Source organism: Streptomyces sp. GbtcB6, from assembly GCF_019091475.1.
Classification (GTDB): Bacteria; Actinomycetota; Actinomycetes; order Streptomycetales; family Streptomycetaceae; genus Streptomyces; species Streptomyces hyaluromycini.
Genome location: NZ_JAGXJL010000039.1, coordinates 1 through 57,671, shown reverse-complemented (window position 1 = coordinate 57,671; position 57,671 = coordinate 1). Strand labels below are relative to the sequence as shown.

Annotated in this window: 44 protein-coding genes, 1 rRNA gene, 1 pseudogene and 1 riboswitch; of the genes and pseudogenes, 13 read left to right on the top strand and 33 right to left on the bottom strand. The window is 71.4% G+C overall.

The annotated features are described in order from the left end of the window. Nucleotides 1-248 precede the first annotated feature (248 nt). Nucleotides 249-455, top strand: coding sequence for a DUF5999 family protein (locus KVT45_RS41365; RefSeq protein WP_217554582.1), 207 nt, complete (start codon nucleotides 249-251; stop codon nucleotides 453-455). A gap of 108 nt (nucleotides 456-563) precedes the next feature. Here KVT45_RS41365 and KVT45_RS41360 read toward each other — a convergent pair whose 3' ends face one another. From KVT45_RS41360 to KVT45_RS41325, 8 genes are all read right to left on the bottom strand, one after another. Further along, nucleotides 564-1,616, bottom strand: coding sequence for an endo-1,4-beta-xylanase (locus KVT45_RS41360; protein ID WP_217554580.1), 1,053 nt, complete (start codon nucleotides 1,614-1,616; stop codon nucleotides 564-566). 29 nt (nucleotides 1,617-1,645) lie between these two features. Then, complete coding sequence (locus KVT45_RS41355) at nucleotides 1,646-2,479, bottom strand: carbohydrate ABC transporter permease (protein WP_217554578.1); 834 nt, start codon at nucleotides 2,477-2,479, stop codon at nucleotides 1,646-1,648. Further along, nucleotides 2,476-3,471 (bottom strand): carbohydrate ABC transporter permease, encoded by a 996-nt coding sequence (locus tag KVT45_RS41350; protein WP_217554577.1) that lies wholly within the window; start codon nucleotides 3,469-3,471, stop codon nucleotides 2,476-2,478. Before KVT45_RS41350 ends, KVT45_RS41355 begins: the two co-directional genes overlap by 4 nt. 8 nt (nucleotides 3,472-3,479) lie before the next feature. After that, nucleotides 3,480-4,772: an extracellular solute-binding protein gene (locus KVT45_RS41345; protein ID WP_217554576.1), complete on the bottom strand. Its 1,293-nt coding sequence runs from the start codon at nucleotides 4,770-4,772 to the stop codon at nucleotides 3,480-3,482. Between the two features lie 148 nt (nucleotides 4,773-4,920). Beyond that, on the bottom strand, nucleotides 4,921-6,438 hold the full coding sequence (locus KVT45_RS41340) for a glycoside hydrolase family 43 protein (protein WP_217554625.1): 1,518 nt from the start codon (nucleotides 6,436-6,438) through the stop codon (nucleotides 4,921-4,923). 115 nt (nucleotides 6,439-6,553) lie between these two features. Next, nucleotides 6,554-8,371: an APC family permease gene (locus KVT45_RS41335; RefSeq protein ID WP_217554575.1), complete on the bottom strand. Its 1,818-nt coding sequence runs from the start codon at nucleotides 8,369-8,371 to the stop codon at nucleotides 6,554-6,556. A gap of 225 nt (nucleotides 8,372-8,596) precedes the next feature. Continuing rightward, nucleotides 8,597-9,931 carry a diaminopimelate decarboxylase gene (gene lysA, locus KVT45_RS41330; RefSeq protein ID WP_217554574.1) on the bottom strand — a complete coding sequence of 445 codons (1,335 nt, stop codon included), beginning with the start codon at nucleotides 9,929-9,931 and terminating at the stop codon, nucleotides 8,597-8,599. Between the two features lie 32 nt (nucleotides 9,932-9,963). Further along, the gene (locus KVT45_RS41325; RefSeq protein ID WP_217554573.1) at nucleotides 9,964-10,311 is read right to left on the bottom strand and encodes an SAV_915 family protein; all 348 of its coding nucleotides are present in this window, start codon (nucleotides 10,309-10,311) and stop codon (nucleotides 9,964-9,966) included. A gap of 300 nt (nucleotides 10,312-10,611) precedes the next feature. Here KVT45_RS41325 and KVT45_RS41320 point away from each other — a divergent pair, with 300 nt between their 5' ends. Next, complete coding sequence (locus KVT45_RS41320; protein WP_217554572.1) at nucleotides 10,612-11,148, top strand: universal stress protein; 537 nt, start codon at nucleotides 10,612-10,614, stop codon at nucleotides 11,146-11,148. Nucleotides 11,149-11,165: 17 nt separating this feature from the next. Here KVT45_RS41320 and KVT45_RS41315 read toward each other — a convergent pair whose 3' ends face one another. The 7 genes from KVT45_RS41315 to KVT45_RS41285 form a co-directional block, all read right to left on the bottom strand. After that, complete coding sequence (locus KVT45_RS41315; RefSeq protein WP_217554570.1) at nucleotides 11,166-13,706, bottom strand: DUF4118 domain-containing protein; 2,541 nt, start codon at nucleotides 13,704-13,706, stop codon at nucleotides 11,166-11,168. A 1-nt stretch (nucleotide 13,707) separates the two neighbouring features. Next, the gene (locus KVT45_RS41310; RefSeq protein ID WP_217554568.1) at nucleotides 13,708-14,391 is read right to left on the bottom strand and encodes a response regulator; all 684 of its coding nucleotides are present in this window, start codon (nucleotides 14,389-14,391) and stop codon (nucleotides 13,708-13,710) included. An 8-nt stretch (nucleotides 14,392-14,399) separates the two neighbouring features. Next, complete coding sequence (locus KVT45_RS41305; protein ID WP_217554566.1) at nucleotides 14,400-15,068, bottom strand: potassium-transporting ATPase subunit C; 669 nt, start codon at nucleotides 15,066-15,068, stop codon at nucleotides 14,400-14,402. A gap of 24 nt (nucleotides 15,069-15,092) precedes the next feature. After that, nucleotides 15,093-17,183 carry a potassium-transporting ATPase subunit KdpB gene (gene kdpB / locus KVT45_RS41300; protein ID WP_217554624.1) on the bottom strand — a complete coding sequence of 697 codons (2,091 nt, stop codon included), beginning with the start codon at nucleotides 17,181-17,183 and terminating at the stop codon, nucleotides 15,093-15,095. Between the two features lie 29 nt (nucleotides 17,184-17,212). Beyond that, nucleotides 17,213-18,877 carry a potassium-transporting ATPase subunit KdpA gene (kdpA, locus tag KVT45_RS41295; RefSeq protein WP_217554564.1) on the bottom strand — a complete coding sequence of 555 codons (1,665 nt, stop codon included), beginning with the start codon at nucleotides 18,875-18,877 and terminating at the stop codon, nucleotides 17,213-17,215. Between the two features lie 7 nt (nucleotides 18,878-18,884). Next, entirely contained in the window at nucleotides 18,885-18,974 is a 90-nt protein-coding gene (kdpF, locus tag KVT45_RS41290; protein ID WP_016434100.1) for a K(+)-transporting ATPase subunit F, read from the bottom strand. Between the two features lie 298 nt (nucleotides 18,975-19,272). Beyond that, nucleotides 19,273-21,114, bottom strand: a complete 1,842-nt coding sequence (locus KVT45_RS41285; protein WP_217554562.1) for an APC family permease — start codon at nucleotides 21,112-21,114, stop codon at nucleotides 19,273-19,275. Nucleotides 21,115-21,428: 314 nt separating this feature from the next. Here KVT45_RS41285 and KVT45_RS41280 point away from each other — a divergent pair, with 314 nt between their 5' ends. Next, on the top strand, nucleotides 21,429-21,947 hold the full coding sequence (locus KVT45_RS41280) for a hypothetical protein (protein WP_217554560.1): 519 nt from the start codon (nucleotides 21,429-21,431) through the stop codon (nucleotides 21,945-21,947). A 24-nt stretch (nucleotides 21,948-21,971) separates the two neighbouring features. Here KVT45_RS41280 and KVT45_RS41275 read toward each other — a convergent pair whose 3' ends face one another. From KVT45_RS41275 to KVT45_RS41265, 3 genes are all read right to left on the bottom strand, one after another. Continuing rightward, entirely contained in the window at nucleotides 21,972-23,780 is a 1,809-nt protein-coding gene (locus KVT45_RS41275; RefSeq protein ID WP_217554558.1) for a TrkA family potassium uptake protein, read from the bottom strand. Between the two features lie 163 nt (nucleotides 23,781-23,943). Further along, nucleotides 23,944-24,729, bottom strand: coding sequence for a DUF4118 domain-containing protein (locus KVT45_RS41270; protein WP_217554557.1), 786 nt, complete (start codon nucleotides 24,727-24,729; stop codon nucleotides 23,944-23,946). Continuing rightward, a complete protein-coding gene (locus tag KVT45_RS41265; RefSeq protein WP_217554555.1) occupies nucleotides 24,726-27,224 on the bottom strand; it encodes an ATP-binding protein in 2,499 nt (832 codons plus the stop codon). The genes KVT45_RS41270 and KVT45_RS41265 overlap by 4 nt, the downstream gene beginning before the upstream one ends. A 183-nt stretch (nucleotides 27,225-27,407) precedes the next feature. On the opposite strand from KVT45_RS41265, the gene KVT45_RS41260 reads away from it, so the two are divergent. After that, the gene (locus tag KVT45_RS41260) at nucleotides 27,408-28,967 is read left to right on the top strand and encodes a Na+/H+ antiporter (RefSeq protein WP_217554553.1); all 1,560 of its coding nucleotides are present in this window, start codon (nucleotides 27,408-27,410) and stop codon (nucleotides 28,965-28,967) included. A 113-nt stretch (nucleotides 28,968-29,080) separates the two neighbouring features. Here KVT45_RS41260 and KVT45_RS41255 read toward each other — a convergent pair whose 3' ends face one another. Further along, nucleotides 29,081-30,493 (bottom strand): hypothetical protein, encoded by a 1,413-nt coding sequence (locus KVT45_RS41255; protein ID WP_217554551.1) that lies wholly within the window; start codon nucleotides 30,491-30,493, stop codon nucleotides 29,081-29,083. Between the two features lie 913 nt (nucleotides 30,494-31,406). Between KVT45_RS41255 and KVT45_RS41250 the strand changes: the two genes are divergently transcribed. The 3 genes from KVT45_RS41250 to KVT45_RS41240 all read left to right on the top strand — a co-directional run bounded on the left by KVT45_RS41250 (nucleotide 31,407) and on the right by KVT45_RS41240 (nucleotide 34,444). Continuing rightward, nucleotides 31,407-33,362, top strand: coding sequence for an APC family permease (locus KVT45_RS41250; protein WP_217554549.1), 1,956 nt, complete (start codon nucleotides 31,407-31,409; stop codon nucleotides 33,360-33,362). Nucleotides 33,363-33,477: 115 nt separating this feature from the next. Further along, complete coding sequence (locus KVT45_RS41245; RefSeq protein ID WP_217554548.1) at nucleotides 33,478-33,999, top strand: hypothetical protein; 522 nt, start codon at nucleotides 33,478-33,480, stop codon at nucleotides 33,997-33,999. 49 nt (nucleotides 34,000-34,048) lie between these two features. Then, nucleotides 34,049-34,444 carry a molybdopterin-binding protein gene (locus KVT45_RS41240; RefSeq protein WP_217554547.1) on the top strand — a complete coding sequence of 132 codons (396 nt, stop codon included), beginning with the start codon at nucleotides 34,049-34,051 and terminating at the stop codon, nucleotides 34,442-34,444. Between the two features lie 83 nt (nucleotides 34,445-34,527). On the opposite strand, the gene KVT45_RS41235 is transcribed toward KVT45_RS41240, so the two are convergent. Then, nucleotides 34,528-36,015 (bottom strand): PucR family transcriptional regulator, encoded by a 1,488-nt coding sequence (locus KVT45_RS41235; protein WP_217554546.1) that lies wholly within the window; start codon nucleotides 36,013-36,015, stop codon nucleotides 34,528-34,530. Between the two features lie 185 nt (nucleotides 36,016-36,200). Between KVT45_RS41235 and KVT45_RS41230 the strand changes: the two are divergent. Continuing rightward, nucleotides 36,201-37,014 (top strand): annotated as a pseudogene (locus KVT45_RS41230) (xanthine dehydrogenase family protein subunit M). Continuing rightward, nucleotides 37,011-39,749, top strand: a complete 2,739-nt coding sequence (locus KVT45_RS41225) for a molybdopterin-dependent oxidoreductase (RefSeq protein WP_217554545.1) — start codon at nucleotides 37,011-37,013, stop codon at nucleotides 39,747-39,749. The pseudogene KVT45_RS41230 and the gene KVT45_RS41225 overlap by 4 nt, the downstream one beginning before the upstream one ends. Here KVT45_RS41225 and KVT45_RS41220 read toward each other — a convergent pair. After that, nucleotides 39,664-40,152, bottom strand: coding sequence for a molybdopterin-dependent oxidoreductase (locus KVT45_RS41220; protein WP_217554544.1), 489 nt, complete (start codon nucleotides 40,150-40,152; stop codon nucleotides 39,664-39,666). The genes KVT45_RS41225 and KVT45_RS41220 overlap by 86 nt on opposite strands. A gap of 206 nt (nucleotides 40,153-40,358) precedes the next feature. Between KVT45_RS41220 and modA the strand changes: the two genes are divergently transcribed. From modA to KVT45_RS41205, 3 genes are read left to right on the top strand one after another with little or no spacing between them, the layout of a single operon-like run. Continuing rightward, nucleotides 40,359-41,183, top strand: a complete 825-nt coding sequence (modA, locus tag KVT45_RS41215) for a molybdate ABC transporter substrate-binding protein (protein WP_217554543.1) — start codon at nucleotides 40,359-40,361, stop codon at nucleotides 41,181-41,183. Continuing rightward, nucleotides 41,180-42,028 (top strand): molybdate ABC transporter permease subunit, encoded by an 849-nt coding sequence (gene modB, locus KVT45_RS41210; RefSeq protein ID WP_217554541.1) that lies wholly within the window; start codon nucleotides 41,180-41,182, stop codon nucleotides 42,026-42,028. The genes modA and modB overlap by 4 nt, the downstream gene beginning before the upstream one ends. Nucleotides 42,029-42,053: 25 nt before the next feature. After that, entirely contained in the window at nucleotides 42,054-43,397 is a 1,344-nt protein-coding gene (locus KVT45_RS41205; protein WP_254648112.1) for an ABC transporter ATP-binding protein, read from the top strand. A 67-nt stretch (nucleotides 43,398-43,464) separates the two neighbouring features. Here the strand turns inward: KVT45_RS41205 and gcvP are convergent, their stop codons facing one another. Then, a complete protein-coding gene (gene gcvP / locus KVT45_RS41200) occupies nucleotides 43,465-46,350 on the bottom strand; it encodes an aminomethyl-transferring glycine dehydrogenase (protein ID WP_217554539.1) in 2,886 nt (961 codons plus the stop codon). Between the two features lie 179 nt (nucleotides 46,351-46,529). After that, nucleotides 46,530-46,623, bottom strand: a riboswitch (glycine riboswitch). 114 nt (nucleotides 46,624-46,737) lie between these two features. Between gcvP and KVT45_RS41195 the strand changes: the two genes are divergently transcribed. Continuing rightward, nucleotides 46,738-47,118, top strand: a complete 381-nt coding sequence (locus tag KVT45_RS41195; RefSeq protein ID WP_217554538.1) for a PRC-barrel domain-containing protein — start codon at nucleotides 46,738-46,740, stop codon at nucleotides 47,116-47,118. 232 nt (nucleotides 47,119-47,350) lie between these two features. Here KVT45_RS41195 and KVT45_RS41190 read toward each other — a convergent pair whose 3' ends face one another. The 11 genes from KVT45_RS41190 to rrf form a co-directional block, all read right to left on the bottom strand. Beyond that, nucleotides 47,351-48,715, bottom strand: coding sequence for a DNA polymerase IV (locus tag KVT45_RS41190; RefSeq protein WP_217554537.1), 1,365 nt, complete (start codon nucleotides 48,713-48,715; stop codon nucleotides 47,351-47,353). Between the two features lie 93 nt (nucleotides 48,716-48,808). Further along, nucleotides 48,809-49,432, bottom strand: coding sequence for a MerR family transcriptional regulator (locus tag KVT45_RS41185; protein WP_089105640.1), 624 nt, complete (start codon nucleotides 49,430-49,432; stop codon nucleotides 48,809-48,811). Between the two features lie 267 nt (nucleotides 49,433-49,699). Beyond that, a complete protein-coding gene (locus tag KVT45_RS41180; protein ID WP_026253112.1) occupies nucleotides 49,700-50,173 on the bottom strand; it encodes a bifunctional nuclease family protein in 474 nt (157 codons plus the stop codon). Between the two features lie 91 nt (nucleotides 50,174-50,264). Continuing rightward, nucleotides 50,265-51,002 (bottom strand): MerR family transcriptional regulator, encoded by a 738-nt coding sequence (locus KVT45_RS41175; protein WP_217554536.1) that lies wholly within the window; start codon nucleotides 51,000-51,002, stop codon nucleotides 50,265-50,267. Nucleotides 51,003-51,044: 42 nt separating this feature from the next. Further along, nucleotides 51,045-51,875, bottom strand: coding sequence for an FHA domain-containing protein (locus KVT45_RS41170; RefSeq protein ID WP_217554622.1), 831 nt, complete (start codon nucleotides 51,873-51,875; stop codon nucleotides 51,045-51,047). 190 nt (nucleotides 51,876-52,065) lie between these two features. Next, nucleotides 52,066-52,899, bottom strand: coding sequence for a DUF881 domain-containing protein (locus tag KVT45_RS41165; RefSeq protein ID WP_217554535.1), 834 nt, complete (start codon nucleotides 52,897-52,899; stop codon nucleotides 52,066-52,068). Between the two features lie 5 nt (nucleotides 52,900-52,904). Then, a complete protein-coding gene (locus KVT45_RS41160) occupies nucleotides 52,905-53,237 on the bottom strand; it encodes a small basic family protein (protein ID WP_046727248.1) in 333 nt (110 codons plus the stop codon). Then, nucleotides 53,234-54,145 carry a DUF881 domain-containing protein gene (locus KVT45_RS41155; protein WP_254648110.1) on the bottom strand — a complete coding sequence of 304 codons (912 nt, stop codon included), beginning with the start codon at nucleotides 54,143-54,145 and terminating at the stop codon, nucleotides 53,234-53,236. The genes KVT45_RS41160 and KVT45_RS41155 overlap by 4 nt, the downstream gene beginning before the upstream one ends. A 106-nt stretch (nucleotides 54,146-54,251) precedes the next feature. Then, nucleotides 54,252-56,747: a mannose-1-phosphate guanyltransferase gene (locus tag KVT45_RS41150; protein WP_217554533.1), complete on the bottom strand. Its 2,496-nt coding sequence runs from the start codon at nucleotides 56,745-56,747 to the stop codon at nucleotides 54,252-54,254. Between the two features lie 127 nt (nucleotides 56,748-56,874). Then, complete coding sequence (gene pgsA / locus KVT45_RS41145) at nucleotides 56,875-57,483, bottom strand: CDP-diacylglycerol--glycerol-3-phosphate 3-phosphatidyltransferase (RefSeq protein WP_217554532.1); 609 nt, start codon at nucleotides 57,481-57,483, stop codon at nucleotides 56,875-56,877. Between the two features lie 111 nt (nucleotides 57,484-57,594). Beyond that, nucleotides 57,595-57,671 (bottom strand): 5S ribosomal RNA (gene rrf, locus KVT45_RS41140); the annotation flags it as partial.

Genomic DNA, 57,671 nt, shown 5'->3' with positions numbered 1-57,671 from the left:
TAAGAGACGGAATAGCCCTCGCCTCGCGATGGCCCGCCGTCCGGACTAGCCCTATCCGGCCATGTGAAACCATCCGAATCGGCAACCCGGCCGGGATGAACCGTCCGCGCGGGTGACGCGTCTCCAACCTGTGAGAAGCGGTGCAGCGAAATCCCTGCGGAGCAACGCCCGAAAGGCAACACTGGATTCCGACCGACTCATCAGTACGGGGGCCCGACATGATCACGACCGAGCGAGAGACCCTATCCATGTGCAAGCACCAGCCGCCGTGTCCGACAGCCGAATCCGCCGACCGGGAGTCCGCCCGTCTCACGGCGCACCACCCGGAGCAGGGCTGGAGCCTGCTGTGCAACGGCGTTCTGCTCTTCGAGGACACCGGTGAGCTCCTGCCCGACGGCCAGATCATCGCGCCGCACCGCCCGCTCGGTGCCGGCCGCGTGGTGACCGCCGCCTGAGAGACCACCGCACCACCCCCGGGCGGCCCCGCCGCTCCGCCCGGTGACCAGCTGGGGCCGGACGCACACACATGGTGCGCACCGGCCCCGATGTGCGTCCGGGGCCGGTTACCCGGTGTAGCCGAGTGCTGTGCGTAGCGCGAAGTAGGCCGGTTTGGGGGCGAGTTGCTCGTCCCAGGGCAGGGCCGCGCCCTCACCGGGGAAGAACGCCGGGATCCACGAGTACTTGTCCGTGTAGTCCCAGACCGTGATGCCCACGCAGTGCCGTACCGCCAGGCAGGCCTTGGTCAGATCGGCGTACCAGGCGGCCTGCTCGGCCAGCTTCTCGTCGGTGGCCGGCAGTTGCATCCGTACGTCCACCTCGGTGAGCGCGGTGTCCAGGCCGAGGCGGGAGAAGCGGCGGAGGTTGTCCTCCAGGGTGGCGGGATAGCCGTACTGGAGGGCGAGATGGGCCTGGAAGCCGATACCGTCCAGCGGGACCCCCTCGGCCCTGAGCTGCTGGGCGAGCGCGTAGTAGGCGTCGCTCTTCGCGCCGAGGCCCTCGATGTTGTAGTCGTTCAGGTAGAGCCTGGCGTGCGGGTCGGCCTGGTGGGCCCAGCGCAGCGCGTCCGCGATGTAGCCGGGACCGAGTGTCCTGTACCAGAGGGTCTCGCGGTAGCTGCCGTCCTCGTTGAAGGCCTCGTTGACGACGTCCCAGGAGTAGACCTTGCCCCGGTAGTGCCGTACCTCGGTCTGGATGTGCTTCTTCAGGACGGCCCGCAGTTCGGTGGCCGTCCAGTCGCGGGAGGTGAGCCAGTCGGGCAGCTGGCTGTGCCAGACCAGGGTGTGGGCGCGGACCTGCTGGTGGTTCTGGCGGGCGAGGTTCACGATCTGGTCGCCGTTGGTCCAGTCGAAGACGCCCTGCTGGGGCTCGGTGGCGTACCACTTCATGCCGTTGCCGGGAGTGATCATGTCGAACTCGGTGCCGAGCAGCTTCGTGTAGGCGGTGTCGGTGAGTTCGGGGTTGTCGGTGGCGCTGCCGAAGTAGCGGCCGTGGCGCTGGGCGAGTTCGGCGAGGGTGGGCGGCCGGTCGTGGGCCTGGGCGGCCGGGCCGGTGGCCACTCCGGCCGCCACGAGTACGGCCGCGAGGGCACCGGCGAGTCTGAGCCGGGTACGGGACATCGTGCGACTCCTGTCCGTGAAGGGGGTGTTCAGCCCTTGGTGGCGCCTGCGGTGAGGCCGCCGACGAGCTGGCGCTCGGCGACCGAGTAGAAGGCAAGGGCGGGAACCATGGCGAGGACCAGGTAGGCGAAGACCCGGGCGGTGTCGGTGGCGTACTGGCCCTGGAACTGCTGCACGCCGACCGGGATCGTCCACCACTTCGGATCGGTGAAGACCAGCAGCGGCAGGAAGAAGTTGTTCCAGCTGGTGACGACCGCGAGCACGGAGACCGTGCCGAGCGCCGGCCGGGCCATGGGCAGCAGGATCCGCCAGAAGAAGGCGAACGGCCCGCAGCCGTCGAGGGTGGCCGCCTCCTCCAGCTCACCGGGGATCTCCCGGAAGAAGCCGCGCAGGATGATGATGGTCATCGGCAGCCCGAACGCGGCCTGCGGAAGGATCACGCCCAGCGGGTTGTCCAGCAGGTTCATCGAGCGCAGCAGCAGGAACAGGGGCAGGGCGGCCACCGCGAAGGGGAACATCAGGCCCATCGTGAAGACGGTGAACAGGACTTCCCGCCCGCGGAACGCGAACCGTGCGAAGGAGAAGGCGGCGAGTGCCGAGACCGCGACCACGAGGACGGTGGTGGCGATGGCGATCAGCGTGCTGTTGCCGACCAGCCGCCAGAACGCGCCGGAGCCGAGGATGCCGGTGTAGTTGGAGGTCACCCAGGACTCGGGCAGCCCCACCGGGTTGCGGGACAGCTCGCTGGTCGTCTTGAACCCGGACAGCAGGGCGTACAGCAGGGGTACGACCATCAGCGCGCCGACCGCGACGAGGACCAGGTGCAGCGGAAGTGTCCGTACGGTCTTGCGGTCGCCGCTCATGCGCCGTCCCCCCGCATGGTCGTGGTGGCGCCCGCCAGGTCGCGGCGGAGCACGAACCGCTGGTAGGCGAGGGCGAAGACGAGGCTGACGGCGAACATGGCGACGCTGATCGCGCTGGCGTAGCCGACCTGGTAGCGCTTGAAGCCGTACTGGAACATGGTCACGGCCATGGTCTCCGAGTGGTGGTCGGGGCCGCCCGCGGTGACCACCCACACCAGGTCGAAGAGCTGGATGGAGCCGATCACCGACAGGAAGACGCTGATGCGCAGGGTGGGTGCGAGCAGCGGCAGGGTGACGTGCCGGAAGCGCTGCCAGGGCGAGGCGCCGTCGACGGTCGCGGCCTCCGTCAACTCGGCCGGGATGGACTGGAGTCCAGCCAGGTAGAGCATCATGTGGAAGCCGAAGTACTTCCAGGTCATGACCAGGAAGAGGGTGGCCATGACGGTGGAGGGGTCGGAGAACCACTTCCCGCCGAGCGCTCCGAGGCCGATGTCGCTCAGGAGGTGGTCGGCGAGCCCGTCGCCGGGCGCGAAGATCATGCCGAACAGCACACCGGTGATCGCCTCGGAGAGCACGTACGGCGCGAAGAACAGCATCCGGTAGACGGCCCGGCCGCGGATCCGCTGGTTGAGCAGGACCGCCATGGCGAGCGCGAACGGCAGTTGCAGTGCCAGCGACAGCACGACCAGGAGCAGGCAGCGCCACAGGTCGCCGAGAAAGACGTCGTCCTGGAAGAGCCGGGTGAAGTTGTCGGTGCCGGTGTAGTCGGAGGGCATGCCGAAGCCGCCCCAGCGGAAGAACGAGGCGTACAGCGCGAACAGGATCGGCAGCAGGACGAGGACGCCGAACAGGACGAGGGCGGGCAGCTGGAAGCCCATCGCGGTGAGCCAGTGCAGCAGCCGGCGCCTGGTGCGCGCCCGGCCCGCGGGCGGGAGCGGCTGCGGCCCGGCGTCCGGACCCGACCGCGTGCCGGGCAGGTAGGTCGAGGTCATCGGGCGGCCTACTGCTCTTCCTTCGCGGTCTTGGTGATCGCCTGGGCGACGTCCTGGGGCGACTTGGACCCGGCGATCAGCCCGGCCACGCTGTCGTTGACCTGCTGGCCGACGGCGGGCGCGTACGCCTGGTCGAGGTAGAGCTGGAAGCCGGTGGCGGCCTTCAACTGGGCCTGGACCAGCTTGAGGTTGGCGTCGGTCAGCGCGCTCTCGGCGGCGGGTACGACGGGCAGCACGCTGGTCTTCTTCACCAGTTCCACGTCCGTCGTCTCGGAGGCGAAGAACTCCAGGAAGTCGACTGCGGCCTGCGGGGCGTCGGCGCGCAGCGCGTGTCCGCCGCCGCCTCCGAAGACCTCGGTGACGGTGCCTTTGCCGCCCTCGACGGCCGGGAACGGGAAGAAGCCGAGGTCGGCGCCGATGCCCTTTCCGGCGTCGGCCTCCACGCTCGGGGCCCACTGGCCCATCAGCTCCATCGCGGCCTTGGCGTTGCCGACGGAGGCGGCCTGGCCGGTCGGGCTGGAGTAGGCGGCGCCCAGGAACCCCTTCTGGAACGGCTGGAGGGCGACGAGGTCCTTCAGGTGCTGTCCGGCCTCGACGAACCCGGTACCGGTGAAGTCCTTGTCGTCGTTCGCCTTCTTGAGGGCGTCGATGCCGGCGGTGCGCATCGCGAGGTACGCCCAGTAGTACATGCCGGTCCAGCTCTCCTTGCCGGCCAGGGCGAGGGGGGTGACACCGGCGGCCTTCAGCTTCTTCACGGCGTCGAGGAAGCCGCTCCAGGTGGCCGGGGGCGTGCTGATGCCGGCCGTCTTGAAGAGCGCCTTGTTGTACCAGAAGCCGACCATGCCGATGTCGAAGGGGATGCCGTACGTCTTGCCGTCCAGGATGTACGCCTGCTTGGCGACCGGGAGCAGGCCGTCGGCCCAGGATTTGGTGGGGTCGGTGAGGTCCTTGACGAGGCCGGCGTCGACCTGCTGCTGGAGGACGCCGCCGCCCCAGGTGTGGAAGATGTCGGGGAGCTTCCCGGAGGCGGTCAGGGCCGTCATCTTCGTCTTGTAGGCGTCGTTCTCCAGCTGGACGATCTTTACCTTGACCTTGGGGTTCTGCGCCTCGAACTTCTTGGCGAGGGCCGCCCAGACGCCCTTCGCCGGGTTGGTCGTGGAGATGTTCCACCACTCGATGGTGGTGGTTCCCCCCGACGACCCCGAGTCCGAGCCGCCGCAGCCGCTGAGGGCGGTCATGCCCAGACCGGCGGCCGCGGTGGCCGCCAGGAAACCGCGACGGGACAGTGCCGGGTCGCCCATGATGCGCTCCTTGGGGTACGGGACGACCGACGCCGTCCTGGTTCGGTGGTGCTCTGGGGCCGCCGTTTTCGAAACATTCGGTATTTTCACCGAACGTTCCGAACGGCGACTCTAGAAAGGCGGATCAGGAGCGTCAAGGTGTCGCGCATCAGCTGATGGGCACGTATTCGAACCAGTCGAAGGCGGCCCGGCCCTCGGTGACGTACATGCCGACGACCCGGCCGGTGAACCCTCCGGCCACCTCGGTGGAGAGATAGCGGCCGTCGAGTTCGGCCAGCCGAACGACACCGTCGGACGTTTCGAACGAAAGGGTCACGGCATCGGGCCCGGCGGGGCGGACGCCGGTCGCGCCGCCGTCCTCCCCGGGAACGGTGACGGTGGGCGGCGGAACCGGGGTCGTACGGATCTCGATCACCAGGGTCAACGGCCCCGGCGGCAGCGCGCGTTCGGCGAGCCGCTGCCGCACCGGCCCGATCCGCGCGACCGCGCTCACCACTCCCCCGCTCACCTCCAGGTCGTAGTGGTGGGCCTCGTCGATGCGGAGCGACAGGCCCGCGCGTCCCGGACCCTGGTCGAACAGTGCGGCGGCCCGGCAGTCGGCATGCTGCTGGCGCCGGCCGACGAAGGTGTGCCCGGCGCGGTCGAGGCTGTCCCCGGTGGCCGTGAGCGTCAGCCACCCGGGCCGTTCGGCCAGCGACCAGGACCCGTCCGGCCTGCTGCGCGGGGAGATCCAGTACGGCGCGAGGGCGGGGGCCGTGAAGTCGTCCCGTGCGGGCGGCTGTTCGACCGGGCGCCAGGCGGCCGGCGCCTCGTGCCGCTCCCGCACCGGGCCCATGCGCGGCCAGCCGTCCTCCCATGTCACCGGGGCCAGGAAGGTCTCGCGGCCGAGCACATGGAACTCGGGGAACCAGCCGCGCGGCCGGGTGCCGAGCAGCACCGCCCACCAGCTGCCGTCGGCCGCCCGGACGAGGTCGGCATGGCCGGTGCACTGGACCGGCTCCCGGGTGCCCCGGTGCGAGACCAGCGGATTTCCGGGCGCCGGCTCCCAGGGCCCGCGCGGCGAGCGGGCGCGGGCCACGGACACCCCGTGTCCGAGCGCGGTGCCGCCCTCGGCGACCAGCAGGTACCACCACCCGTCGACCCGGTGGAGGTGCGGTGCCTCCGGGTCGCGCAGCCCCGTCCCGGACCACATCGGCAGCGGCCCCTCCAGCACCTTCCCGGTCCGGGTGTCGATCCGGGCGACCGCGACCCCCGCCACCGCACACCAGCAGTCGCCGTTCTCGTCCCAGGCGAGGTCCGGGTCGATGCCGGGGACGTCGATCCACACCGGGTCGGACCAGGGCCCCTCGGGCCGCTCGGCGGTGACGAGGAGATTGCCTCCGCCGCTGACATTCGTCGTGATGACGTGGAAGAGCCCGTCGTGGTGCCGGATCGTCGGGGCGTACACACCGCCCGAGGCCGGCGTGTCGTCCGGCAGCGTCAACTGCCCCGGCCGGTCGAGGACGTTGCCGAGCTGCCGCCAGTGCACCAGGTCCCGGCTGTGGAAGAGCGGGACGCCGGGGACGTACTCGAAGCTGGAACAGACGAGGTAGTAGTCCGCCCCGACCCGGCACACGCTCGGGTCGGGGTGGAAGCCGGGGATGACCGGGTTGCCGTACGTGCGCATGTGCGTGTCCCGCATGTGTGTGCCCCTCCCCAGGCCGCGCCGAAAGTTTCGGCGAGGTCGGCGAACATTACGGGGCGCACTGTAGGAGCCTGCCCGGGGCCCGACAAGGCAGCCGTCACAGCCTCAACCGGTAGGGCAGCAGGCACACCACGACGTCGGTGCGGGCCCGCAGAACGGTGGCGAGCAGCAGGCCGCGCTGGTTCTGGAGGATCTCGTAGCGCCGGTGCCTCGGCTCCACTTCGGGGATGAGGACGGCGACCTGGCGGCCGTCCGCCGCCGCCCGTTGCACGTAGTCGACGACGGGCTGGACCAGCGAGCGGTGCGGGCTGTCGATGATGTCGAGGCGCACGCCCGGGTTCCAGCGCTGCCAGGCCTCCTCCAGGGCCCGGGACCGGGCCGGGTCGCCGTGCACCGCGACCGCGACCACCTCGTCGCCTAGGGCGAGGGCGGCGCCGAGGGCGTGCCGGGCGAGTTTGCTGACCTCGCCGATCGGCACGATCACCAGGCTGGCGGTGCGCCGGACCGGCGGTTCCGGGATCCGGCCGAGGCCCAGTTCCTCGCCCACCTCGGTGTAATAGCGCTGGATGCGGGCGAACAGCAGCATCATCAGCGGCACGGCGAGCACGACCACCCAGGCGCCGGAGAGGAACTTGGTGAACAGCAGGATGACACCGGCCAGGGTGGTGAGCACGGCGCCGGTGCCGTTGATGAGCGCGCGGCGCTTCCAGCGTGCCGGGCGCTGGGTCGCCCAGTGCCTGACCAGGCCGGCCTGGCTGAGGGTGAAGCCGATGAAGACGCCGATGGCGAAGAGCGGGAGCAGCCGGTGGGTGTCGGCGTCGGTGGCGATCAGGAGGAGCGCGGCGAGCAGGGCGACGGCGACCACGCCGTAGCGGTAGACCGGGCGTTCGGCGCGCAGGCCGAAGAGGTGGGGCAGCCGGTGGTCGCGGGCGAGCAGGCTCATCAGCACCGGCAGCCCGCCGAAGCTGGTGTTGGCGGCAAGACCGAGGACGAGGGTGACGAGCAGGTTGGTGGCGTAGTAGGGCCAGCCGGTGCCGTAGGCGCCCGCGGTGAGCTGGGCGAGGACGGTCACCCCGTCGCGCGGGGCCACCCGGTCGCGGTGGATCAGGACGGCCAGCCCGATCAGCATGGTGCCCAGCAGCGCACCCAGCATCAGTTCGGTGCGCTGGGCGCGCCCGACCCTCGGCTCCCGGAAGGTCGGCACGGCGTTGGCGATGGCCTCGACACCGGTCAGGGCCGAGCAGCCGGACGAGAACGCCTTGAGGACCAGCAGCGCGGTCAGCGCCTCGGTCGCGTGCACGGGCCGGGCGGTGCCGACGACGGCGACCGGGTGCGCGCGCAGCAGGCCGAGCAGGATCACACCGAGGATCGAGACGATGAACAGGAGGGTCGGCAGCATCAGCACCCGGGCGCTCTCGGTGACGCCCCGCAGGTTCACCGCCGCCAGCAGGGCCAGGCCGGCCAGGCAGACGACCAGCTTGTCGTGGGCGACGGCCGGGAAGGCGGAGGCGAGCGCGTCGGCGCCCGCGGCGAGACTCACGGCGACGGTGAGCACGTAGTCGACGACCAGGCTGGCGGCGGCCAGCAGGCTCGCGGTGGGGCCGAGGTCCGCCTTCGCGACGGCGTAGGCGCCACCGCCGTCCGGGTGTACGGCGATGACCTGGCCGTACGAGACGACGAGCGCGGCGAGCAGGAAGGTGATCGCGAGGGTGATGGGCAGGGTCGCGGTGAGCGCACCGGTACCGGCGACCACCAGGGCCAGCACGATCGCCTCGGGTCCGTACGCCACCGAGCTGAGCGCGTCCAGGGAGAGCGCGGCCAGGCCTTCCAGGCTGGTCAGATGGTGCTTGTCGCCCTCACCGGGGCGCAGGGGAACCCTCGGTCTCAGCTCGCGACGTGCCAGGCCATACGCCATCGGGACCTCATCGGGGCCGGGTGGGACGGGTCGCCACCAGTGTCGGCGGACGACCGGTCGGGCGCAGCCCGCGAGCGTCCGGTCCGGCTGAGCCGAGCCCGCGGGTGGTCGTGTCCGCCGCACGCCTTGCGGGCCGGAGGTGCCCCGTCACGCGGCGCGGGTGGGTGCGGGCGGCGCCCCGCCGGTGCCGGTCAGCGGTCCCGGCCCGCCTCGGCCCCCGTCGGCCTACAGCCCCACGTCCCGCCTCCGGATGTCGTCCAGGGACTCGCGCCGGACCAGCAGGCGGGCGTGGCCGTCGCGGACGGCGGTGACCGGCGGGCGGCCGACCAGGTTGTAGCCGGAGGCCATGGAGAGGTGGTAGGCGCCGGCCACCGGAACCGCGAGCAGGTCGCCGGGGCGCAGGTCGGAGGGGAGTCGGACTTCGGCGGCCAGGACGTCGCCCGCCTCGCAGTGCCGGCCGACGACGGTCACCGGGGCCGACGGCTCGCCGCTCGCGCGGCCGATGAGCCGGGGCGCGTAGCGGACGCCGTACAGCGCGGGCCGCGGGTTGTCGCTCATGCCGCCGTCGACGGCGACGAAGGTGTGGTCGCCGGTCCTCTTGACGGCGAGGACTCGGTACACGGCGATCCCGGCCGGGCCCACGATGGCCCGCCCCGGCTCGATGATCAGGCGGGGCACCGGCAGCCCGGCCGCCGCGCAGGCGTCGGACAGTTCGGCGCGCACCCTGCGGGCCAGGGCGGTGAGGTCGAGGGCCGCCTCGCCGGGCCGGTAGGCGATGCCGTGGCCGCCGCCCAGGTCCAGTTCGGGCAGCACCAGTCCGTGCTGTTCGTGCAGCCGGGCCATGAGCCCGACCACCCGGCGCACGGCGGCGAGGTACGGCTTGACGCTGGTGATCTGGGAGCCCAGGTGGCAGTGCAGACCGGTGAGTTCGAGCTGCGGCTGGTCCAGTATCCGGGCGATGGCGTGCTGGGCGTAGCCGTCGGCGATGGACAGGCCGAACTTCTGGTCGTCGGTGCCGGTGCGGATCTTCTCGTGGCCGCCCGCACTGATCCCGGGCACCACCCGGACCATGACCTTCTGATGCCCGTCGGGTCCGACCGCGGCGGCCAGCCGGGCGATCTCGGAAGGGCTGTCGATGACGATCCGCCCGACGCCGAGCCGCAGCGCGGTCTCCAGGTCGCGCGGCGACTTGGCGTTGCCGTGCAGCACGATCCGCTCCGGCCGGAACCCGGTGGTGACCGCCAGTTCCAGCTCGCCGGCCGAGCAGACGTCCAGGCCGAGCCCCTCCTCCTCGGTCCAGTGGACCATCGCCCGGCACAGGAACGCCTTGGCCGCGTAGAGGACTTCGGTGTCGGGGAAGGCGTGCCGGTAGGTGCGGCAGCGCTCGCGGACCTCGTTCTCGTCGAGGACGTAGACGGGGGTGCCGAAGCGGTCGGCGACCTCGGCCAGTGGGACCCCGCCGACGGCCAGGTCGCCGGGCCGGGGCTCGGTGGTGGAGGCGGGCCACACCGACAGGTCGGCGGGCGTGGTGGTGACGACGGGTTCGTGCAGGGTGGTCATCGACCGCTCCCCTCTCAGGCGATTCACGCGATTCAGGCGGTGCGGGCGATCCGCAGGGACACGGCGACGGGCACGAGCGGCGCCACCGGCGCGGGGGCCCGGGCCGACAGCTGCGGGTCGACCGTGACGGTGGTGACGCCGAGCGGTGCCGCCAGGGCACGCAGGGCGGGTTCGGCGAGCCGGATCCAGGCCTGGTCGGGGCCGAGCGTGGCGACGAGTGCGCGGGCCGAGGTGAAACCGACGGCGGTGCGCTCGCCGAGCGGGGTGCGGAAGAGCCGGGCCGCGCACCCCGCGGGTCCCGGCCGGACCGGTACGAACAGGGGTCCGGCCGGGGAGCGATCGGAAGGCTCCGGGTCGTCACCGCACAAGAGTTCTGGCATGGCATGCCTCCTGGCACAGGAAGGAGCTGGTGCCCCGGACGCGGGGAGGCCGGCCGGGGCTCGCCCCAGACGCTATGCCCGCTTCCGGCACCTCGCCGATGCCTCATGACGGGACGCTGACGGTGATCGCGGCGACGTTGACGGGACGCTGACGGCGGGCTCGTCACTGCTGGTCGCGGGTGTCAGAGGCGTGCCAAGAAGAGACTGCGGGGCTGGCCCGCGCCCGGCTGGGAGGAGTGTCATGGACGTTGTCCGTCCCTGGGACACGCCCGGGGCCCGCTGCCGAAGTACGGTGGATACATGTCTGGTTACGACACCTGCACATCCGGTCGGGTCGTCGTCGGGGTGAGCGGTTCGCTGGGCAGCGTCACCGCCCTGCGCCGGGCGGTGACGGAGGCCCGGCGGCGGCAAGCCGAGCTGTGGCCGGTGCTGGCCTGGGAGCCGCCGGGCGGTGAACTGGCGGCGCGGCGCTCCCCGGTCCCGCCACCGCTGGTCGAGGAGTGGCAGCGGACGGCCCGGGAGCGGCTGCTCGGCCTGCTCGACGAGGTCTTCGGGGACACCGGCCCCGGCGTTGCGCTGCACGGCACGGTGGTGCGCGCCAGCCCCGGCCTGGCCCTGGTGGAGACGGCCGACCGGGACGACGACATCCTGGTCGTCGGCGCGGGCCGGCGCGGCTGGCACCGGGCCTTCTCGGGCCGCGTCACCCGCTACTGCCTGGCCCACGCGCACTGCCCGGTCCTCGCGATACCGCCGTCCCCGCTGGAGGGGGAACTGGCCTCCGCACACCGCCGCAATGCCTGGCATCTACCGCTGGACGTAAGGAAGTTGCCCTGCTGAGCCACGCGGCAGAGGTGCTATGAGGTCACCGCGGCCGAGAGGTCCGGCCGCCCCGGTCCCCGTCCCGGTGCCGTCGGCAGGCTCAGCACCATGGTGAGGCCGCCGCCCGGGGTGTCCTCGGCGGCCAGCGTGCCGCCCATCGCCTCGGCGAAGCCCCGGGCCACGGCCAGGCCGAGCCCCACCCCCGCACCGCGCGGTGAGTCGCCGTACCGCTGGAACGGCTCGAAGATGCGCTCCTTGACCTCGTCCGGGACGCCGGGGCCGCGGTCCACGACCCGCACCTCCACCCGGTCGGCCATGGAGCTGGCCTTCACCAGCACGGGGGTGTCCGCGGGGCTGTACTTGACGGCGTTCTCGACCACGTTGGCGACGACCCGCTCCAGCAGCCCCTTGTCGACGTGGACCATCGGCAGCGTCTCCGGGATGTCCAGCTCGACGCTGTCCTCGGGGACCCCGCCGAGCGCCATCGGCACCACCTCGTCCAGGTCGGCCTCGCGGACGATGGGCGTGACGGTGCCGGTCTGCAGGCGGGACATGTCGAGGAGGTTGCCGACGAGGTGGTCAAGGCGGTCGGCACCCGCCTCTATGGCCTCCAGGAGCTCCGCCCGGTCCTGCTCGGACCACTCCACGTCGTCCGAACGCAGCGACGACACCGAGGCCTTTATGCCGGCCAGCGGGGTGCGCAGGTCATGACTGACCGCGGCCAGCAGGGCGGTGCGGATGCGGTTGCCCTCCGCCAGCTCCTTCGCCTGGTCGGCCTCCTGCTGGAGCCGCTGCCGGTCGAGCACGACGGCCGCCTGGGCGGCGAACGCGGCCAGCACCCGCCGGTCGGAGGCCGGCAGCACACGTCCCGACAGGGCGAGGGTCATGTGGTCGCCGACCGGCACGTCGACGTCCGCGCGCTCCGGCGACTGGCAGGGCTGCGGCCCGACGCTCCCGGCGCAGGTCCACGGCGTCACGTCGTCAGCCCGCTCCAGCAGCGCCACCGACTCCATGCCGAAGGTCTCCCGGACCCGTTCCAGGAGTGCCTCCAGGCTGGTCTCGCCGCGCAGCACGCTGCCCGCGAGGAAGGACAGGATCTCCGACTCGGCGCGCAGCCGGGTCGCCTGCTGGGTGCGCCGGGCCGCGAGGTCCACGACGGAGGCCACCGAGACGGCGACCCCGACGAAGATCGCGATGGCGACGATGTTCTTCGGGTCGGCGATGGTGAGGGTGTGGACGGGCGGGGTGAAGAACCAGTTGAGCAGCAGGGAGCCGACCACCGCCGAGGTGAGCGCCGGGAGCAGACCGCCGAGCAGGGCCGCGGCGACCGTCAGGGCGAGGTACAGCAGCATGTCGTTGGCCAGGCCCACCTCCGGTGCGACGGAGGTCAGCAGCCAGGTGAGCAGGACCGGGCCGAGGACGCCGGTCAGCCAGCCCCAGATGAGCCGGGACCGGCCGAGCCGCGCCGAACGGCCCAGCGGGAGCCGCCCCTTGCCGGCCTCGTCGTGCGTGATGAGGTGCACGTCGAGGTCGGGTCCCGAGTCCCGGGCGACCGTGGCGCCGACGCCCGGTCCGAGGACGTACTGCCAGCTTCTGCGCCGGGAGACGCCGAGGACGATCTGGGTGGCGTTGACCCCGCGCGCGAAGTCGAGGAGCGCGGCCGGGACGTCGTCGCCGACGACGTGGTGGTAGGTGCCGCCGAGGTCCTCGACGAGGGTGCGCTGGACGGCGAGTTCCTTCGGGGAGGCGGAGTTGAGGCCGTCGCTGCGCGCTATGTAGACGGCGAGCACCTCGCCGCCGGCGCCCTTCTCGGCGAGCCGGGCGGCCCGCCGGATCAGGGTCCGTCCCTCCGGTCCGCCGGTGAGGCCGACCACGATCCGCTCGCGGGAGCCCCAGATCTTCGAGACCCGGTGCTCGCTGCGGTACTCGTTCAGGTACTCGTCGACCCGGTCCGCGACCCAGAGCAGGGCGAGTTCGCGCAGGGCGGTGAGGTTGCCGGGCCGGAAGTAGTTGGAGAGAGCCGCGTCGACCTTGTCGGGCTGGTAGATGTTGCCGTGCGCCATCCGGCGGCGCAGGGCCTGCGGTGACATGTCGACCAGCTCGATCTGGTCGGCGCGCCGTACCACCTCGTCGGGCACGGTCTCCTGCTGCCGTACCCCGGTGATGGACTCCACCACGTCCCCGAGGGACTCCAGGTGCTGGATGTTGACGGTGGAGACGACGTCGATGCCTGCGGCCAGCAGTTCCTCGACGTCCTGCCAGCGCTTGGCGTTGCGGGAGCCCGGGATGTTGGTGTGCGGGAGTTCGTCGACGAGGGCGACCTGGGGGCGGCGCGCGAGGACGGCGTCGACGTCCATCTCGGTGAACACCGCGCCCCGGTAATCCAGTTCGCGGCGGGGGATCTCCTCCAGGCCGTGCAGCATCACCTCGGTGCGCGGCCGGTCGTGGTGCTCGACGAACGCGACGACACAGTCCGTGCCGCGTTCGATCCGGCGGTGGGCCTCGGAGAGCATGGCGTAGGTCTTGCCCACGCCGGGAGCCGCGCCGAGGTAGATCCGAAGCCTGCCGCGTGCCATGTCATCCTTCGAAGCGGTAGCCCATGCCGGGCTCGGTGATCAGGTACCGGGGATGCGAGGGGTCCGCCTCGAGTTTGCGGCGGAGCTGGGCCATGTAGACCCGCAGGTAGTTGGTCTTGTTGCTCTGCGACACCCCCCACACCTCGCGCAGCAGGTACTTCTGCGTGACGAGCCGGCCGGGGTTGGTGACCAGGATCTCCAGCAGATGCCACTCGGTGGGGGTGAGGCGCACGTCGCGGCCCGAGCGTACGGCCTTCTTGGCGAGCAGGTCGATGGTGAAGTCGTCGGTCTCCACCAGGGTGGTCTCGGGGGCGAGGGGCGCGTCCTCGGTGCGGCGGACCGCGGCCCGCAGCCGGGCGAGGAGTTCGTCCATGCTGAACGGCTTGGTGATGTAGTCGTCGGCGCCCGCGTCGAGCGCGGCGACCTTCTCGTCGGAGGCCTGCCGCGCGGACAGCACCAGGATCGGTACGCGGGTCCAGCCGCGCAGCGCCTTGATGACGTCGACCCCGTCCATGTCGGGCAGTCCGAGGTCGAGCATCACCACGTCCGGCTGACGCGCGGCCGCCAGCCGGAGGGCCGTGGCGCCGTCGGGCGCCGCGTCCACTCCGTACTGGCGTGCCTGCATGTTGATCACGAGTGCCCGTACGAGCTGGGGGTCGTCTTCCACGACCAGCACTCGGGTCATCGGTTCCCTCAACTGCCCTTGGTCAGTTCCTTCAGCGCGATGTTGAGTTCGAGGACGTTCACCCGGGGCTCGCCGATGAAGCCGAGGGTGCGGCCGTCGGTGTGGTCCCTCACCAGCTTCTGCACCTGGGCGACGGACAGGTTGTTCTCCGCCGCGACCCGGTGGACCTGGAGCTCGGCGTAGGCCGGGGAGATGTCCGGGTCCAGGCCGGAGCCCGAGGAGGTGACGGCGTCCGCGGGAACGTCCGACGGCCTGACGGTGTAGCCGGGCACGGAGTTGTCCTTGACGACCGCGGCCTTGGCGTCCTTCACCTGCTGGATCAGCACCTTGTTGTCGGCGGCGAGGTTGGTCGCACCCGAAAGGATCAACTTGTACTGGGTGTTGATGCTGTTGCTGCCGAGTCCGTTGGCCGGGCGGCCCTGGAACCACTGCAGGTCCGCGTGCGGGGTCTGCTGGCCCTTCTTCAGCGGCAGGTTGTACGACTGCCCGATGAGGGACGAGCCGACGACCTTGCCGTCCGACTTGATCTCGGAGCCGTTCGCCTTGTTGTGGAACGCGGCCTGGGCGATACCGGTGACGACCAGCGGGTAGACGACGCCCGTCACCAGGGTCAGTACCAGGAGGGCCCGCAGGCCGGCCCAGAGCAACCGGGCGGTGTTGCTTACGGAGTTGTTCATGGCCTTCAGCACGCTTTCAAGAAATTACAGCCCGGGGATGAGGGAGATGAGCAGGTCGATGATCTTGATGCCGATGAACGGGGCGATCAGACCGCCGAGGCCGTAGATCGTCAGGTTCCGGCGCAGCATCTTGTCCGCGCTCACCGGCCGGTACTGCACACCCTTCAGGGACAGCGGCACCAGCGCGACGATGATCAGCGCGTTGAAGATGACGGCCGACAAGATCGCGGAGTCGGGTGAGGACAGGCCCATGATGTTGAGCTTGTCCAGGCCCGGGTAGACGGCCGCGAACAGCGCCGGGATGATCGCGAAGTACTTCGCCACGTCGTTGGCGATGGAGAACGTGGTCAGCGCACCGCGGGTGATCAGCAGTTGCTTGCCGATCTCGACGATCTCGATGAGCTTGGTCGGGTTCGAGTCGAGGTCGACCATGTTGCCGGCCTCCTTCGCGGCCGACGTACCCGTGTTCATCGCCACGCCGACGTCGGCCTGCGCGAGCGCCGGCGCGTCGTTGGTGCCGTCACCGGTCATCGCGACCAGCTTGCCGCCCGCCTGCTCCCGCTTGATGAGCGCCATCTTGTCCTCGGGGGTGGCCTCCGCGAGAAAGTCGTCGACGCCCGCCTCCTCGGCGATCGCCTTGGCGGTCAGCGGGTTGTCACCCGTGATCATGACGGTCTTGATACCCATGCGGCGCAGCTCCTCGAACCGCTCGCGCATGCCCTCCTTGACGACGTCCTTGAGGTGGATGACGCCCAGGATCCGGGCGCCCTCGGCGTCCTCGACCGCGACAAGGAGCGGGGTGCCACCGGCCTCCGAAATGGCGTTGGCGAGGGTGTCCGCGTCCTCGGCGACGGTGCCGCCCTGCTCGCGGACCCAGGCGATGACCGAACCGGCCGCGCCCTTGCGGATCTTGCGTCCGTCGACGTCCACACCCGACATCCGGGTCTGGGCGGTGAAGGCGATCCAGTCGGCGTGCGCCAGCTCGCCCTGGTGCCGCTCGCGCAGGCCGTACTTCTCCTTGGCGAGGACGACGATGGAGCGGCCCTCGGGCGTCTCGTCGGCCAGCGAGGACAACTGGGCCGCGTCGGCCACCTCGGCCTCGGTGACCCCGCGCACCGGCACGAACTCGGAGGCCTGGCGGTTGCCGAGGGTGATGGTGCCCGTCTTGTCCAGCAGCAGGGTGGAGACGTCACCGGCGGCCTCGACGGCCCGTCCGGACATGGCGAGCACGTTGCGCTGGACCAGCCGGTCCATGCCCGCGATACCGATCGCCGACAGCAGCGCGCCGATCGTCGTCGGGATCAGACAGACCAGGAGGGCGACCAGTACGACCATCGTGAGGTGGGTGCCCGCGTAGTCCGCGAACGGCGGCAGGGTGGCGACGGCCAGCAGGAAGACGATCGTCAGCGAGGCGAGCAGGATGTTCAGCGCGATCTCGTTCGGCGTCTTCTGCCGGGCCGCGCCCTCGACGAGGCTGATCATCCGGTCGATGAAGGTCTCGCCCGGCTTCGTCGTGATCTTGATGACGATCCGGTCGGACAGCACCTTCGTACCGCCAGTGACCGCCGAACGGTCGCCGCCGGACTCGCGGATGACGGGGGCCGACTCACCGGTGATCGCCGACTCGTCGACCGAGGCGACACCCTCGATGACGTCACCGTCACCCGGGATGATGTCGCCGGCCTCGCAGACGACCAGGTCACCGATCTTCAGCTCGGTGCCGGGCACCTGCTCCTCGGTGTCGCCCACCAGGCGCCGGGCGACGGTGTCGGTCTTGGCCTTGCGCAGGGTGTCCGCCTGGGCCTTGCCGCGGCCCTCGGCGACCGCCTCCGCGAGGTTGGCGAAGATCACGGTCAGCCACAGCCAGGCGCTGATGGTCCAGCCGAACCAGTCGCCCGGGTCCTTGAAGGAGAAGACCGTGGTCAGGATCGAGCCGACCCACACCACGAACATCACGGGCGACTTGACCATCACCCGCGGGTCGAGCTTGCGGCAGGCCTCGGGGAGGGACTTGATCAGCTGCTTGGGGTCGAACAGGCCCGCGCCGACGCGGCCTTCGGCGGGCTTGTGCCCGGTCGGCGCATCCTGGTGGGGCGCAAGGGTGGGTGTGGACATGGTGTCCTCGTGGGCTTCCGTTCGGGCGGTCACGACGCCAGCCCCTCGGCCAGCGGGCCCAGCGCCAGGGCCGGGAAGTAGGTCAGACCGGTGATGATGATGATCGCGCCCACCAGCAGGCCGGTGAACAGCGGCTTCTCGGTGCGCAGGGTGCCGGCCGTGGCCGGGACGGGCTTCTGCTCGGCGAGCGAGCCGGCCAGCGCCAGCACGAACACCATGGGCAGGAAGCGGCCGAACAGCATCGCGAGCCCGGTCATCGTGTTGAACCAGTCGGTGTTCGCGTTCAGGCCGGCGAAGGCCGAGCCGTTGTTGTTGGCCGCCGAGGTGAAGGCGTACAGCACCTCGGAGAAGCCGTGCGCACCGGAGTTCAGCATCGAGTGCGGCGGGGTCGGCAGGGCCATGGAGGCCGCGGCGAACACGAGCGCGAGCGCCGGGGTGATCAGGATGTAGATCGCCGACAGCTTGATCTCACGGGCGCCGATCTTCTTGCCCAGGTACTCGGGCGTACGGCCGACCATCAGACCGGCGATGAACACCGCGATGATCGCCATGATCAGGATGCCGTAGAGGCCGGAGCCGGTACCGCCGGGGGCGATCTCGCCCAGCATCATGCTGAGCAGGGTGATACCACCGCCCAGGCCTGTGAACGAGGAGTGGAAGGAGTCCACCGCGCCGGTCGAGGTGAGCGTGGTCGCCACCGCGAAGATCGACGAGCCGCCGACGCCGAAGCGGACCTCCTTGCCCTCGTAGGCACCGCCCGCGAGCTGGAGCGCCGGGCCGTGGTGGGCGAACTCGGTCCACATCATCAGTGCGGTGAAGCCGAGCCAGATGGTGCCCATGGTGGCGAGGATCGCGTAACCCTGCCGGACCGAGCCGACCATGACACCGAAGGTGCGGGTCAGCGCGAACGGGATCAGCAGGATCAGGAAGATTTCGAAGAGGTTGGTGAAGGGCGTCGGGTTCTCGAAGGGGTGGGCGGAGTTGGCGTTGAAGTAACCGCCGCCGTTGGTGCCCAGCTCCTTGATGGCCTCCTGCGAGGCGACCGCGCCACCGTTCCACTGCTGCGAGCCGCCCACGAACTGGCCGACCTCGTGGATGCCGGAGAAGTTCTGGATCGCACCGCAGGCGACCAGGATCACCGCCGCGATCGCGGCGAACGGCACCAGGATGCGGACGGTGCCGCGCACCAGGTCCGACCAGAAGTTGCCGATCTCACCGGTGCGGGAGCGCGCGAACCCGCGCACCAGCGCCACCGCGACCGCGATACCGACGGCGGCGGAGACGAAGTTCTGCACGGCCAGACCGGCGGTCTGCACGACGTGCCCCATGGTCTGCTCGCCGTAGTACGACTGCCAGTTCGTGTTGGTCACGAAGGAGACGGCCGTGTTGAACGACTGCGCCGGGTTGACCGAGGAGAAGCCGAGCGAGCCGGGCAGGATGCCCTGGAGCCGCTGCAGCAGGTAGAGGAAGAGGACGCCGACGAGGGAGAAGGCGAGGACCCCGCGCAGATAGGCGGGCCAGCGCATCTCGGTGTCGGGGTTGGCGCCGATGCCCTTGTAGATCCACTTCTCGACGCGCCAGTGCTTGTCGGAGGAGTAGACCTTGGCCATGTAGTTGCCGAAGGGGATGTAGCAGAGCGCCAGCGCGCCTATGAGCGCGACGAGCTGGAGCACGGCGGCGGTTACGGGACCCATGGCTGTCTCAGAACCTCTCCGGGAAGATCAGGGCGAGGACGAGATAGCCCAGCAGGGCGACGGCCACGACGAGGCCGACGATGTTCTCGGCGGTCACAGCTTGGTCACCCCCTTGGCGATGAGGGCCACCAGCGCGAAACCCGCGAGCACGGTGACGACGAAGGCCAGATCGGCCATCGTGAACTCCTGGATGAGGTTCGGAACGGACTTGGACTGTTAGAGGAAAGCGTCTTTCTGGCCGGATTCAGCTGCCGTTGACGGGTCCCTTACGGCGGCGTTCACGCCCTTGACGGGACTCTTACGCCCGCTCGACCGACCCGCGACCGGAAGCCGCCGTTCGGCCGCCGAAACCACCCTGAACTGGGGGAACGCCGGCCTCAGGCGCCTCGGGCGGGTCAGCACAGGCGGAACCGCAGCCGGCAGATCACCGCGTCGGTCTCCCGCCGCACGGCGTGCGCGACGACGGCACCACGCTGGTTCTGCAGGAGCCGCTGCCAGAGCCGCTCGGGCTCGGCCTCCGGGATCAGCACGGTCACCTGGGTGGCCGGCTCGGCGGCGGTCACCTCACGGACATAGGCGGCGATGGGACGGCCCAGGGTGCGCCGCTCGCACGTCAGCCGGACCAGCGGCACCCCGGGGTCCCACTCGGCCCAGGCGCGCTCCAGGGCGTGCAGCTGGGCCCGGTCCTCGGGGTCGGGGTGGCAGACGGTGACGGCACGGACCTCGTCGCCGAGGGACGCGGCCGCGGAGAGCGCCTCGGAGGTGAGCCGGGACAGGGACGACACCGGCACGATCACGACCGACCGCTCCCGGTACGGGGGCTCCGGGATCCGCCCGAGCCCGAGCCGCTCCCCGATCCGCCCGTAGGCGCGGTGCACGGCGACGAAGGCGGCGACGAGCAACGGCAGCATGACCACGACGAGCCAGGCGCCCTCGGTGAACTTGCCGGCGGTCACGACGACGGTCGCGACACCGGTCAGGACCGCCCCGAACCCGTTGAGCAGCGCCTTCCCCCGCCAGCCGGGCCCCCGCTCCAGCCGCCAGTGCCGCACCATCCCCACCTGGGCCACGGTGAACCCGACGAAGACCCCGATGGCGAACATCGGCACCAGCGTGTTGGTGTCGCCGCCGGAGAACACCAGCAGCGCGGCCGAGACGACGGCCAGGGCGAGCACACCGTGCCGGTGCACCTGCCGGTCGGCCTTCAGCGCGAAGACGTGCGGCAGGTAGTTGTCCCGGGCGAGCAGCTTCAGCAGCACCGGCAGTCCGCCGAACGAGGTGTTGGCGGACAGCGCCAGCAGGATCATCGTGGCGAACTGGATGACGTAGAAGCCCCAGTTGTGGCCGAGGGAGGCGTCGGCGAGCTGGGCGAGGACGGTCACGCCCTCGACCGGCTGGAGATGGAAGCGGGAGATCAGCACCGACAGCCCGATCAGCATCGCGCCCAGCACCGCCCCCAGGGCGACCTCGGCGTGCTGGGCCCGCTTCGCGCGGGGCACCCGGAAGGAGGGCACGGCGTTGGCGATGGCCTCGACGCCGGTGAGGGCGGCACAGCCGGAGGCGAAAGCTTTCAGCAGGAGCAGGGCGCCCACGCTGGAGGCGTTGTCGGCGAGCACGGAGGCATGTCCGGCGGCGGTGGCCGTACTGGCCGGCGAGGACCGGAAGAGCCCCACGACGATCAGCACGAAGATCGACCCCACGAACACGACCGTCGGCACGATGAACGCCTTCGCCGACTCCACGATGCCTCGCAGGTTCACCCCGGTGACCAGCACCAGCACGGCCAGGCACAGCCACAGCCGGTGGGGATACAGCGCCGGGAAGGCGGAGGTGAGGGCGGCGACACCGGCGGTGACGGCGACGGCGACGTTGAGGACGTAGTCCAGCACCAGGGAGGCGGCGGCCACCAGGCTGGTCCGGGCGCCGAGGTGGGTCCGGGCCACGGCATAGGACCCGCCCCCGTCCGGGAAGGCCGCGATGACCTGCCGGTACGAGGCGACGAGCACCGCGAGGAGAGCCGCGATGGCGAGGGTGACGGGCAGCGTGTAGCCGAGCCCGTGCGCACCGGCGGCGGCCAGCACGAGCACGATGGCCTCCGGTCCGTACGCCACCGACGCCATCGCGTCCAGCGACAGCGCGGCGAGGCCGGTGACGGCGGTGAGGCGATGCCGTTCCCCGGTATCGGGCGGCTCCTCGCCGGCGGGCACTTCGCCCGGTTCGACGGTCAGTACGGACATGGGCGGGTGCTCCTTAACGAACGGGACATACGTTTCGCGCGCGGAAGCACCGCGCGCGATGCGATCAGGTTCTGTCCCGTCCCGACCAGGTCCGACAATCCCTTGCGCGTTCTTCGCGCGGGTGGCGGCGACTTTGACACGCCCTTGACGGAAGCGCCCCTGAAAGGGGCGCGGGGCTGTATCTGATGTGCGGCTACCGCCGCGTGGGCGCGACAAGCCCCCACCGGCCCGCACGGACCCACAACCGTCAGAGTCCCGTCAAAGACATACCGCACCTACTGTCGCCGCCGCCCCCGGCTCCCTACCTTCACCCCATGCAGCACGGCGAAGAAGCCCGCCCCATCGAGGACCACCGCTGGTCCAAGGACGTCTACGCATCGGCCCGTTGCGCAGGCGCCCTCCTCGCCCTGCTCCTCCTGATCGACTGCGGATCGGACACGCTCACCTGGTGGCGCGGCACCCTCTGGACCACCCTCGCCCTGCTCCTCTTCGGCGTCCTCTGCCCGGCCAGGGTCCGCGCCGGCGACGGCTGGCTCACCTCGCGTCGGCTGCTGCGCACCCGCAGGGTCCGCACCGACCTCCTGGTCTCCGTCCGCCGCCTCGACGGCATCTCCCCCCGGCTGCTGCTCCGCGACGCCTTCGGCGACCGGCTGGAGATCGACCCTCAGGTCTTCGTCGCAAACCCCGACCTCTGGCTGCGCGTGGACCAGAGCGCGCGCAAGGCCGCCGCGGCCGGCACCCTCACATGCGGCTCGATGGCGCTCAGCCGCCTCGGCGAACAGGTCGAGCGCGAGAACGCGTTGGGCGTCTTCAAGGCGTCGGGCCTGGAGTAGCCCCGCTCCCCCGCCGCCCCCGTCTCACCCTCTCGGCACCCCCGTCATCAGCACGTCGAGCCCCCGCCGAGTGGTGGCCATCACCACCCGGTCCCCCGCCACCAGCACCCGCCCCTGCGCCGGCCGCCAGTCGAAGGCCGCCTGTCCCGGGGCGCGCCCGCCGACCGGTCCCACCGCCAGCACCCGCCACTCCCGCCGCCGGAACGCCTGGTGCACCGAGCGCCCCTCCAGCTCCGGATGCCCGGCCACGTCCACGCAGGTGAACAGCAGCGACCCCCGCTCCACCGGCATCACCCCCAGCACATGGCGTCCCATCATGGCCGCCGCGAACGACGGCGCGGCCAGCGCGGAAACGCTTCTGCTCCGGGTGAGCGCGTCCGGGTAGGACGCGCGCAGCGTGCGCTGGACGGTCGCGGCGAAGTCGTCGTCGTACAGCCGGGTGACCACCCGTACCTCGGGGTTGGCCTCCCGGACGGCCATGACGATGTCGAGGTTCTGGCCGTCGTCGCGGGTGAGGACGAGCAGGGAGCCGCACTGCCGGACCCGGGCGAGTTCGAGGACGCCGGGGGCGGTCGCGTCCTCCAGGACCAGCGGGACGCCGAGTTCCCGGGCGAGCGCGACACCCCTGGCGCGTGGGTCCCGCTCGATGGCCACGACCTGGTGGCCGGTGGTGCGCAGCCGGTCCAGCACCCGGGTGCCGACCATCCCGAGGCCGACCAGGACGATGTGACCGCTGACGTCGTCGTCGGGCGGATGGTTCACGGACGCGGTGCGGAACGCCTCGGTGGCGTTCATGGTCGCCGCGACCACGAGCGGCAGCACGGCGAGCCCGACGAAGCCGGCGAGGAGTTGCAGTATGCGGCGGGCGGGCGACTCCTCGGTCGCCGGATCCCCCATCGTGAAGATGTCGAGGAGGGGCAGATAGACGTTCTTCCACCAGGGGTGCTCGTCCGCGAAGAGCGCGGTGGCGGTGGACAGGGCGACCACCACGGCGGCCAACGAGCCGTAGACGGCGGCCAGTTGCCGGGAGAGCAGGACCCGCCACGGCAGATGGGCGAACCGCGCCCGGGCCCAGCGCACCGGCCGGAACCGCCAGGCGCGGCGGGCCGGTTCGGCCGTGTCGAGGTGGACGACCTCCTCCAGCATCAGCCGCCCGTGCGTGAACTGCCGGTGGTACGCCGTCCGGTCGTCCGGCAGCAGCTGGGTGCCGTCCTCTCCGGCCGTCTCGGCGCTGTCCTGGCTGGCCGGGTCGTCCTCGTGGGCGCCGGAGAGCACGGCCAGGGTGGCGAGGTCGGTGACGTGCGTCGGGGTGCCCGCGGGCCGTACGACGCCACGGAAGACCTTGCCCTCGACCTCCAGGGTGTGGCCGTGGCCCACGGCGGCTGCCGCGACCAGCTCCGGTACGGCGGTGTCGGCGTCGGAGAGCACGGTGGTGGAGGTGTCGGGTGCGGGGGCGTCACACAGGCCCGCCGCCCGGTCGAGGAGCCGCTCCAGATGGCTGCCGCGCTCCCGGTTGAACATCCGCACGACCAGCCGCACGGAGGGGTTGACCGCGCGGGCGAGCAGGGCCGCGGTGACGTTGGCCTGGTCGTCGCGGTAGGTCAGGGCGAGCGCGGCGGCCCGTGCCACGCCTGCCGCGCGCAGGGTGGCCTCGTCCGGGCGGGCCGAGATGTGCAGGCGGACGGCAGACGTCGGGTCGCGGTGCAGGGCGGCGACCCGGGCGCCGTGCTCGTCGTCGGCGGACGGCAGGACCACGGTGACGACCTCGCCGCACACGGCGTCCAGTTCGACGGCGAGCCGGTGCGCGAGACCGTCGTCGCCGCAGATCACCATGTGCCCGGTTCTCTCTCCGGATGCCGCTGGTACGGGGAGGGTTGACGTCACATCAGCCAGAACGGCACCAGCCGCGGCGGTGGTTCCGGCCGGCCCCCGAGCTCCGTTCAAATATCCGTCAAGAACATGTCAACAGTGGTCCGCCTCGGCTCACGCCTGCGGGTCAGCCCGCGCCCACCGGTCCCGCCGCGTCCAGCGCGGCCCCGGTCTGGTCGGCCAGCGTCACCGCGACCAGCCGGGCCTGCCGCGGGGGCACCGGCCCGGGTCCCGGGGTGAGCATGAACCGGCCGAGGTAGTGCCCGTTGCCGTACGCGCGCAGCTCGGTCTCGCCCTCCGGCCAGCCGCTCCGCTCCAGGTCCCAGGCCCGGCGCCCGACGGTGATCACGCCGTCCTTGCCCAGCCGGGCCGGCTGTCCCAGCAGGGTGCCGTACTCGAAACGGCAGCCGGACAGGCCGAGCAGCGCGGTCAGTTCGCCGCGCACGTGGTCGACGACGGTGTCGGCGGACTGGGCGGACCGGACCAGGTCCGCGGTGGTGTGGATCCGGGCGAGGTAGCCCTCGTCGGTCACCGTGATGACCTCCAGTCTGCGGGCGTGGGCGGCGAGTCGGGCCACGATCAGGCCGACGACCAGCAGCAGCACGGCCGTCTCGATGTCGGCGCCGGCGCTGATGTCGAAGGTCTCGTACGGCCGGGTCACGAAGAAGTCGAACCAGGCGGCCGCCGAGAGCGCCGCCACCGCTCCGGCGAGGCGGCTGCCCAGCGCGGCCACCGCGACGACCACCACGACGAGGACCAGCGCCGCGTTGGTGTGGGACAGGTCGGTACGGAAGGGGACCAGGGCCAGGGCGACCAGGAACGGGGCGACGAGGCCTGCGGCGAGGGCGGCCCGGTCCCTGGTGGGCAGGGGCCCGGTGGTCGTGCGTCCCAGGCCGGCGTGTGTGCTGCTCATGTGGCACCTCCTACGCGCTGCGGTGTCCGGAAGGGCTGGGCCCGGTCGGCCAGGGGCAGCGAGACGACCATGGTCAGTCCGCCGCCCGGGGTGTCCTCGGGGGTGAGGGTGCCGTCCATCGCCTCGGTGAGCCCGCGGGCGAGAGCGAGTCCGAGGCCCAGGCCGGTGGTGTTGTCGGTGTCGCCGAGCCGCTGGAAGGGCTCGAAGAGACGGTCGCGGCCGTTCGCCGGCAGTCCGGGGCCCCGGTCGATGACCCGGAGTTCGGCGCGCCCGGCCAGCGCGCTCGCCGTCACCAGCACGGGTGTGCCGGGCGGGCTGTGGCGGGCCGCGTTGCCGACCAGGTTGGCGATCACGCGCTCCAGCAGCGGCGGGTCGGCCAGCAGCGGCGGCATGTCCTCAAGTTCGCCGTGCACCTCGGCCGCGGGGGTGTCGGCGAGAGCGGTCGGAAGCACCTCCTCCAGGACCGTGGCCCGCAGGTTGAGGGTGAGGACACCGGCCTCCAGGCGGCTGAGGTCGAGAAGGTTGTCGACGAGGCGGCTGAGCCGGGCCATGGACTCCTCGGCGGTGGCGAGGAGTTCGTCGCGGTCCTCCGGAGTGAACTCCACCTCCCGGCTGCGCAGCGAGGTCACCGCCGCCCAGCCGGCCGCGAGCGGGGTGCGCAGGTCGTGGCCGACGGCCCGCAGCAGCGCGGTGCGCATCCGGTCGGCGGCGCGTACGGGTTCGACCTCGGCGGCGGCCTGGGCGAGCCGGGCCCGTTCGACCGCCGAGCCGACGTGCGCGGCGAACGCGGCGAGCACCCGCCGCTCGGAGGAGGAGGGCGTACGGCCGCGCAGCACGAGGTAGTTGCCGGGACCGGCGGGCACGGCGGTGGCGTCGGCGCCGTCCGGCGGTTCGTCGACGAGTTCGGCGGAGTTCATGCCGAAGGTCTCGCGGGTGCGTTCCAGCAGCGCCGGGATGGTCTGGCCGCCGCGCACGATGCTGCCGGCCAGCGACGACATGGTCTCCGCCTCCGCGGTGGCCCGGGCCGCGCGTCTGGACAGCCGCAGCGAGCGGTCGACGACCGCGGCGACGACGGCGGCCACCACCGCGAACACCCCCAGTGCCAGCAGGGCGTTGGGGTCGTCCAGGGTGAACTGGCCGATGGGCGGGATGAACCAGTAGTTGAGCAGCAGGGACGCGGTGACGGAGGCGATCACGGCGGAGGTGACCCCGCCTATGCAGGCCACGCCGACCACCGCGAGCAGGAAGAGCAGGGCCTCGCTGGTGAGGTTGACGGTGCCGCGCACCTGGGCGAGGGCGACGGTCAGCAGCACGGGCAGGACGAGCCCCGCGACCGGTCCGGCGACGAGCCTGCGGGTGGACAGGGTGCGGCGGCGGGAGGGCAGCAGGGTGCCGCGGCCGGCCCGCTCGTGGGTCACCCGGTGGACGTCGATGTCGCCGGAGAGCGCGGTGACCGTCTCCCCCGTGCCGGGCCCGGTGAGGAAGCGTTCCAGGCGGCCCCGGCGGCTGGTGCCGAGGACCAGTTGGGTGGCGTTCTCGGCGCGCGCGAAGTCCACCAGGGCGGTGGCCACGTCGTCGCCGACCACCGAGTGGTAGCTGCCGCCGAGGTCCTCGACCAGCCGGCGCTGCCGGGCCAGCGAAGCGTGCGAGACTCCGGCGGCCAGGCCGTCGCTGCGGGCCACGTGCACGGCGAGCAGGTCGCCGCCCGCCGACCGGTCGGCGATGCGCGCGGCCCGTCGTACCAGCGTGTCGCCCTCCGGGCCGCCGGTCAGGGCGACCACCACCCGCTCCCGGGTCTCCCACACCCCGCCGATGGCGTGCTCGGCGCGGTACGACTGGAGCGCCTCGTCGACCCGGTCGGCGACCCAGAGCAGGGCCAGCTGGCGCAGGGCGGTGAGGTTGCCGGGGCGGAAGTAGTTGGCGAGGGCCGCGTCGACCTTCTCGGGGGCGTAGATGTTGCCGTGCGCCATCCGGCGGCGCAGGCCCTCGGGCGGGATGTCCACGACCTCGATCTGCTCCGCCTTGCGGACCACCTCGTCGGGCACCGTCTCGTGCTGCGGCACCCCGGTGATCTTCTCGACGACGTCCTTGAGTGATTCGAGGTGCTGGATGTTGACGGCGGTGATCACGTCTGTGCCGGCCGCCAGCAGGTCCTCGACGTCCTGCCAGCGCTTGGGATGCCGGCCGTCACCGGGGATGTTCGTGTGTGCGAACTCGTCGACGATCGCCACCCTGGGGCGGCGCGCCAGTACGGCGGCGACGTCCATCTCCTCGAACTCGCCGCCCCGGTAGCCGCAGCGCAGCCGCTCCACGACCTCCAGGCCGTCGGTCATGGCCTCGGTCAGGGGGCGCCCGTGGCACTCCGCGAACCCCACCACCACGTCCGCGCCCCGGGACGCGCGGCGCCGTGCCTCGTCGAGCATGCGGTAGGTCTTGCCGACCCCTGGGGCGGCCCCGAGGTAGACCTTCAGTCGTCCGCGCGGTACGTCGTTCATCACCTCAAAGGGAAGCGCGCCGCAAGGCCCCGGGTCCGGCCTCTTGACGCGTCTCTGGCGCCGCTGACGAGGACGTTGACACTGTCTTGACGGCCCTTGGCCGGATAGGGTGAGGGCGGTGTGCCGGGAAGTCTGGTCGGCCGGGAGTCACAGTGGCTCCTGTCAGGACCCCAGGGGGACGGCATGCGCGGCGTGGGTACGGTTCTCGCACTCGTGGTACTGGCCACGGTGGTGGCGACCTTCGCCCGCCGATGGCGGATTCCCGCCCCCTCCCTCCTCGTGGTCGCGGGCCTCGCCGTGGCCCTGCTGCCGGGCACCCCGACGATCCGGGTCAGCCCGGAGGTCATCGGTCTGGTCGTCCTCCCGCCGCTCCTCTACGCCAGCGCGGAAGAACTCTCCTGGCGCGAGCTGCGCGCGGTGTGGAAGCCGGTCGGCGTGCTCGCGGTCGGTCTGGTGCTGGCCTCGGCGGCGGCCGTCGGCGCGGTGGCCTCCCTGGTGACCCCGTTGTCCTGGCAGATGGCGCTGGTCCTCGGCGCGATCCTGGCAAGCACCGACCCGGTCGCGGTGACCGCGCTCGGCCGCCGGCTCGCCCTGCCGCCGAAGGTGCAGATGCTGGTCCAGGCGGAGAGCCTCTTCAACGACGCGACCTCGCTGGTCCTCTACCGGGTCGCGGTGAGCGTCGCGGTGGCCTCGGCGGCGGCGAACTGGGGGGCGGCGGGCGGCGAGTTCCTGCTGCTGGCGGGCGGCGGCACGCTGATCGGCGCGGTCGTCGCCGCCGTCGTCACGGTGATCAGGCGGCGCACCGAGGACCCGGTCCTGGAGACGGTGATCTCCCTGGTCACGCCGTACGCGGCGTACGTCCTCGCGGAGGCGGCCCACACCTCCGGGGTCACCTCGGTGGTCGTGGCGGGCGTGGTGCTGGGCGGCCGCGGCGACCGGCTCACCAACGCCCGCATAAGGCTCCAGCTGCACGCCGTCTACGGCACGGTGGTCTTCCTGCTGGAGAGCGTGGTCTTCAGCCTGATAGGGCTCGCGCTGCCCGCCCAGGTCCGGGCGCTGTCCGACGGTGACCGGGCCTGGCCGCTGTACGCGCTGGCGGTGGCCGGCACGCTGATCGCGGTGCGGCTGCTGTGGCTGGCGCCGCTGTCGGCGGTGGTACAGCGCAAGGGCGGCATACAGCGGCCGAACTGGCGGGTGCCGGTGGTGCTGACCTGGGCCGGCACCCGGGGCGTGGTGCCGCTGGCGGCCGCGCTGTCGATCCCGGTGACGGCGAAGGACGGCTCGGCGCTGACCGAGCGCCCGCTGGTCCTGGTCCTGACCACCTCGGTGGTCGTGGTCACCCTGGTCGTGCAGGGTTTCTCGCTGGCCTCGGTGGTGCGCCGCTCCGGCATCGCCCTGGAGCCCGACCACACCGAGCGCGAGGAGGCCGCCGCCCGCTGCCGGCTGGCCGACGCGGGCATCCGGCGGCTGGAGGAGCTGTCCGAGCTGGAGGCCGTGCCGGACGTGGTCCTCGACCGGCTCCGGCGCGGCCTCAACGCCCGCCTCGACGACGCCCGCGACCGCCTGGCCGACAGCACCGTCGAGTCGGCCGACCTGGTCTACCGGCAGTTGCGCCGCGACCTGATAGCGGTGGAGGCGGCGGAGCTGCGACGCCTGTACGACGAGCACACCATCAGCGACACGACCCGAAGACGGCTCCAGCGGTCGCTGGACCTTGAGGAGGCGCGGCTGGCCGACGCGTAGCGCTCCGCGGGCAGGGGCCGGGTCTTCGGCCGCGGGTGGCTGAGGGCCGGTCGCGTACCCGCGACAGATCGACACGGCCCCGCGCCCCGGGGAGTCGCGGTGCCCTGCGTCGGTCAGCGGAACTCCGCCAGCCGAGGCCGTAGCCCCAGCCCGGTCAGCGCCACCGCGAGCACCGACAACCCGCACGCCCAGGGCAGTTGGCCGGTCAGCTCGCCCCGCCCCGCACCCACCGACTCGCGGAAGTGGGCCCGGTTGATGTCGGTCACCTCGTCCAGCGCGGTCATCCACGCGCCGAAGTGCGCGTTGGACGTGCCCGCCTCCCAGCCCATGCAGAACTCCACCGCCCGCTGCTCCTCGCCGGCGGCCAGCAGCGCGCGGATCTTCCGGTCGTCGCGCTGGTAGACGGCGTACGCGTCGACCGTCTTCTCGGCCGCGGCCCGCTCCCCGGGGAAGGTGATGTTGTCCAGCTCGCGCCGGAACTCGCCGGTGAAGCGCAGGTCGGTGGCGTCGGCGCGGTAGTCCTGCCAGGTGGCGGCGAGCCGGGCGTCGTACGTCGACAGCGTGGCGCCCCGGATGCCGTACAGCTGCTGGGACTTGGCGAGGAAGGAATCGGCGTACCGGGTGCGGCGCTGCGGATCGAGGAGGTAGCGGCTCTCGTCGGCGTTGGCGTCGTAGGCGATCGCGCGGGCGCGGGAGAGGGCGACGACGGAGTCGAAGGCGTCGTGCCGGGCCACGCGCAGGTGCGTGGCGGTCGCGGACAGCAGCTGCGTGCCGAGGACGACGGCGAGGAGGGCGCACACGGTGGCGGCCAGGACACCGGGGTTGAGGATCCGGCGGAAGCGGCGGGCCAGGTACCACTGCAGGACACCGAGGACGGCGAGGAGCAGCAGACCGAGGACGAGGACCGCGGCGAGCTGGGCGGAGAGCGCCGAACGGGCCGCCGCGTAGTGGGAATTGAAGGCCGCGTCGTTGGAGGAGACCAGCTTGCGCGCGTCCGGCAGAAGGCTGTTGCGCAGCAGGCCGGTGGCGTCACGGTAGTCGGTGATCGCGTCCGGCTTGCCGCCGGCCCGACGGTCGTTCTCCAGAGCCCGGCCGACGAGTTCCTGGTACTCGGCGAAGTCGTCGGTGAGCGACTCGACGGTCTTCTCGTCGGCCCGGTCCCCTTGGGCGGCGACCGCCAGGGTCCCCAGGTCGTGCCCGATCTCGCGGCGCGCGTCACCGTACAGGCTCACCGCCTTGGCGTGCGGGGTCTCCAGTTCGCCCGTCCCGCCGTCCCCGCTGGACAGCAGGATGTTGGCGACCTGGGCGTCCATGTCGTTGAGGGCCAGGTTGAGGCCGGCCGCGCTGGTGGTGCGGGGTGCGTCGCGGTCGGCCACGTCGTCCCAGGTGCTGTTCGCCGCGAGGCCGGCGCCGAGGAGCAGGACGCCGAGGGCGACGGCGAGCAGGACCGTGGCCGCGCGCAGGAGGCGCAGCCGTGCGGGCACGGTGGCCCGGAGACGGCGGCAGAGAGCGGCCCGCGCGGCCACGATCCGCCGCCCCGGGCACCTTGTCCGCGGCCCCGGGTCGGGTACGGGCGGCGGGACCACCGTGGCCTGCCGTGGCTCTTCGACAGCCTCCGCCGGAGGTCTGTGTGCTGTGCCGGCCGTGATGGTCACGGTCCCCTCCCAGGTTCCCGCCACGGACGGTCGCCCGTCCCCCGTGCCGGTCAGTCTGCGACCGGATCAGGCCATGAACAGCGGGCCTTGATGCGCTCCTGACGCCCCTTCAGGCGGGTTTGACGGGACCTTGACGGCCCGCTCGTGGCGCCCGTACGGGATCCGCACATTCCGTGCCGAGTTGGCTTGTTCCGCACCCGTCCAGGGGCAGGTTCACGGTCGGCCGCCCGGGCGGGCCGCGGGCGGCGGCGGCCGCACGGCCCCGGACCACGGATCCGATGCCGACCGCGAGGGCCGGGGTGCCCGTTCCGAACGACGGGCACCCGCGCACCACACCGCGACGGCACCCCTGGGCGGCTCCGCCCCGTCGTACCTCCCGCCGACGCCCCGTCGCCTGCCGGCCGGGAGCCCGAAGCCTGGACCGCGGGCTTCCGGCTCGTCCGCGAGTACATGCACCACTCGACGGGCAGTCCGGTCGAACGGGAACCGCTGAGCGCGTGAGAGCGCGGGCAGGACCTGGTACGGGATAACGCTCGGTGTCCGGCGCCCGGCACCTGCCCGCCGTCCCCCGTACAGCCGAACGCCCCGTACCGGCCTCCAGGCCCCCCTTTCTTGATGCTGCGGCACCTCCTGTCAGGCGATTCTTAACGCAAGCTTGACGCCCAGCGCCCGCTGATCCGTGGGCCCACGCGTCACTCTCTGCTTACGCTGGTGCCGCCGTCCGCGTGATGGCCGGAATCAAGCTGCGCCGCACACCCCGCGCCGGACACCAGGAGCCCACCCCATGGCCACGACCGAACATCCCCCTCCCAGTCGCCTGCGCGCCTGGATGCTGGAGGGGCTGTCCGACATGGGCAAGGGCGCCGGCCACAGCGGCCCGCAGGCACAGCCCGAGCCCGCGCACAAGGGCCAGCGCTGGTGGCGGGTGATGTGCCTGACCGGTGTGGACTACTTCTCGACCCTCGGCTACCAGCCCGGCATCGCCGCCCTGGCGGCCGGCCTGCTGTCACCGATCGCGACCATCGTCCTCGTCATAGTCACCCTGGCCGGCGCCCTGCCGGTCTACCGGCGCGTCGCGGAGGAGAGCCCGCACGGCGAGGGCTCCATCGCCATGCTGGAGCGGCTGCTCTCCTTCTGGCAGGGCAAGTTGTTCGTACTGACCCTGCTCGGCTTCGCCGCCACCGACTTCCTCATCACCATCACCCTGTCGGCCGCCGACGCCTCCACCCACCTGGTGGAGAACCCGCACCTCACCGACGCCCTGCACGGCAAACAGATGATCATCACACTGATCCTGGTGGCCCTGCTCGGCGCGGTCTTCCTCAAGGGCTTCCTGGAGGCGATCGGCGTCGCGGTCGCCCTCGTCGGCATCTACCTCGCGCTCAACGTCGTGGTCGTGATCGTCGGCTTCTACCACGTCATCACCGCCGAGCACGTCGTCACCGACTGGACCAGCGCCCTCACCGCGGAACACGGCAACGTCTTCGTCATGATCGGCGTGGCCCTGATCGTGTTCCCGAAACTCGCCCTGGGCCTGTCCGGCTTCGAGACCGGCGTCGCGGTCATGCCGCACGTCGAGGGCGAACCGGGCGACACCGAGGAGCGGCCCACCGGCCGGATCCGGGACACCAAGAAGCTGCTCACCACGGCCGCCCTGATCATGAGCTGCTTCCTGATCGCGACCAGCTTCATCACGACGCTGCTGATCCCGGAGCAGGCGTTCAAGTCGGGCGGCGACGCCAACGGCCGTGCGCTCGCCTACCTGGCGCACGAGTACCTCGGCAACGCCTTCGGCACGGTCTACGACGTCTCCACCATCGCCATCCTGTGGTTCGCCGGCGCCTCCGCGATGGCCGGCCTGCTCAACCTGATGCCCCGCTACCTGCCCCGCTACGGCATGGCCCCGCACTGGGCCCGTGCCGTGCGCCCGATGGTCATCGTCTTCACCCTGGTCGCCTTCCTGGTGACCTGGATCTTCGACGCCGACGTCGACGCGCAGGGCGGCGCCTACGCCACCGGTGTGCTGGTGCTGATCAGCTCCGCCGCGGTCGCGGTGACCATCGCCGCCCGCAAGGCCGGGCAGCGCAACTGGACCATCGCCTTCGCGGTCATCTCGGTGGTGTTCCTCTACACGACCGTCGTGAACGTCATCGAGCGGCCGGACGGTGTGAAGATCGGTGCCTGCTTCATCATCGGCATCATCCTCGTCTCGCTGCTGTCCCGTCTCGCCCGCGCCTTCGAGCTGCGCGTGACCAGCGTGACCCTCGACGACATGGCGGAGCGATTCATCCGCGATATGGCCAGCCGCAAGATGCGGTTCATCGCCAACGAGCCGGACCGCCGCGACAAGGCCGAGTACCGCGACAAGATCGAGCAGATCCGGGCCGACAACGACATGCCCGAACAGGAGGACTTCGTCTTCGTCGAGGTCACGCTCACCGACCCCTCCGAGTTCGAGGCGGGCCTGACCGTCCGCGGCGACGTCCTGCACAACCGCTACCGCGTGCTGACCCTGGAGTCGGCCTCCATCCCCAACGCCCTGGCCGCACTCCTGCTCCACGTCCGCGACGACACCGGCTCCATCCCGCACATCTACTTCGAGTGGACCGAGGGCAACCCGTTCGCCAACTTCCTGCGCTTCTTCCTCTTCGGCCAGGGCGAGGTCGCCCCGGTCACCCGCGAGGTACTGCGCGAGGCGGAACCGGACCGCTCCCGGCGGCCGCGCGTCCACACCGGCTGAGCGCTCGCCTCGGGCCCGTCCTGGTCGTAAGAATCCCGTCAAGAACCGGTCGGTCCGCATAAGAACCCTGTCAGCGGCCGGTCCTACGCGCCCACCGGCCCCTACCGTCGGCCTCATGGAGGACATAAGACGCGGGGGCCGGGCGGCGGGCGACCGCACCTGGCGCGGCAGCGCGCATCTGGCCGTCGGCTGTGCCCTCGGCTTCGGCGTGCTGACGCTTCTGGTGGACTGGGACGCAGGCACCCTCACCCCGGCCCGCGCCCTGCTCTGGGCCGCCCTGTCGGCCGCGATTCTCACCATGCTGCTGCCGGCCCGCGTCACGGCGGGCCCCGGCTGGCTGGCCGTCCGCGGCCCGCTGCGCCGCCGTACCGTCCGCACCGACTCGCTCGTCTACGTCGGCCAGTACGGGGACGTCGCGGCGCATCTGGTCCTGCGCGACACCCACGGCAGCCGCCTGGAACTCGATCCGGGCGTACTGCACGCCAATCCCCTGCTCTGGCACGAGCTGGACACCGGCGTCCGCCGCTCCGTGGAGCGCGGCACCCTGCGCCGGGGCGCCGATGTGCTGGCGCGGCTCGGCCACGAGATCGACGACACGAACGCGCGCGCGGTCCTCGACGCGTCCGGCCTCACCTGACCGCCGCCCCACGTCCTGCTCCACCGCCACCTGGCCCTATCGTGAGCGCATGCCTTCCTACACGATCGGCCAGGCGGCACGGCTGCTCGGCGTCAGCCCGGACACCGCCCGCCGCTGGGCCGACGCGGGCCGGATGGCCACCCATCGTGACGAGGGCGGCCGGCGGCTCATCGACGGCGCGGACCTCGCCGCGTTCTCCGTCGAACTGGCCAGGGCCGGCACCGGCGAGGAGGACGCCTCCTACACCTCGGTCCGCAACGCCTTCCCCGGCATCGTCACCGCGATCAAGCTGGGCGATGTCGCCGCCCAGGTCGAGATCCAGGCCGGCCCGCACCGGCTGGTCTCCCTCCTGACCCGGGAGGCGGTCGAGGAGCTCGGCCTGGAGGTCGGCATGGAGGCCACCGCCCGGGTGAAGTCCACGAACGTCCACATCGACCGCGTCTGACCGCCCATCCGGTTATCCGCTCAACCGCCAACCGGGTAACCGGGTAACCACTCATCCGGTCAACTGCCCATCCGGTCAACCGCTCACCTGCACAGCAGCGCCGCCCACAGGTCCAGCCGGTCGCTCAGCCTGGACAGGTCCCGGCCCGTGAAGTGCTCCACCCGCTGCATCCGGTAGTGCACGGTGTTGACGTGCAGATGCAGCGCCTCCGCCGTCCGCGCCCAGGAGCCGTCGCAGGCCAGGAAGGTCTCCAGCGTGCTCAACAGCACGGCGGAGGCGGCCCGTTCTCCGGTGAGCAGCGAGCCGAGGACGGTACGGCGGTAGGCCGCACGGACGTCGGCCGGCACCCCGGTGAGGAGCGCTTCGAGGCTGGTGAGCGTGGCGGTGTCGGTGAGGACGGAGGCGTCCGGGGCGGTGGCGCGGGCGGAGGTGAGCGCGTAGCGCGCCTGCGCCCCGGCCAGCTCGCCCGGCCCCGCCGCCACCGACCCGGTCCCGCCGTGCAGCGGGACACCGGGTTCGCAGCCGGCGACCAGCTCCCAGGCCTCACCGATGCTCTCCGCGGGCAGCACGGCGAACGCGGTCCCGTCCGGCAGCCGCCCCACCGCCGCCTGCGGTGCCTGCGGTGCGACATGCCCGGCGACCTCCGCCAGCGCGCCCTCGGCGAGCCCCGGCCGCCGTGCTCCGGTGTCGGCGACGACCACCCGGTATGGCCCGTCGGCGGGCAGCCCGCACTCCCGCACCGCGGCCGGCAGGACCCCCTCCGCCGCCCCGGCCCCCGCGCCTGCCAGCAGCGCGCCCAGTTCGTCGGCCGTCTGCCGCTCGGCCGACCGGCGCCGGACCGCCGTCTCCTGGCAGCGGCCCAGCGCGGCGGCGACCTCGTGCAGCATCCCGGCCGGCGCGCTGTCCGGCTCGGGCAGGTACAGCAGCCAGCGCTCGTACGGCGAGACGCTGTCGGCGGCGACGGACACCGTCATCCCGCGCCCGTCCGCGACCAGCGCCGCGGCCTCCCGCGCCGGCACTCCCGGTGCGGCGGCCGTGGCCGCGACGGTCCGCCCCGACGGCGTGAAGACATACGCGGCGGTCCGGTCCAGATGCGCGAAGGCCGCCGCGAGGATCTCCACGGGCCCGGACTCCTGCGCGAGCAGCCTGCTCAGCCGGACCCGGACGGTCTCCGGCAGCGCCTGTCTGCGGCTCAGCTCGCCCCACTGCCGCAGGTACACGGTGTCCGTGATCGCCCGGAACATGATGTGCGCCGGCACCCCGGCGACCGGGACGCCGTGCCGTACACAGGCCTCCACCAGTTCCTCGGGCACACCCCCGTGGGTCTCCTCCCCGGCGAACAGTGCCGCGGCCCCGGCCGCCTTGAGGGCCGACACGAACCGCTCCGCCTTGCCCGGCGCCCACCACACCAGCCCGCTGAGCACCACCTCCCCCGGCCGCACGAAACGGGCCGGGTCCTCCAGGTCGGTGACCGTCACCCCGCTGATCTCCCGTGCCAGCAGGGCGGCGTCCTGCGCCCACAGGGGACGCAGCCCGAGGGAGTGGTCTGTCAGGAGGTGTTCGACGTGCATGTACTCAGACTCCTTGGGCCGACCTCGCATCCACCAGGTGAGTGCGAGTTACAGCATCGTAAATGCAAGTCTTTCAGCACGGAACGTCTCTTGGTGAATCATCCAGGACCGGCCCCGCCCGGCTCGTTTTTTCCGTGCCCCGCACCAGTCGTGCGGGCCCCTCGCGCGTTGCTTCACTGACCGGCATGGACCTGAACACGGTGGTGGAGATCCGCGACGCCCGGGACCCGGCCCCCTGGCGGCCCGGCGACGCCTGGCTCGGCGGCGGGACGTACCTCTTCACGGAGCCGCAGCCGCACCTGCGCCGCCTGGTCGACCTGAGCCGCACCGGCTGGACCCCCCCTGCACCGCACCCCGGACGGCGCCCTGGAGATCGCCGCCACCTGCACCGTCGCCCAGCTGTCCCGTTACGCACGGACCTTGCCGACGGCGGCCGCTCCCCTCGTCGAGCAGTGCTGCCGGGCCTTCCTCGCCTCCTTCAAGATCTGGAACGTGGCCACGGTCGGCGGCAATCTCTGCAACGCCCTCCCGGCCGGCCCGATGATCTCCCTCACGGCCGCCCTCGACGGGGAGTGCCTGCTGATCGCCCAGGACGGCGTACGACGGCGGGTCCCGGTCACCGGCTTCGTGACCGGCGCGGGCCGCAGGGACCTGGCCGAGGGCGAGCTGCTGCGCTCGGTCACCGTCCCGGCCCGCGCGCTCGCCTGCCGTACCGCCTTCCGCCAGGCCTCCCTCTACGGCCTGGGCCGCTCCGGCGTCCTCGTGATCGGCACCCTGGATCCCGTCGACGGCTCGTTCGCCCTGACGGTCACCGCGTCGACCGTGCGGCCGGTTCGGCTGTGGTTCCCGCTGCCGCCGACGGCCGAAGCTCTGCGGACGGCGATCGGCGGGGCCGTCGCCGACGACGAGTGGTTCGACGACATCCACGGCCTGCCCGAGTGGCGACGGCACATGACGTTCCGGTACGCGGAGGAGATCCGGCAGGAGGTGACCCGGTGAGGATCGAGGTCAACGGACGGTGCCACGACGACGAGCCGCGTCCCGGCCAGTGTCTGCGCACCTATCTGCGCGAGCGCGGCTGGTTCGGGGTGAAGAAGGGCTGCGACGCGGGCGACTGCGGAGCCTGTACGGTCCACGTCGACGGCGAACCGGTGCACAGCTGCCTCTACCCAGCGTTCCGCGCCGACGGCCGCACTGTCACCACCGTCGAGGGCCTGGCCGCCCCCGACGGTGAACTCCACCCTGTACAGCGGAAGTTCCTGGATGCCCAGGGCTTCCAGTGCGGCTTCTGCACGGCGGGCTTCCTGATGACCACGGCGGCCCTCTCCGACGACCAACTCACCGATCTCCCCCGGGCGTTCAAGGGCAACCTGTGCCGCTGCACCGGCTACCGTGCCATCGAGGACGCCGTGCGCGGCGTCAGGCACGTCGAGGAGCCGTCCGCCGGCGAGTCCGTCGGCCGCAACCTGCCCGCGCCCGCCGGACCGCAGGTCGTCACCGGCACCGCCCGCTACACCTTCGACGTCGACGTGCCCGGCCTGCTCCACATGAAGCTGCTGCGCTCCCCGCACGCCCACGCCCGCATCACGGCGATCGACACCTCGGCCGCCCTGCGCGTCCCCGGCGTCCACGCGGTCTTCACCCACCACGACGCCCCCGAACGCCACTACTCCACCGCCCGCCACGAGCACCCGGAGGAGGACCCCGCCGACACCCGCCTCCTCGACGACACGGTCCGCCACATCGGCCAGCGGGTCGCGGCGGTGGTCGCGGAGAGCGAGGCGGCGGCGGAGGAGGGCTGCCGCCGCATCACAGTGCTATATGACATCGCACCCGCGGTCCTGGACCCGGAGGAGGCGATGCGCCCCGGCGCCCCCGTCGTCCACGACAAGGACCCGTCCGCCGCCCGCATCTCCCGTCCGCACGCCAACGTCGTCGGCGAGGCGCACGGCGAGATCGGCGATGTCGAGGCCGGTTTCGCCGAGGCCGACGCCGTCTACGAGGCGACCTTCCGCACCCAACGGGTCCAGCACGCCAGCCTGGAGACGCACGGCGCGGTCGCCTGGCTCGACGACGACGGCCGCCTCACCGTCCGCACCAGCTCCCAGACCCCGTTCCTCACCCGCCGCGCCCTGTGCGCGCTCTACGACCTGCCGCCGGAGCAGGTCCGGGTGGTCGCGGGCCGGGTCGGCGGCGGTTTCGGCGGCAAGCAGGAGATGCTGGTCGAGGACATCGTGGCGCTTGCGGTGCTGCGGCTGCGGCGCCCGGTGAAGCTGGAGTACACCCGCGCCGAGCAGTTCTACGGCGCCACCACCCGGCACCCCTTCACCGTCCGCGTGAAGGCGGGCGCCCGCCACGACGGCACCCTGACCGCCCTCGAACTGCGGGTGGTCTCCAACACCGGGGCGTACGGCAACCACGGCCCCGCCGTGATGTTCCACAGCGTGGGCGAGTCGATGGCGATGTACCGGGCCCCGCACAAGAAGGTCGACGCCTACTCCGTCTACACCCACACCGTCCCGGCGGGCGCCTTCCGCGGCTACGGCCTGGGCCAGGTGCTGTTCGCGGTCGAGTCCGCCCTGGACGAACTGGCCCGCCGGCTCGGCCTGGACCCCGTCGACCTCAAGGCCCGCAACATCATCGGCCCCGGCGATTCGATGCTCACCCCCGGCGGCCACGAGGAGGACCTGCACATCGCGAGCTACGGCTTCGACCAGTGCGTCTCCATCGTCCGCGGGGCCCAGGCGGAACCAGCCGCCACCGCCCCCGACGGCTGGCTGGTCGGCGAGGGCTCGGCACTGGCGATGATCGCGACGGGCCCGCCCGGCGGCCACATCGCCGACGCCAGGGCCGCCCTGCTCCCCGACGGCGGCTTCGACCTGGCCGTCGGCACCGCCGAGTTCGGCAACGGCACCACGACCGTCCACCGGCAGATCGCGGCCGGTGAACTCGCCACCGCCGTCGACCGGATCACCGTCCGCCAGTCCGACACGGACGTCGTACGGCACGACACGGGCGCCTTCGCCTCCACCGGCACCGTGGTCGCGGGCAAGGCCACCCTGCGCGCCGCCCGCGCCCTCGCCGACCTGCTCCTGGACTTCGCCGCGGCCCACCTGCGCGTGGCGCGCGCCGACTGCCGGCTGGCGGAGGAGGCCGTCCTGCACCCCGGCGGGCGGCTGCCGCTCAAGGAGCTGTACGCGGCCGCCCGCGCGGTCGGCATCGAGTGCGCCGCCGACGGCCACTTCGGCGGCACCCCACGCTCGGTCGCCTTCAACGCGCAGTGGTTCAGGGTGGCCGTGGATCCGGGCACCGGGGAGATCCGCATCCTGCGCAGCGTGCACGCCGCCGACGCGGGCAGGGTGATGAACCCGATGCAGTGCCGCGGCCAGGTGGAGGGCGGGGTGGCCCAGGCACTCGGCGCGACCCTCTTCGAGAACGTACGGCTGGACGCGCGCGGCGAGGTGGAGACGGCCGCCTTCCGCCGCTACCGGCTGCCGCAGTACGCCGACATCCCGCGCACCGAGGTGCACTTCATGGAGACCGCCGACGCCATCGGGCCGTTGGGCGCCAAGTCGATGAGCGAGAGCCCGTTCAACCCGGTCGCCCCGGCACTGGCCAACGCGCTGCGGGACGCGACGGGCGTGCGGTTCACGGAGTTGCCGCTGACGCGCGACCGGGTGTGGCGGGCACTGGATGCCAGCCGCCGTACGCCCCGTCCACCCGTATCTCCCTGATGCCGCTGATGTGCCGGGCCCCGCAACGGTCCTGGGGAAGCACCAGTTGCGGACCCGCCCGGTCCAGCGGGGTGTCGTCGATGGTGACACCGAGCAGAACAGGGGCATGGGCGAAATCGGGGTCGATCTCGGCCCAGGAGAGCAGCGCGTGGTGCCCGTCGGCGCCGGAGACGGCGATGAGGAAGCGCAGCCGGTCCTTGCGCCGGCCGGGATCGAATCCGGGTCCGGCGGCGGTGAGGACGTCGTACAGCCGTGGGCCGGTGAAGCGGTGGTGCTGGATGCCGCTGGTGGCGCACTCGAAGCTGACCCGCACCCGGTGCTGGGGCCAGCGCAGGAGGTCGGGCACGGTCAGCCGGGTCGGGTGTGCCAGGTCTCCGGTGAGGACGAGTTCGGCGAGCGTCATGTGCGGCCACCTCCCGGATGACGGTACCCGCAGCACCTCACCGTACAAACGCACATGCCAGATACAAGTCGTAAGTATGCAGCTCATGCGATGTGACAGAAGACTTACGCCTGGCAAATGCGGCAGTATCATCGCCAGGCGGCTGATACACAGGTCGTAGCAGGGCGCGACAGTTTTCTCATTGAAATCAGAGGAGTTCACTCGTGATGACCCGTTCCGTGCGCCGGACCCGGCGGACGCTCCAGGTGGCCGGTGCCTCGGTCGCGGCCCTGCTGGCCCTGAGCGCCTGTTCCTCCTCCGACGACTCGTCGGCGACGACGAAGTCGGACACGTCGGCGGCGGCGACGCCCAAGCTGTCGGGCTCGATCACCGTGTTCGCGGCGGCCTCGCTGCAGGAGAGCTTCACGACCCTGAAGGCCGACTTCGAGAAGGCCCACCCGGGCACCAAGGTCAACTTCAGCTTCGGCGGCAGCGACACCCTCGCCGCGCAGATCACCAGCGGCGCCCCGGCCGACGTCTTCGCCGCCGCGAGCCCCAAGACCATGGCGATCGTGACGGACAAGAAGGACACCGCCACCACCCCGGCCACCTTCGTCCGCAACCAGTTGGAGATCGCCACCCTGCCGGGCAACCCCGACAAGATCTCCTCGCTGAAGGACCTGACGAAGTCGTCGCTGAAGGTCGTGCTCTGCGACAAGACGGTGCCGTGCGGTGCCGCCGCGCAGAAGGCCCTGGACGCCAGCAAGCTCAAGCTCACCCCGGCCTCCTACGAGGAGGACGTGAAGTCCGCCCTCAACAAGGTGGTGCTCAAGGAGGCCGACGCCGCGGTCGTCTACAAGACCGACGTGAAGGCCGCCGGCAGCAAGGTGGAGGGCGTGGAGTTCCCCGAGTCCGCCAACGCGATCAACGACTACCCGATCGCCCTCCTCAAGAACGCCCCGAACCCCACGGTGGCCAAGGCGTTCATCGCCCTGGTGCAGTCCGCCGAGGGCCAGCAGGTCCTGAACGACGCCGGGTTCCTCAAGCCGTGACGAAGGCCGACGCGTCCGGGGCCGCGGCCGGCACCCTCACGGGCCGCCCACGGCGCCGGCGCGTTCGGGCAGCCGTACCGCTACCGCTCCTCCTCCCCGGAGCGGTAGCTCTGGCCTTCCTGCTCCTGCCACTGGTCGCCCTGCTGGTGCGGGCCCCCTGGAGCAGCCTCCCGTCCCTGCTGACCAGCACGGAGGTGTGGCAGGCCCTCCAGCTCTCCCTGGTCTGCGCCACGGCGGCGACGGCCGTCAGCCTCGTCCTGGGCGTCCCCCTGGCCTGGCTGCTGGCCCGCACGGAGTTCCCCGGCCGGGGTTTCGTGCGCGCGCTGGTCACCCTCCCCCTCGTCCTCCCCCCGGTGGTCGGCGGTGTGGCCCTGCTGCTCGCCCTCGGGCGCAACGGGGTGGTCGGCCAGTGGCTGGACGCCTGGTTCGGCATCACCCTCCCGTTCACCACGGCCGGGGTCGTCGTCGCCGAGTCCTTCGTGGCCATGCCGTTCCTGGTGATCAGCGTCGAGGGCACGCTCCGCGCCGCCGACCCCCGCTACGAGGAGGCGGCCACCACCCTGGGCGCCTCCCGCTTCACGGCGTTCCGCCGGGTCACGCTCCCGCTCATCGCCCCGGGCATCGCGGCCGGCGCGGTCCTGGCCTGGGCGCGTGCGCTCGGCGAGTTCGGAGCGACGATCACGTTCGCCGGCAACTTCCCCGGCCGCACCCAGACCATGCCGCTCGCCGTCTACCTCGCCCTGCAGAACGACCCCGACGCGGCGATCGCGCTCAGCCTGGTGCTGCTGACGGTGTCGATCGCGGTGCTGGCGGCGTTGCGGGACCGTTGGATGACGGCATCATGAGGACGACCCGCTGGACGACACCCCGATGACAAACCCACACCCCAGGGCAGCAGACGGCGCACCGCCTCCCCACGGCCCATCAGCGCCCCCCGACGGCACCCAGCCTCTCCATGGACGACCCGCGCCCGCCGACTCCGCCCAGCCTCCCCACGAACCACCCGCGCCCGCCAACGGCTCCCAGCCTCCCCACGAACCACCCGCAGCCGCCGACGGCGCTCAGCCCCCGCAGGGGCCACTCGCACCTGACACTGACAGCCGCACGGGTGGTGCGGGTGGGAACCCCAACCCGGCCGAAGGCCGGGCACCCACCACGCACCCGCACCCGACCCCCACCGGCCTCCACGCCCACCTCGTCGTCACCCGCCCCGCCTTCCACCTGGACATCACCCTCACCGCCGCCCCCGGCGAGGTCGTCGCCCTCCTGGGCCCCAACGGCGCCGGAAAGACCACGGCCCTCCGCGCCCTCGCCGGCCTCACCCCCCTCACCACCGGCCACCTCCACCTGGACGGCTCGGAGTTGGACCGCACACCCCCCGAATCCCGCCCGGTGGGCGTCGTCTTCCAGGACTACCTCCTCTTCCCCCACCTCACGGCCCTCGACAACGTCGCCTTCGGCCCCCGCTGCCACGGCGCGACGAAGGCCGAGGCCCGCACCCAGGCGGCCGCCTGGCTCGACCGCATGGGCCTCGCCGAACACGCCGGCGTCAAACCCCGCCGTCTCTCCGGCGGCCAGGCCCAGCGCGTCGCGCTGGCCCGCGCCCTGGCCACCCGCCCCCGCCTGCTGCTCCTGGACGAACCGCTCGCCGCCCTCGACGCCCGTACCCGCCTGGACGTACGTTCCCAACTCCGCCGCCACCTGGTCGAGTTCGAGGCGGTCGCGGTCCTGGTCACACACGACCCGCTGGACGCCATGGTGCTGGCCGACCGCCTGATCGTCATCGAACACGGCAAGGTCGTCCAGGAGGGCACCCCCGCCGACATCGCCCGCCACCCCCGCACCGACTACATCGCCCACCTGGTCGGCCTCAACCTCTACCGGGGCCGCGCCGAGGGCCACACGGTCGAGCTGGACACGGGCCCCGCCATCACCACCACCGAGGACCTCACCGGTGACGTCTTCGTCGCGTTCCCGCCGAGCGCCGTCACCCTCTTCCGGGACCGTCCCACGGGCGCCAGCGCCCGCAACCTCTGGCGCTGCGAGGTCGCCGGCCTGGAGACCCACGGCGACCAGATCCGCGCCGACCTGACGGGCGAACTCGCCCTCGCCGCCGACCTCACCACGGTCGCCGCCGCCGAACTGGACCTGCACCCCGGGGCCCCGGTCTGGGCGACGGTGAAGGCGGCCCAGACGCACGCGTACCCGGCGTAGCAAGCACCACACACCAGAGGCCCCGCCGAAGCGGGGCCTCTGTCAAACCCGGTGCAAACCCGGTGCGTCAGTCCTCGTACGCGTCCAACGGCGGGCACGAGCACACCAGGTTCCGGTCACCGAAGGCCTGGTCGATCCGGCGCACCGGCGGCCAGTACTTGTCGGCGGCGGACACCCCAGCCGGGAAGACGGCCTCCTCCCGGCCGTACGCGTGCTTCCACTCGCCGCCCAGCGCACCGGCGGTGTGCGGAGCACCACGCAGCGGGTTGTCGTCGGCGGGCCACTCCCCGGCCCCGACCTTGTCGATCTCCGCCCGAATGGCGATCATCGCCTCGCAGAACCGGTCCAGCTCGCCGAGGTCCTCGGACTCGGTCGGCTCGATCATCAGCGTGCCGGCCACCGGGAAGGACATCGTCGGCGCGTGGAAGCCGTAGTCGATGAGCCGCTTGGCGACGTCGTCGACGCTCACTCCGGTCGCCTTGGTCAGCGGCCGCAGGTCGATGATGCACTCGTGCGCGACGAGCCCGCCGGGCCCGGTGTAGAGCACGGGGAAGTGCGGCTCCAGCCGCTTGGCGACGTAGTTGGCGCTGAGCACGGCCACCTGCGTGGCCCGCTTCAGGCCCTCGCCGCCCATGAGCCGGACGTACGCCCACGAGATCGGCAGGATCCCCGCCGAGCCCCACGGGGCTGCCGAGATCGGCCCGACGCCCGTCGCCGGCCCGGCGGCGGGCTGCAGCGGGTGGTTCGGCAGGTACGGGGCGAGGTGCGCGCGCACCGCCACGGGACCGACACCGGGACCGCCGCCGCCGTGCGGGATGCAGAAGGTCTTGTGCAGGTTGAGGTGCGAGACGTCCCCGCCGAAGTGGCCGGGCTTGGCGACCCCGACCAGGGCGTTGAGGTTGGCGCCGTCGACGTACACCTGTCCGCCGGCCTCGTGCACCTGCGCGCAGATGTCGGCGACGTGCTCCTCGAACACACCGTGCGTGGACGGGTAGGTGATCATCAGCACGGCGAGCTCGTCGCGGTGCTGCTCGATCTTCGCCCGCAGGTCGGCGACGTCGATCTCGCCGTCCTCGGCCGTCTTCACGACGACGACCTTCATCCCGGCCATCACCGCGCTGGCGGCGTTGGTGCCGTGCGCGGAGGACGGGATCAGGCACACGGTCCGCTGCGCGTCGCCGTTGGCGCGGTGGTACGCGCGTACGGCGAGCAGCCCGGCCAGCTCGCCCTGCGATCCGGCGTTGGGCTGCAGGGACACCTTGTCGTACCCGGTGACCTCGGCGAGCCGCTCCTCCAGCTCCCGGATGAGGGTCAGGTAGCCCTGCGCCTGCTCGGCGGGCGCGAACGGGTGCAGCTGGCCGAACTCGGGCCAGGTGACCGGTTCCATCTCGGTGGTCGCGTTGAGCTTCATGGTGCAGGAGCCCAGCGGGATCATGCCGCGGTCCAGCGCGTAGTCCCGGTCGGCGAGCCGGCGCAGGTAGCGCAGCATCGCGGTCTCGGAGCGGTGCTGCTGGAAGACGGGGTGGGTCAGGTAGCCGTCGGCGCGCAGCAGCGCCTCGGGCAGGGTGTCCTCGGCGACGGCGTCCAGCGCCTCGACGTCGCCCTCGACGCCGAAGGCCGTCCAGACGGCGCCCAGCTGGGCGCGGGTGGTGGTCTCGTCGCAGGCCATGGAGACGTTGTCGGCGTCGACGAGCCGCAGGTTGACGCCCCCCTGGCGGGCGGCGGCGACGATCTCGGCGGCCTTGCCGGGCACGCGCGCGGTGAGGGTGTCGAAGTAGGCGCCGTGGACGATCCCGACACCGCCGGCCTTGAGCCCCGCGGCGAGGATCGTGGCGTACCGGTGCGTGCGCTGGGCGATGCCCCTGAGCCCCTCGGGCCCGTGGTAGACGGCGTACATGCCGGCCATCACGGCGAGCAGCACCTGCGCGGTGCAGATGTTGCTGGTGGCCTTCTCACGCCGAATGTGCTGCTCGCGGGTCTGCAGTGCCAGCCGGTACGCCTTGTTCCCGTCGGCGTCCACGGAGACGCCCACGAGCCGTCCGGGCAGGCTGCGCGCGAACTTCTCGCGGACCGCCATGTAACCGGCGTGCGGCCCGCCGAAGCCCATCGGCACGCCGAACCGCTGGGTGGTGCCGACGGCGATGTCGGCCCCGAGCTCGCCCGGCGAGGTCAGCAGGGTCAGCGCGAGCAGGTCGGCGGCGACGGTGACGAGCGCGCCGACCTCGTGGGCCTGCTCGACGACGGCCTTGATGTCGCGTACGGCACCGGAGGCGCCGGGGTACTGGACGAGCACCCCGTTGATCTCACGCGCGGCCAGGTCCGCCGGAATGCCGTCGGCGAGGTCGGCGACCACGACCTCCACACCCGTCGGCTCGGCCCGGGTCTGGATCACGGCGATGGTCTGCGGCAGGGCGTCCGCGTCGACGACGAAGACGCCCTTCTTGTTCTTCCCCATGCGCAGCGACAGCGCCATGGCCTCGGCGGCGGCCGTGCCCTCGTCGAGCAGCGAGGCACCGGAGGTGGGCAGCCCGGTGAGGTCGGCGACCACGGTCTGGAAGTTCAGCAGCGCTTCCAGCCGGCCCTGGGAGATCTCCGGCTGGTAGGGCGTGTAGGCCGTGTACCAGGCGGGATTCTCCATCACGTTGCGCAGGATGACGGGAGGCGTGAAGGTCCCGTAGTACCCCAGCCCGATCATCGAGTCGAGCACCTGGTTCCGGTCGGCCAGCGACCGCAGCTCGGCCAGCACCTCGGCCTCGGTCCGGGCGCCCGGCAGCTCCAGGCGGTCGGCGTTCTTGATCACGTCCGGCACGGCGGCGGCGGTCAGCTCGTCGAGCGAGCCGTACCCGACCTGGGCGAGCATCTTGGCCCGAGCCTCATGATCGGGCCCGATGTGGCGCTGCTCGAAGGGGATACCCTGCTCAAGCTCTGAGAGCGGAATACGCTGGGCGGTCATTGCGGAGGCCTCCTGGTCTGACGCGACCTTCGAGGGGTACCCCGGCGCGGGTACCCCGACGGCCTCCCCCTCTGTCATCTCAACCTGAGAGCTTCACCGGGGCCGCCCCTGCGGTCTCCCGGCTTTCACCGTCGGTGAGGGCGGACACCGTCGACGTCCGCCCTGCTTTCCAGAGTGACCTCGTCCGTGCGGTACGTGAGCCTGAGAGATTCCGGGGAGGATTTGCTCCTTCGGCGCCTCCGGTTGCCCGGAGGACTCTCCCGCACGGGGTCAGCAGCCGCCTGCCAGCCTACCAGCGCGGGCAACACCGGAGCCTTCGAGTGGCCGCCTCCTTCAATGTGCTCTTTTGTAGTGCTTACGGATGAGTTGCGACCAAGTGGAGGGCCCGTGGAGACCGACATCGATCCGCGCAACCTGATCGGCCGCAAGGCGTTCGACCGCAACGGCACGAAGATCGGCACGATCGACGAGGTGTACCTCGACGACGCGACGGGCGTGCCGGAGTGGGCGGCCATACGCACCGGCCTGTTCTCCCGGGACGCCTTCGTGCCCCTGGAACCCAGCGAACTGGTCGAGGGCACCCTGCGCATCCCCTTCGACCGCGCCCTGATCAAGGACGCCCCCGACTTCGGCGTGGGCCGCCACCTCTCCCCGGAACAGGAACTCCAGCTCTACCACCACTACGGCCTCGACACGACTCCCCCGCCCCACGACCACCCCGACCACCACTTCGGCAAACTGGCAGGCACGGAGGACGCGGGTGCGTGACGCCGACGCCGGGTCCGGTAGTGGTTCGGCTACCGGTGAGTGGGGGTTGCTCGCGCCCACGCGGCGGTAGCCGCAAATCGATACAGCCCCGCGCCCCTTACGGGGCGCTGCCCAGCCGCCCCTCTTCAGCCACCCAGCTGCGGGCAGGCGTGCCGCAGGGCGGCACGGGTGGGCGCAGCGGCACCCGGCAAGCGCCGGTGAGCGTCCCCACCCCCGCCCGGCCTGACGCCAGTCACATACGCACCCCGTCCACCGAAATCCCCGGCACCAACGGCAACGGCTCAGCCGGCTCCAGCTCAGGATCCTCGACCCGAAACGTCCGCACCCTCCCCGGCCCCACCGCCCCCGGCGTCTCGAACCGCACCGTCACCCGCCCCAGCCCACTTCCCTGCACCCACCCGTGCCCGTACTCGGCATGCCGCACATCGTGCCCCGAGGGCCACCGCCGCTCGGCGACCACCTCCCGCTCGGCGACCGGCTCCGCAACCTCCTCCTCCGCCGCGAACTCCGCCGCCCCCTCCCCCGCCGCCGCCTGCGCGAACAGATCCTCCTGTGTGTAGTCGGCCAGCCCCGACACCCCCACCCCCAGCAACCGCACACCCCCCGTCGTGTCCACCGAGTCCAGCAACCGCGCGGCCGCCTCCCGCACCACCGCCGGATCGTCGGTCGGCCCCCGCAACGTCTCCGACCGGGTGAGCGTCGAGAAGTCGTACCGCCGTACCTTCAGCACGATGGTCCGCCCCGACAGCCCGGCCCCCCGCAGCCGCCGCACACACCGGTCGGCCAGCCGCTGCACCTCAAGCCCCACCCGCAGCCGGTCGTGGATGTCCACGTCGTAGGTGTCCTCGACCGACACCGACTTGGTCTCCCGCTCGGCCACCACGGGCCGCTCGTCGTGCGCGAGCGCCATCGCGTACAGCGCGTGCCCGTGGGCCTTGCCGAGCAGCCGTACCAGCTCGTCCTCCCCCGCCCCGGCGATCTCGTCGACCGTGGTGATCCCGGCCCGCCGCAGATGGTCCCCGGTCGCCGGCCCCACCCCCGGCAGGATCCGCACCGGCATCGGCCCCAGCATCGCCCGCTCCGTGCCCGGCTCGATCAGCACCAAGCCGTCGGGCTTGGCCTCCTCGGAGGCGATCTTCGCGAGCATCTTGGAGGCGGCGAGCCCGACGGACCCGGAGAGCCCCGTGACGGCCCGTATGTCCGCGCGCAGCCTCTCCCCCACCAGCCGCGCCGACTCCGCGTCCCAGGCCACCTCACCGGCCTCCAGATCCACGAACGCCTCGTCCAGGCTGAGCGGCTCCACAAGCGGCGACAGCCCGCGCAGCAGCCCCATCACCTGCTCGCTGACCGACCGGTACAGCCCGAAGCGCGGCACCAGATACGCGGCGTTCGGTGCCAGCCGCCGTGCCTGCCCCATCGGCATCGCGGAGTGCACCCCGAACACCCGGGCCTCGTACGACGCGGTGGCCACCACACCGCGTGGCCCGAGGCCGCCCACGACCACGGCCTTCCCGCGCAGGCTCGGCTTGGACGCCTGTTCCACCGAGGCGAAGAAGGCATCCATGTCGAGATGCAGGATCGTGGGCGCGTTTCTCACATCTCCGATGCTGCACCACACCACTGACAATGCCCCGGCACGGACCCGTGCCGGGGCATCAGAAGCAGTCCTGTGGGCCCTCGGGCCAGGACTTCAGACCGCCCGGTTGCGCCGCCGGGCAAGTTCGTCGGCGGGGTTGTGCCCGACGAGCGTCTCGCCGGTGTCGACGCGCTCGCCATGCAGCTGGGAGAGCGCGCTCTCCACGTCCCGCCACACCACGCCGACCGCGATCCCGAAGACGCCCTGACCGCCCTGGAGCAGGGCGTGGACCTCGTCCGGTGAGGAGCACTCGTAGACCGTGGCGCCGTCGCTCATCAGGGTCATGCGCTCCAGGTCACGGAAACCGCGTTCCCTCAGGTGCTGGACGGCGGTGCGGATGTTCTGGAGGGACACCCCGGTGTCCAGGAACCGCTTGACGATCTTCAGGACGACGACGTCCCGGAAGCTGTACAGACGCTGGGTGCCCGACCCGTGGGCGGGCCGCACGCTGGGCTCGACCAGGCCGGTACGAGCCCAGTAGTCGAGCTGCCGGTAGGTGATGCCAGCCGCCGCGCAGGCCGTGGGCCCGCGGTAGCCGATCTCCTCGGTCGCCATGGACGCCGCCCCTCCGCCGCTCGGCACTGCGATCGGCCGCTGCGGGGCGTGCGGGTACCGACCACTCTCCCCGAAACCGCGTTCCGGGGCACCCCCAGCCGTACCGTCGCCGCTGCTTCTCACGCCGACCTCCGTCCTTGACCTGCCTTCTCGACGGTAGGCAGTCACCAGGGGTGCGTCAACGATCGCCACACTCGGCACGCCGAGTGATAATCACCCTAGGAGTGGTTTCCCGTGCTCCACCGCGGGGAAAGGCTAGCCGAATGCTCTGGCGGCAAGCCGTAGGACGCTCTCAATGGCCGCTGGCAATTGCCCATGAGTTTCGGCTGTGACCAGCCGCGAACCGGCCCGTCACCGACCTTCCGGTGGATGACGGGCCGCTCGGGTCTCTCACTGGCTGCTGGTGCCGAAGTCCTCGGGCGAGATCTGGTCGAGGAACTCGCGGAACTTCTCCACCTCGTCCTCCTGCTCGTCCGGGATCGCGATGCCCGCGTCGTCCAGCACCGTGTCGCTGCCGTAGATCGGCGTTCCGGTGCGCAGCGCCAGCGCTATGGCGTCGGACGGACGGGCGCTCACCTCGACCCCGCTGGCGAAGACCAGCTCCGCGTAGAAGACGCCCTCCCGCAGGTCCGTGATGCGCACCTCGGTGAGCTCCTGGCCGACGGCCTCCAGCACGTCCTTGAACAGGTCGTGGGTCAGCGGCCTGGCAGGCGCCATGCCCTGCTGGGCGAACGCGATCGCCGTCGCCTCCCCCGGCCCGATCCAGATGGGGAGGTAACGGTCGCCTCCCACTTCGCGCAGGAGCACGATCGGTTGGTTGGAGGGCATTTCCACCCGGACACCTACGACATCGAGCTCGTTCACACAGCAACCCTAGGCCGTGCCCGGGACGTTTGGGTAGTCGGGCCGGGAACGCGCGCCCGATCCGGCCTCCGCCCGGGTCCTGTCGTGGTACTCACGGCAGCCGCACCCCGAGCGCGGTCTGCACCAGTGCGGCGTGCAGCTTCATCGTGAGCGCCGCCAGCTCCTTGGTACGGGCCTCCGCATGGGCCCTGGTCTGCGGGTTGCGGTGGCGCTTGAGCGGGGCCACCACCTGGTCCACCAGGCCGGCCTCGCGATCGGCGGCGGCCTTCATCACCCGAAGATGACGCGGCTCGATCCCGAACCGGCCCAGCTCGGCCACGAGCGAGGCCACGGTGACCGTCTCCGCGTCGTACACGCCGCCCTCCAGCGGAGCGATCAGTCCGTACGACTCCCACTCCGTGAGGCAGTTCTCGTCGATGTCGGCGGCCGCGAGCAGCTCGTCCCGGCCGATCCGGGCCACCGTCGGCACCTCGGGAACCGTCGGCACCGCCTCACCGTCGCGCTGCCGCCCCAGCACGGGCAGCTGCACCGCCTCGCCACGCTCCATGGCTTCCAGGTACTCCCGGATGACCTTGAGCGGCAGATAGTGGTCCCGCTGCATCCGCAGCACGTGTCCCAGACGCTCCACGTCCCCGGCGCTGAACTTCCGGTACCCGGAAGGGGTCCGGCGCGGCTCGATGAGCCCCTCCGACTCCAGGAAACGGATCTTGGAGATGGTGACTTCGGGGAACTCGTCGCGCAGCACGTTCAGCACCGTGCCGATGCTCATCAGCCCGGGTTCCGTGGCGGCGGTGCCGTGACCGGTACCGCCGCTCGGTGTGTGCAGCATGGACCTTCTTCCCTGGGGTCCCCCGGACGAGGTCCGGCGGGGTCAGATCCCCTGTCGGCTCGCGTAGAAGACCAGCCGGTACTTGCCGATCTGGACCTCGTCACCGTTCGACAGAGCGACCTGGTCGATGCGCTCCCGGTTGACGTACGTACCGTTGAGGCTGCCGACGTCGGCCACCGTGAACGAGCCGTCCGGCTGGCGGCGGAACTCCACGTGCCGACGCGAGACCGTCACGTCGTCCAGGAAGATGTCGCTCTGCGGGTGGCGGCCGGCGGTGGTCAGGTCGCTGTCCAGCAGGAAGCGGCTGCCCGAGTTGGGGCCACGGCGCACAACCAGCAGCGCGGAGCCGAGCGGCAGCGCGTCGACCGCCGCCTGCGCCTCGGGCGAGAGCGACGGCATCTGGGTCTGGCCGGTGACCTCGGCGTCGTAGGCCTCCAGACCGGAGATCGAGATCGTGGACGTCGTCTCCGACGCACGCTCGGGGACGGCGCCCGCACGCAGCGGAGCTCCGCAGTTGGAACAGAAGCGGGCGTTCTCCGCGTTGCGGTTACCGCACCTCGTACAAACCAGGGCCGACATGGACGGATCCTCCTGCCGCGGCTGCCCCGCCGGGGCGTTGGACGCGTACGGGCCGGAGGTAAACCCTCCACCCGCACCTGAGGTTGACGGTTGCCCGAAACCTATGCCGCCGGACTGGGACGGGTCAACTGACGGCGCGCCCTGACCTCCCGAAATGTCACCCCCCGGACCAGCCACCTGGTCCCGGAACAGCGGGCGCTGGCCCTCCGTGTCGGGCTGTGCCCGATGGCGAGCGGTCGCGTTGTCGCTACCCTCTCGCGCGCTCTTGCCGAACAACTTCGCAAACAACTTCACGGGCGATTCCCCTTGACCGAAACAGACCCGCCCGTGGGGCAGGACGAACCCTGACTGAATAAACCGGCCGACCCGGACAACCACACAACGTCCGTATCCACCAGACAGTTTCCACCACGCTCCGGTTCCCCGGTGCGCCGACCCCCCGCATCCTCATGCCCCCGCCCGACGTCCCCCATGCACCGCCGGTTCACTGTGAGGACGACCGAGCGTAGTCAGGCTGCTTCGCCGGTCGCAAGGCATCCACGACGATCTTGGTGGACCGCTCGACGGTCACAGTCGCCTGTTCCTTCTCCAGGGTCTGCACCACGCCTCCGGGGATGTTGAGAGCCGGTTCGAGGTCCTGCGGCTTGCCGATCACCCTGAAAACGTAGGGCTGGGTGATCTTGTTCCCGTCGACGCTCACACTCTTCCCGGAGTCGGTGAGGTAGGTGCCGGCGATCACCCGTACCCCGTTGACCTGGATCGCCTCCGCACCGGCCGCACGCAGCTCCTGGATCGCGTCGAGCAGCATGTCCGCCTGCACCGTCCCCTTCGGGTCGTCGACCGTCATCGTGATGCCAGGACCCTGCGCCGCCACGGTGCCCGCGAGAATGCCGAGTTGCCTCTCCTTCTCGGCCGTCTGCCGGCGGGCCTCCGCCGCCTGGTCGGAGCTGCTCTGCAACTCCTCTCGCTGCTTCTCGAGTCCTGTCTTCTCGTCCTCAAGACGCTGAGTACGGTCGTCCAGTTCATCGAGGATGCGCACAAGATCTTCCTGGCGGGCCCCGCGCAGCGCGCTGTCGCTGTCGCTGTTCGACGCCACCTGCACGGCGAGCCCGAATCCGAGACCGAACAGCAGCACCGCGACGATCAGTTGGGCCCTGCTCACGCGTGGTGGCCACAGCCCCTGGACCAGCCTCCGGCGGCCGGTCAGCCCGGCCTCCGGCTTCGGTTCGGCGGCGGACTCGGCCTCCGCCGCGGCGGGCACCTCGGCCGGGAGTTCTCTGCGCAGCCGGTGCTCCGGCCGCTCCTCGTGTTCACTCATGCCGCTCACGCCCTGAACACGTGCCGCCGGATCGCCGCGGCGTTGGAGAAGATGCGGATACCGAGGACCACCACGACCCCCGTGGACAGCTGCGAGCCCACACCCAACTTGTCGCCGAGGAAGACGATCAGCGCGGCCACCACCACGTTCGACAGGAACGACACCACGAAGACCTTGTCGTCGAAGATCCCGTCCAGCATGGCCCGCAGACCACCGAAGACGGCGTCGAGCGCCGCGACGACGGCGATCGGCAGATACGGCTCGACGACCGCCGGAACCTCAGGCCGGACCAACAGTCCGGCCACGACGCCCACGACGAGGCCAAGTACGGCGATCACGATGTGCCCTTCTCAGTCTTCTCGGTGTACGGCTGTGCTGTACGTACGATCACACTCGGCGCGGCGGGCAACCGCACGTCACTCTCCGTGGAGATGGTCGCCCGGATGTCGAAGTTCTCCTCCAGGGCATGCAGGTACAACCCGTCAGGGCTGTCCTGGAACCTGGAGCCGAGCCTCTGCCCGTCCCCCACCGCCAGTACCGTGTACGGCGGTACCAGCGGCCTGTTGTCGACCAGTATCGCGTCCCCCGCGGCCCTGATCGCGGACAGGGCGGTCAGCCGCTGCCCGTTGACGGAGATCGCCTCGGCACCCGAGGCCCACAGCCCGTTCACGACGCGCTGCATGTCATGGTCGCGCACCCGGCCGGTGTCGGAGAACCCCGAGGTCTCCCGGGGATTGCCGGCGTCGCCGCCCGAGGAGGCCTCCTTGGCGTCGTTCACCACCAGCTTCACGCCGGGACCGTGCACCGCCGTGGCGCCCGACAGGACGTCCACCAGGTCCGTCTGCCCGCTGCCGCCGCTCTCCTTCAGCGCGGCGCGCTGACGGGCGCTGACGTCGTCCCGCAGCTTGTCGACATTGGTCTCCAGCTTGTCGGCGGCCGCGTTCTCCCGGTCGATCCGGTCGATGAGCTCCTGGCGCTCCTTGGCCACCACGGGCGCCGTCACGCGCGCCTGTGCCGCTCCCACGGTCACCACGAGTGCCGCAAGCACCAGACCACCGGCGAGGCCCAGCCTGGCCCGGAGGGTCTTCGGCATGCCGCCGGCCTCACCCTTGGCCCGCTTCCGCGCGGCCGCCTCCGCATACCCGTCGTCGAGGCTGTGGTCCATGACGTTGGTGATCAACGACATGGAGGCGTCCGGGCGCGACGGCCGGGCGGCGCTGCTCCGAACGGGGGGTTGCTGCGGCATGCCGCACATCGTCGCACGTTGCGACCGGTACCTCCGAACGGCCCCACCGGCGTGCCGGACCGGCCCCCGTGGGGACACGTGTCCGGCACGCACGCGTGCAGCGGTTTTACCGTCCGGCGCTGTCCACGGTCGCCGACCACTCGTCCAACAGGGCCTGCGCGGAGGCGTCGTCGGGCCCCTCGGCCCACAGATGGGTGACCGCCTCGGCCGGGTCGGGCAGCACCATCACCCAGCGCCCGTCGGTCTCGACGACCCGCACGCCGTCCGTGGTGTCGACAAAGCGATCCCCGGCCGCCTCGACGACACGCCGCATGACCAGTCCCTTGACAGCCCACGGGGTGGCCAGGTCGCGCTTGAGGACATGCGCCTTCGGGATCCGGGCGTCGATCTGGCTGAGAGTGAGCTGCGTCCGCGCCACCAGACCGATCAGACGCACGAAGGCGGCCGTGCCGTCGTAGACGCTGCTGAACTCCGGAACGATGAACCCGCCCTTGCCGTCACCACCGAAGATGGTGCCCTCCTCGCGCCCCACGCGCGTGAGGTCGTCGGGGGAGGTGGTCGTCCACTCGACCTGGGTGCCGTGGTACGCCGCCACCTGCTCGGCGATCCTGGTCGTGGTGACCGGAAGCGCCACCCGCCCGCTGCGCCGCTCGGCGGCGACCAGGTCGAGCATCACCAGCAGCGCCCTGTCGTCCTCGATGATGCGGCCCTTCTCGTCCACCAGGGACAGCCGCTCACCGACCGGGTCGAACCGCACACCGAACGCGGCCCGCGAGGACGCCACGATCTCACCGAGACGCACCAGCCCCGCTCGGCGCTGGTCGGCCGTCTCCGTGGGCCTGGCCTCGTTCAGGCCGGGGTTGATGGTCAACGAGTCCACACCGAGTTTGCCGAGCAGGCTGGGCAGCACGAGCCCGGCGCTGCCGTTCGAGGCGTCCACGACGACCTTCAGACCCGCTTCGGCGATCCCGGTCGTGTCCACGTTCCGCAGCAGAGACCCGGTGTACGAGTCGAAGACGCTGGCCGGGAAGTACAGGTCACCGATCTCACCGGGGAACGCGCGCCGGTACTCCTGCCGCGCGAAGATCCGGTCCAGCTTGCGCTGGCTGGCCTGGGAGAGGTCGGCGCCCTGTCCGTCGAAGAACATGATGTCGACGGAGTCCGGCACCCCGGGCGAGGTCCGGATCATGATCCCGCCGGCGCTGCCCCGCCCGGTCTGCTGCCGCGCCACGGGCAACGGCACGTTCTCCAGGTCGCGTACGTCGATGGCGCTGGCCTGGAGTGCGGAGATCACCGCCCGCTTGAGCGCACGGGCACCACGGGAGTGGTCACGGGCCGTCGTGACGGTGGACCCCTTCTTCAGGGTGGTGGCATACGCGCCGGCCAGCCGCACGGCCAGCTCCGGCGTGATCTCGACGTTCAGGATCCCGGACACACCACGTGCGCCGAACAGATGAGCCTGGCCCCGGGACTCCCAGATCACCGAGGTGTTCACGAAGGCGCCGGCCTCGATGGTCTTGAAGGGATAGACCCGGACATTGCCCTGAACGATCGATTCTTCACCGATCAGGCACTCGTCACCGATGACCGCCCCGTCCTCGATCCGCGCGGCCCGCATGATGTCGGTGTTCTTCCCGACGACGCAGCCCCGCAGATTGCTGTGCTGCCCGACGTACACGTTGTCGTGGACGACGGCCCGGTGCAGGAAGGCGCCGCTCTTCACGACGACATTGGAGCCGACGACGGTGTGCTCCCGGATTTCCGCGCCGGCCTCCACCTTGGCGTAGTCACCGATGTACAACGGGCCCCGCAGGTCGGCGTCCGCATGCACCTCGGCCCCCTCCGCGACCCATACACCGGGGGATATCTCGAAGCCGTCGATGTCGACGTCGACCTTCCCCTCCAGGACGTCGGCCTGCGCCTTCACGTACGACTCATGGGTACCGACGTCCTCCCAGTAGCCCTCGGCGATGTAGCCGTAGATCGGCTTGCCTTCCTTCATCAGTTGCGGGAAGACATCGCCGGACCAGTCGACGGGAACGTCGGCCTCGACGTAGTCGAATACTTCGGGCTCCATGACATAGATGCCCGTGTTCACCGTGTCGGAGAAGACCTGACCCCAGGTCGGCTTCTCGAGGAAGCGCTCGACCTTGCCTTCCTCGTCAACGATGGTGATGCCGAATTCCAGCGGATTGGGCACACGCGTCAGGCAGACCGTGACGAGCGCGCCCTTTGCCTTGTGGAAGTTGATCAGTTCGGTGAGGTCGAAGTCGGTCAGCGCATCGCCGGATATGACGAGGAAGGCATCGTCCTTCAACGCCTCTTCGGCGTTCTTGACGCTTCCGGCGGTACCGAGTGGCTTCTCCTCGTTGGCATAGGTGAGCTCCATACCGAGCTCCTCGCCGTCCCCGAAGTAGTTCTTGACCAGCGATGCCAGGAACTGCACAGTGACGACGGTCTCGGTGAGCCCATGCCTTTTGAGCAGCCGTAGCACATGCTCCATGATCGGTCGGTTGACGACCGGAAGGAGTGGCTTGGGCATGCTGGAGGTCATGGGGCGAAGGCGAGTGCCTTCACCACCGGCCATCACGACGGCCTTCATGTCGGAAGCGTCCTCCTCTAAGAGATGACGGTCTAGCCGACTTCACCCGTCCAGATTGTCCCGCACTTTTCCGCCGCGGGCCATCGAGAGCAATCGAGGGGCCACCACGTCCGGACAATCGCCGAGCTCAATCGGCTGTGGCGTCCGCACGAACCAGGCGACGGACCTGCACCACGTAGAGCACTCCTGCCCACCAGTACAGGGTTGTACCCCACCCTGCGAACGCCCATCCGAAAATAGCAGCGAGTGACGAGATCCAACCGCTTCCGTCACTGAGCAGGAGGAGCGGGAACGCGTACATCAGATTGAACGTCGCGGCCTTCCCGAGGAAGTTCACCTGCGGCGGCGGATAGCCGTGCCGCCGAAGGATCCCCACCATCACCAGCAGAACCAGCTCACGCAGAAGTAGTACGGCCGTCAACCAGAGCGGCAGAATCTCCCGCCAGGTGAGTCCGACCAGCGTCGACAGCACGTACAGCCGGTCCGCGGCGGGGTCCAGCAGCCGGCCGAGGTTGCTGATCTGGTTCCAGCGCCGGGCGAGCTTGCCGTCCAGGTAGTCGCTGACGCCGCTGAAGAGGAGTACCAGCAGGGCCCAGCCGTCGCTCTTGGGCCCGCCGAACTCGGGCCTGAGGATCAACCACAGGAAGACGGGCACGCCGACGAGACGCGCCATGCTGAGGATGTTCGGGATGGTGAGGACACGGTCCGTTTGGACACGCGTCTCCTGGACCTCCACCCGGGGGCCTCCTGTGGTGGGAAACGAGCCAACTTTTCTCCCCGACCCTACCTCAACGCAAAAAAGCTCTGGCTCTTGGGCTTGTGCCCAAGAGCCAGAGCTCTAAAAGGAGTTCGGCGGTGTCCTACTCTCCCACAGGGTCCCCCCTGCAGTACCATCGGCGCTGTAAGGCTTAGCTTCCGGGTTCG

Bases quoted from the DNA above. Each gene is read 5' to 3' on its own strand.
- KVT45_RS41365 (WP_217554582.1), top strand. From the start codon at position 249: ATGTGCAAGCACCAGCCGCCGTGTCCGACAGCCGAATCCGCCGACCGG.
- KVT45_RS41360 (WP_217554580.1), bottom strand. From the start codon at position 1,616: ATGTCCCGTACCCGGCTCAGACTCGCCGGTGCCCTCGCGGCCGTACTC.
- KVT45_RS41355 (WP_217554578.1), bottom strand. From the start codon at position 2,479: ATGAGCGGCGACCGCAAGACCGTACGGACACTTCCGCTGCACCTGGTC.
- KVT45_RS41350 (WP_217554577.1), bottom strand. From the start codon at position 3,471: ATGACCTCGACCTACCTGCCCGGCACGCGGTCGGGTCCGGACGCCGGG.
- KVT45_RS41345 (WP_217554576.1), bottom strand. From the start codon at position 4,772: ATGGGCGACCCGGCACTGTCCCGTCGCGGTTTCCTGGCGGCCACCGCG.
- KVT45_RS41340 (WP_217554625.1), bottom strand. From the start codon at position 6,438: ATGCGCACGTACGGCAACCCGGTCATCCCCGGCTTCCACCCCGACCCG.
- KVT45_RS41335 (WP_217554575.1), bottom strand. From the start codon at position 8,371: ATGGCGTATGGCCTGGCACGTCGCGAGCTGAGACCGAGGGTTCCCCTG.
- lysA (WP_217554574.1), bottom strand. From the start codon at position 9,931: ATGACCACCCTGCACGAACCCGTCGTCACCACCACGCCCGCCGACCTG.
- KVT45_RS41325 (WP_217554573.1), bottom strand. From the start codon at position 10,311: ATGCCAGAACTCTTGTGCGGTGACGACCCGGAGCCTTCCGATCGCTCC.
- KVT45_RS41320 (WP_217554572.1), top strand. From the start codon at position 10,612: ATGTCTGGTTACGACACCTGCACATCCGGTCGGGTCGTCGTCGGGGTG.
- KVT45_RS41315 (WP_217554570.1), bottom strand. From the start codon at position 13,706: ATGGCACGCGGCAGGCTTCGGATCTACCTCGGCGCGGCTCCCGGCGTG.
- KVT45_RS41310 (WP_217554568.1), bottom strand. From the start codon at position 14,391: ATGACCCGAGTGCTGGTCGTGGAAGACGACCCCCAGCTCGTACGGGCA.
- KVT45_RS41305 (WP_217554566.1), bottom strand. From the start codon at position 15,068: ATGAACAACTCCGTAAGCAACACCGCCCGGTTGCTCTGGGCCGGCCTG.
- kdpB (WP_217554624.1), bottom strand. From the start codon at position 17,183: ATGTCCACACCCACCCTTGCGCCCCACCAGGATGCGCCGACCGGGCAC.
- kdpA (WP_217554564.1), bottom strand. From the start codon at position 18,877: ATGGGTCCCGTAACCGCCGCCGTGCTCCAGCTCGTCGCGCTCATAGGC.
- KVT45_RS41285 (WP_217554562.1), bottom strand. From the start codon at position 21,114: ATGTCCGTACTGACCGTCGAACCGGGCGAAGTGCCCGCCGGCGAGGAG.
- KVT45_RS41280 (WP_217554560.1), top strand. From the start codon at position 21,429: ATGCAGCACGGCGAAGAAGCCCGCCCCATCGAGGACCACCGCTGGTCC.
- KVT45_RS41275 (WP_217554558.1), bottom strand. From the start codon at position 23,780: ATGGTGATCTGCGGCGACGACGGTCTCGCGCACCGGCTCGCCGTCGAA.
- KVT45_RS41270 (WP_217554557.1), bottom strand. From the start codon at position 24,729: ATGAGCAGCACACACGCCGGCCTGGGACGCACGACCACCGGGCCCCTG.
- KVT45_RS41265 (WP_217554555.1), bottom strand. From the start codon at position 27,224: ATGAACGACGTACCGCGCGGACGACTGAAGGTCTACCTCGGGGCCGCC.
- KVT45_RS41260 (WP_217554553.1), top strand. From the start codon at position 27,408: ATGCGCGGCGTGGGTACGGTTCTCGCACTCGTGGTACTGGCCACGGTG.
- KVT45_RS41250 (WP_217554549.1), top strand. From the start codon at position 31,407: ATGGCCACGACCGAACATCCCCCTCCCAGTCGCCTGCGCGCCTGGATG.
- KVT45_RS41245 (WP_217554548.1), top strand. From the start codon at position 33,478: ATGGAGGACATAAGACGCGGGGGCCGGGCGGCGGGCGACCGCACCTGG.
- KVT45_RS41240 (WP_217554547.1), top strand. From the start codon at position 34,049: ATGCCTTCCTACACGATCGGCCAGGCGGCACGGCTGCTCGGCGTCAGC.
- KVT45_RS41235 (WP_217554546.1), bottom strand. From the start codon at position 36,015: ATGCACGTCGAACACCTCCTGACAGACCACTCCCTCGGGCTGCGTCCC.
- KVT45_RS41220 (WP_217554544.1), bottom strand. From the start codon at position 40,152: ATGACGCTCGCCGAACTCGTCCTCACCGGAGACCTGGCACACCCGACC.
- modA (WP_217554543.1), top strand. From the start codon at position 40,359: ATGACCCGTTCCGTGCGCCGGACCCGGCGGACGCTCCAGGTGGCCGGT.
- KVT45_RS41205 (WP_254648112.1), top strand. From the start codon at position 42,054: ATGACAAACCCACACCCCAGGGCAGCAGACGGCGCACCGCCTCCCCAC.
- gcvP (WP_217554539.1), bottom strand. From the start codon at position 46,350: ATGACCGCCCAGCGTATTCCGCTCTCAGAGCTTGAGCAGGGTATCCCC.
- KVT45_RS41175 (WP_217554536.1), bottom strand. From the start codon at position 51,002: ATGCTGCACACACCGAGCGGCGGTACCGGTCACGGCACCGCCGCCACG.
- KVT45_RS41165 (WP_217554535.1), bottom strand. From the start codon at position 52,899: ATGAGTGAACACGAGGAGCGGCCGGAGCACCGGCTGCGCAGAGAACTC.
- KVT45_RS41155 (WP_254648110.1), bottom strand. From the start codon at position 54,145: ATGCCGCAGCAACCCCCCGTTCGGAGCAGCGCCGCCCGGCCGTCGCGC.
- KVT45_RS41150 (WP_217554533.1), bottom strand. From the start codon at position 56,747: ATGAAGGCCGTCGTGATGGCCGGTGGTGAAGGCACTCGCCTTCGCCCC.